This is a genomic window from Mesorhizobium sp. M0998 (genome assembly GCF_040318885.1).
Taxonomy (GTDB): Bacteria; Pseudomonadota; Alphaproteobacteria; order Rhizobiales; family Rhizobiaceae; genus Mesorhizobium.
Genome location: NZ_JAMYND010000034.1, coordinates 1 through 57671, shown reverse-complemented (window position 1 = coordinate 57671; position 57671 = coordinate 1). Strand labels below are relative to the sequence as shown.

Below are 57671 nucleotides of genomic sequence, written 5' to 3'. Positions count from 1 at the left end.
GAGCGGGCATCGAAGCAATGCGGGCATGAAACGCCGGTGGCATATTCCGGCGACAGCCGGTCTTCTGCAGCCAGCGGATGCCGGCAGGCGCGGCAGAGTTCGGCCTCGCCTTCGACCAGCCCGTGCGATACCGAAACGCGCTCGTCGAAGACGAAGCATTCGCCTTGCCAGAGGCTCTGTTCGGCGGGCACATCCTCGAGATATTTCAGAATGCCGCCTTTGAGGTGGAACACATCCTCCAAACCGAGCGACTTCACATAGGCCGTCGCCTTCTCGCAGCGTATGCCGCCGGTGCAGAACATGGCGACCTTGCGCCCGTCGAGCTCGCGCCGATGCTGCTCGACCCAGGCCGGGAATTCGCGGAAGCTGTTGGTGGCGGGATCGACAGCGCCCTTGAAGGTGCCGAGCGACACCTCGTAGGCATTGCGCGTGTCGATGACGATGGTGCCCGTATCCGAGATCAGTGCATTCCAGTCGGCCGGCGCGACATAGGTGCCTGCACCTGCCGCCGGATCGATATTCTCCACGCCCATGGTGACGATCTCGCGCTTCAACCGCACCTTCATGCGGTGGAACGGCATCGTTGCGGCGCTGCTGTATTTGATCTCGAGGCCGGCGAGACCGTCGATGGATTCGAGATGATCGATGAGCGCCGCGATTGCCGTTTCACTGCCGGCGACCGTGGCGTTGATGCCCTCACGCGCCAACAGCAGCGTGCCTTTGATGCCGCGTGCGTAGCAGAAGGCGGCGAGCGGCGCGCGCAGCGCCTCGAAGGTGTCGAGCCGGGCGAAGCGGTAAAGCGCGGCAACGCGGAAGGCTTGGCTGGGAAGTGTCATCACCAAGCCACTAGACGCTCACGACAGCCGGATCAAGGCAGAGCCGGGAGCGGTCTGATCGCGGAAGGTTTCGAACACCACGCGTGACATCGCGACACGCCGCGTTTCGTGGACAGAAAAACCTCCTTCTGCTAACCGGTCGACTTGATCAACAGAGGAGAGACGACGAATGCCCAGCACGACCGAAAAGCTCCTGTCGCTCCTCAACGGCCAGCCGGTCATACCGGTGCTGAAGATCGCCAATCCCGCCGACGCGGTGCCGCTGGCCCGGGCGCTGGCCCGCGGCGGCCTGCCGGCGATCGAGATCACGCTGCGCACCGCCGACGCGCTGGAGGCGATCCGCCGGGTGGCGGGCGAGGTTGAAGACGCCGTCGTCGGCGCCGGCACCATCCTGGACGCCCGCCAGTTCGGCGAGGCGGCGGCCGCCGGTTCGAAGTTCATCGTCAGCCCCGGCATCACCCGCGAGCTTCTCGCGGCAGCCAAGGACAGCGACGTGCCGTTGCTGCCCGGCGCCATCACGCCGGGAGAGGTCATGGCCGCCCGCGAAGCCGGCCTGCGCTTTCTGAAATTCTTCCCGGCCGAACAGTCGGGCGGCATCGCTTCACTCAAGGCTTTCGCCTCGCCGCTTGCCGACGTGAAATTCTGCCCGACCGGCGGTATCACCGGCAAGAATGCCGCCGACTACCTCAGCCTGCCCAACGTCATCTGCGTCGGCGGTTCCTGGGTGGCGCCGGACGATCTGGTCAAGGCCGGCAAATGGGACGAGATCGAAGCCTTGGCGCGCGCGGCAAGCAAGCTCGGGCGCTAGCATCTTCTGCATCAAAAGCCGCCGCCGATCTGGTTCGCCGGGCTGGTTCCCGCTCATGGGCTCGAACCACGATTCACGCCTTCAAAGGGCGCTGTCCTACCATTAGACGAAGCGGGAGAATGCCGACCGCTGGTTAGCATCCCTGGATGAAGGAAGCCAGTGCCGGCGGTGGAGGCCGCGCGGGGGTGCCAGCGCAGCCTTTACGATATTTGCCCAGCGCGGCCTACTCGGTCTTGAAGCGGGCCACCGACATGAACTTGACGGCTTTGCCGGTGAACCGGTTTGCGTCGGCCATCTCGTTGCCCGGCTGGAAGCCTATCGTATAGACCTCTCTCGGTGCCGTACGGACGAAGTCGTAGGCGTAGCGCGGCGCCGTTGTCGCATCTGAAACGGTCGCGACATACTCACCGCTGTGCAGCGCCCACCGGGCGGCCTGCGGCGCGGCGGCGACCACCACCGGCTTGGGGCTGGGCTTCAGGTCGCGAGCGGTGGCCCTGGGTTCCTTGCGTGTGGTCTTCACGCCTGCACCGATGACGGCGGCCGGATCGGAGCCGGCCGGGCGGGCAACGATGGCCTCGCGCGGCGATGCCCCGTCGCTCGATGCCCCGTCGTCGCTCGCCGGTTCCTCGAACACCGATGCTTGCTCGGAAAGCGACGCGACCTTGTATTCGTCGGTCGCGCTGACCCTTTCCAGAACGGCCTTGACCTCGTCGGGCTGGGAACTGTCGGGCCGCGCCGACGGCAACACCGAGAATGCGTCGGTGGCGGTGTTGCTCCGCTCGGCCGCACTCGCCAGCGCCAGCAACACTTGCTTGTCCTGCGGCGCAAGACTAGCAGGCGAAAGATCGGCCGGCAGCGAATGATCGGGCCGCCAGCTCGGCACGGGAACGTTGTTTGCCGCGACCTGCACCGGGCCGGCCGCAGCAGACGGGTCTGCTATGCCGAACGGAACATTTGCCGGCGCCACGCTTGCCGGCGCTTGCGCGGTCGCCACCGCCTGTTCAGTCGATCCAGCCGCATCCGCCACGCCGAACGGAACGTTCTCAGGCGGCTGGGCGCCGACGTCCGTCTTCGGGCGCGGAGCAAAATCCGGCAGCGGAATGCTGCGCGCCGGCAATGCCGCGATGATCGTCTCCGGCGTGTCATCCTCCGGTTCAGGCGCAGGCGCCGGAGCATCGGCGACTTCCGGAATCTCGGCGCGCTTGGCATCCTGAGGCGCGACGATGGCAATGCCAGGCAGGTTGCTGCTCTTGGCGGACGGCGCCGGCTTCACGTTACGGGGCTTTGGCGCCGGCTCGGCCATCGCCACGTCGGCGCTGTCGTCCGCCTCGTCGTCGCCACCGCCGAACAAGGCTGCCAGGAACCCGCGGGATTTTTTGCCGCCGCCGCTTGCGCTGGCGAGCTCGATGGCCGGTGCGCCGGCGCCCTTGCGGGCCTTGTAGGAGGCGAGCGCCTGTTGATAACCAGGCAGCGGCTTGCCGTCGCTCGGCACATGCAGCGTCTTGCCGTTGGGGAACACGCGCGCCAGTTCCTGGCGGCTGATGCCGGGCCAGTGGCGCACATTGCCGACATCCATATGCACGAAGGGCGAGCCGGAGCTGGGGTAGTAGCCGACGCCGCCGCCCTGCATCCTGAGGCCGACGTCGCGCAGCTTCTTCAGCGGCACGCCGGGAATATAGAAATCCATCGCCCTGCCGAGCATGTGCTGGCTTTTTTCGGCGACGCCCCTGCTGCGGCTGCGCAGCATCGAATTCGTGGCCGGCGAACGATAGCCGCAGACGACCTGTATGTAGTCGGTGGCGCCGCTCTCCCGATAGGCCTCCCAGACCAGGTCCAGCAGGCGCGGATCCATCTTGGTCGGCTCGTTGCGACGCCAGTCGCGCAGGATGATGTTGATCTTTCGCAAGCCCGCCTGGTCGTAGCGGCCGTTGCGCTTGTAGACGATCTCCGCCTTTTCATGCGTGTGGAGATGATAGAGCTTCAGCGAACGTGTCTCGGCGCTGGCGCCGGTTGCCGCCGCTGCAAGGAACCCGACGGCAACAATCACCGCTGCCAGCCATCTCGGCCAGACGCTCATGTGATAATGCCGCCCGTTTTCGTGTCGTTCGATTCTGTTCAAATCAAAAGGCCTTGCAGGCTGCCGTTTTGTCCCCGGATTTGACCAAACGGATGCGTGGTGTGTGCATCCGAATATCGATCCTAATGGTTAATCATCGCTTATTGAAGCCGAAATGCGGTAACACGGTGGCGATATCCCGCCAAAAATATTGCGCAGGATATCTTGGTAAACCGCTGGTTTAGATCATGTTTTGGCGCCAGCTCGAAACACGATCTGTTACCGTCCGCCTTAATACGTGAACACTGTGGCGAACACATCATTTCGAGGCGCAGTTGCGTGGAATGATGTCCGGATGAGAACCGGCTTGGCCCTGTGACTCAGGAAGCGAGCCGTTCGACGCGGCCGGTTTCCGGGTCGATGCCGTATTCCTTGAGCTTGCGGTAGAGCGTCGACCGGCCGATGCCGAGGCGGCGGGCGACTTCGCTCATCTGGCCGTTATAGTGATCGATGGCGAGCTTGATCATTTCGAGTTCGACGTCGGCCAGCGCACGCACATTGCCGCGCTCGTCGAGCGCCCGCAGCGTGCCGAAACGAGGCCTGGCCGGTGCATCGGGCTCGGCCGCGGCGACGCCGACGGCGGCCGGGACGTTATCACGCGGCTGGCTGCCCGAACCCACTCCGGAAGCTGGCCACCCTGGAGTTGGCCCCCCTGAAGCTGGCCACCCTGGAGCTGGCAAGGCGATACCCGAATCGAGATTGACCGTGCCCTCGACTTGCGCCCGGATCTGCGGGAATTCTTCTTCGGTCAGCATGTCGCCGTCGGCGAGCACCGAGGCCCGGAAGACGGCGTTTTCGAGCTGCCTTATGTTGCCCGGCCAGTCATAGGCCTGCAGCATGGCAAGCGCCGCAGCCGAGATGCCCCGCAGGCGGTGGCGCGGATCGGCGGGCGCCACCTTCTCCATGAAGTGCTCGACCAGATAGGGGATGTCGCCGCGACGGTCGCGTAATGGCGGCACGAAGATCGGATAGACGTTCAGCCGGTAGAACAGGTCCTCGCGGAACTTGCCGTCCTTGACCTGCTGCAGCAGGTTGCGATGGGTTGCCGAGATCAGCCTGATGTCGACCCTGACGGTCAAGCGGCCGCCAACCGGATCGACCTCGCCGTCCTGTACGGCGCGCAACAGCTTGACCTGCACGTCGAGCGGCAGGTCGCCGATCTCGTCAAGGAACAGCGTGCCGGTGTGCGCTTCGACGAACTTGCCGGTATGTTTTTCGGTGGCGCCGGTGAACGAGCCCTTCTCGTGCCCGAACAGGATCGATTCGACCAGATTGTCGGGGATGGCGCCGCAATTGACGGTGACGAAGGGTTTCGAGCGGCGGTCGCCGCTGCCCTGGATGGCGCGCGCCACCAGTTCCTTGCCGACGCCGGATTCACCTTCGATCAGGATCGGAATGTTGGACGCCGCCGCCTTGCTGCCGAGCCGGATCACCCGATCCATCGCCGGACTGTGGGTGATCATGTCCTTGAACGTCAGATGGCCGCCGCGCTGCCGTGACGAGCGCTTCACTTCGCCTTCGAGCGCTTCGACCTTGAGGGCGTTGCCGATCGACGCCTGCAGCCTGTCGGGAGAGGCCGGCTTGACGACGAAGTCGAAGGCGCCGTGACGCATTGCCGAAACGACGGTTTCGATGCCGCCCTGCGCGGTCTGCACGATGACGGGAATATGGATGCCACGCTCGCGCATCGCCTTCAGCACGCCGATGCCATCGAGGCCCGGCATCATCAGGTCGAGGATGATCACCGACACGTCGCGCGCATTGGGTCCGTCGACGAGATCGAGACCGGCCTCGCCGCCATCGGCGACGATCGCGGTGTGGCCGAATTTCGTCACCGCCGCCTCGAGCAGCCTGCGCTGCACGGGATCGTCATCGACTATGAGTATGGAAGCTGCCATGACTGATCCGACCGTGCCCGCCCGAGAATGCGCCCTATGGATCATCTTGGCACAGGGTTCTAAATAAGCTTTCAAAAAACCCGGTGAATGAATTCCTTAGGATTTGACCGGCTTCTCGTTTCCTCGAATTTTTGTGTCTGGAAGGATCGGCAATGCGCATGGTTTTTGCTCGAAAGCTGGCGGCGGCGCCCGGTCAGGGCGTGGCGGAGCTTGGCGACCTGCCGGAATGGAATCTAGCCGATCTCTATTCGGGCATGCAGGCGCCCGAGTTGAAGCGCGACATCGCCAAGGCCGCCGCCGATGCCATCGCCTTCGAGAGCCGTTGGAAAGGCACGCTCGCCGCCGAGGCCGGGCGTGGCGGCGCCGGCAGGCTTGGCGAGGCGCTTCAGGCCTATGAAGCGCTGGAGGAGCTGATCGGCCGCATCGTCTCCTATGCCGGGCTTGTCTATGCCGGCAACACGTCGGATCCGCAGCGCGCCAAGCTCTATGGCGACATCCAGGAAAAGATGACCGATGCCAGCGCGCACCTGCTGTTTTTCGCGCTCGAGCTGAATCTCATCGACGATGGTGCGATCGAAACCGCACTCGCCGCCGATCCGGCCTTCGCCCATTACCGGCCCTGGGTGCTCGATCTGCGCAAGGATAAGCCCTATCAGCTCGAAGACCGCATAGAGCAGCTCTTCCATGAAAAATCGATCACCGGGCGCGGGGCCTGGAACCGCCTGTTCGACGAGACGATGACCGATTTGCGCTTCGACGTCGACGGCGAGGAGCTGACGCTGGAGCCGGCGCTCAATCGCCTCCAGGACGCAGACAGCGAGGTGCGCCGCCGGGCGTCCGAGGCGCTGGCCACGACCTTCCGCAAGAATTTGCGCGTCTTTACGCTGGTCACCAACACGCTGGCCAAGGACAAGGAGATCTCCGACCGCTGGCGCGGCTTCGAGGACATTGCCGATTCCCGCCATCTCGCCAATCGCGTCGAACGCAGCGTGGTGGATGCGCTCGCCGCCGCGGTTCGCGACGCCTATCCACGCCTGTCGCATCGCTATTACGCGATGAAGGCGCGCTGGCTCGGCATGGAGGTGATGAACCACTGGGACCGCAATGCGCCATTGCCCGAGACCCCACAGGCGGTCATCGGCTGGGACGAGGCCAAGAACACCGTGCTTTCCGCCTACCAGCGCTTTTCGCCCGACATGGCGGAGATCGCCAGAACTTTCTTCGACCGCAACTGGATCGATGCACCGGTGAGACCCGGCAAGTCGCCTGGCGCCTTCGCCCATCCGACCGTGCCTTCGGCGCATCCCTATGTGCTGCTCAACTACATGGGCAAGCCGCGCGACGTGATGACGCTGGCGCACGAGCTCGGCCACGGCGTGCACCAGGTGCTGGCCGGCGGCCAGGGCGCCCTGATGGCATCGACGCCGCTGACGCTGGCCGAAACCGCATCGGTGTTTGGCGAAATGCTGACCTTCCGCTCGCTGCTCGAGCAGACCACCGACAAGCGCGAACGCAAGGCCATGCTCGCCCAGAAGGTCGAGGACATGATCAACACGGTCGTGCGCCAGATCGCCTTCTACGAGTTCGAGCGCAAGGTGCATGCCGAGCGCAGGAGCGGCGAACTGACCTCCGACAAGCTCGGCCAGTTCTGGTTGGAAGTGCAGGCGGAAAGCCTCGGGCCGGCGATCAAGCTGCGCGAAGGGTACGAGGTTTTCTGGACCTATATCCCGCACTTCATCCACTCGCCTTTCTACGTCTATGCCTACGCATTCGGCGATTGCCTGGTGAACTCGCTCTACGCGGTCTACCAGAACGCCGAGCGCGGCTTTCAGGAGAAATATTTTGCCATGCTGCGCGCCGGCGGCACCAAGCATCATTCCGAGCTTCTAGCGCCGTTCGGCCTCGACGCGGCCGACCCTGCCTTCTGGCAGATCGGGCTTGGCGTGATCAGCGGACTGATCGACGAGCTGGAAACACTGGACAAGTGATGCGCAACACTGGACGATGCGCAACACCGGATGACCGGGTTTTCCAGAACAGTTTAGCAGCAACGCATATTGGCGATGGTCTATTCTTGTCTTGGTTATTTGTTCTTAAATAACTTTCCATGGAAGTTTTCCGTTAGATTCCCGTAAGCTGTATGATAGCGTCCGCCCTCAAGCTCAGCCGGGCACGAATGGATCCGGTCGGAAAATCCCGACCGGCCATGGCGTGTCGGCGGATGCGACAACGGTTGTTGGCCAGGGGCAAACCGGTCGCCGACAGCTCGATCGAAGCCGGCTGTTCTGCAAATTGCGGAACCACCATCGAATGGTCCTTCGCCGAGGTCATGGCTCTACAGGCCAGGGCGGACGGATCGGACTGGAGAGAGAAAGACAATGGGCACTTTTTTCTACATGCTCCTGGCGTTCCTGGTAGGTGTGTTGGTTGGCTGGTTCATTTGGGGACGCCTGCGTGGCGAACTCGACAGTTTGCGCGGCGATCTAGACCGCAGGCGCAGCGAACGCGACAGATTGCGGGCCGATAGCGACCGTCTGACCGGTGAGTTGGATGCATGCGGCCGCGCCCGCGCCGATCTCGAACGCCGGCTGGGCGAGGCGAAAACCACCCAGGCGCCAACCGCGAAGGCGGCAACAGCCAAGGCGCCAGCCGCCAATGCCGGTGCGACCAAGGCGGCGATGCAGGCGCCGTCAACCCTGATTTCGACATCCGCACCAGCCAAACCGGCGCCGAAGAAATCTGCAACGGCGAAGGCCGCGACCGCGCCACGCGCAAGTGCCGCGAAAACGGCAACGCCGAAACCGCCTGCATCGAAAGCGAGCGCCGCGCCGACGGCAAGCAAGGCTGCGCCGGCGGCAAGCAAGGCCGCGCCGGCGGCAAAGAAAGCCGCGACCGGCAAGGCAACAGCTATTGCCCCAGGCAAAGCCAACGACCTGCGTCGCCTGATCGGCATCGGCCCCACCAACGAGCGGCTGCTCAAAGGGCTTGGGGTCACGACCTATGCCCAGATCGCCGCCTGGACACCCGACGATGTCAAGCGGATCGAGGCGACGTTGAATTTCGACGGCCGCATCGAACGTGAACGCTGGATCGAGCAGGCGAAACTGCTTGCCGCCGGCGACGAAAAGGAATTTGCGCGCCGCTTCCCGACCGCGGGAGAAGCCAGCAACACCTGATCCATCGCAAGGCGGCATCGGGAACAAGGCGGCGCTCTCGGGCGCCGCTTTTGTTTTTGCCCGCCGCGCCTTTGCGTCTTTGGACGCCGTTCCCTCGATTGCGCACGGTCGAGCCCCCATATAGATCGATCGCTGGTGACCGCAGCATCCGAGCCTTATGTCCCTGCCCCTGCCCTTTGCAATTTTCAGGAACGACGAGACCGCGCGGCAGCTCGTTTTCGACCGGCCGGCCGAGATAATCGCAGCGCATGGCGAGGCGGATTTTTTACCGGCGCTGGAAGCCGCGCAGGCTGCACATGACGGCGGCAAATGGCTGGCCGGTTATTTCTCCTACGAGGCCGGTTACCTGCTCGAACCCAAGCTCGTTCCGCTGCTGCCGGCCGGCCGCCGCGCCCCGCTTTTTTGCCTCGGCGTGTTCGATGCGCCGGTCGAGCAGACGGTCGCGCCAGGCGATCCGCCGGCCAGCAACGGCCCAATCTTCGACGCCAAGGCAGCCTGGTCTTCGGACGACTACGCCAAACGCTTTGCCAGGCTGCATGACCACATCCGCAAGGGCGACTGCTACCAGGGCAATCTGACCTTTCCGGTCCATGCGCAGTGGTCGGGCGACCCGCTGGTCGCCTTCAACGCGCTAACCGAACGCCAGCCGGTGAAGTATGGGGCGCTGGTCGCGCTCGGCGATCCGATCGTCTTGTCGCGTTCGCCCGAACTGTTCTTCGAGGTGGACGCGGAAGGCATGATCGAGACGCATCCGATGAAGGGCACCGCGCCGCGCGGCGCAACAAAAGCCGAGGACGATCGCCTGAAAGCGTTCTTGCGCAACGACGAGAAGAACCAGGCCGAGAACCGGATGATCGTCGATCTCCTGCGCAATGACATTTCACTGATCAGCGAGGTTGGCACGCTCGATGTGCCGGAGCTTTTCCGCATCGAGAGCTACCCGACCGTCCACCAGATGGTGAGCCGCGTGCGGGCGAAACTCTTGCCCGGCCTCGCCATCCATCAGATTTTCGCCGCGCTGTTCCCCTGCGGCTCGATTACCGGCGCACCGAAGATCCGCGCCATGGAGATCCTGCGCGAGCTGGAAAGTGGCCCGCGCGATGTCTATTGCGGCGCCATAGGCTGGATCGCGCCCGGGGGCCGGATGCGCTTTTCGGTGGCGATCCGCACCATCTCGCTCTTTGCCAATGGCGAGGCGGTCTACAATGTCGGCGGTGGCGTCGTCTTCGATTCGACAGCCGAAGAGGAGTACCAGGAGTGTCTGCTGAAAGCCCGTTTCGCGACAGGAACACTGCCGATTTCGAACTGATCGAAACAATGCGCTGGGAACCCGGCTCGGGTTTCCTCCGTTTCGACCGCCATCTCGCGCGGCTTTACGGCTCGGCAAGCGAACTCGGTTTCGCCTGCGATCCGACAAGGGTCGGCGAAGCGCTGATGAATGCGGTCGGCCACCAACAGATCGCGTTGCGCACCCGCCTCGTCCTGTCGCGCAAGGGCGAAATGGCGGTGTCGGTGCAGCCCTACGAGCCGCTCGCCGCAGACAAGGTCTGGACCCTGCAGCTGGCGCGCGTGCGGCTTGATTCGAGCGATATGCTGCTGCGCCACAAGACCAGCCGCCGACAAACCTATACGCGCGCGCGCGCCGAATATCTCGCCGGGCGCGCCGACGAGGTGCTGCTCGCCAATGAGCGCGGCGAAATCTGCGAGGGCACGATCACCAATGTCTTTGCCGATTTCGGCGACGGCGTGCTGGCCACGCCGCGGCTCGATTGCGGCCTGCTGCCTGGCGTCCTGCGCGGCGAACTGCTGGATCAAGGCCGCGCCGGTGAAGCGGTCTACACGTGGAACGAACTGAAATCGGCCAAGGCGCTGTTCGTCGGCAACTCGCTGCGCGGATTGATCCCGGCGCGGCTGGGCTGAAGCATCTGGAGACAACAATGTTCGTGGTTTCGCTGAACTACAAGGTGCCGCTGACCGAGATCGACCGCCTGCAGCAAGCGCATGTCGAGTGGCTGAAGGCCTGCTATGCGCAAGGTATCTTTGTCGCCTCCGGGCCAAAGCGGCCAAGGACCGGCGGCATCATCATCGCGCGTGGTCCACGCGAAGTGCTCGAAGCCAGACTGGCGGACGATCCCTTCGCCAAGGCAGGTGCCGCCGATTACGAAATCACCGAATTCACGGCGAGAATGGCCGCCGCCGCACTGGAAGCCTACAAAGAGGCATGAGCTTCCGCCCGCCGACCCACACACCCTATGACGGCTCGTCGAAACTGTTCACCATCGGGCTGAAGCCGCTCAATCTCGATAGCTGGATCGAGGTCGACGAATATCTGCTGCCCTATCTTGCCGAGAAACGCCGGCTTTATGCGGAAATTCCCGGCAAGGTTTTTGTCGAGGAGCAAACAACGCGCGACGCTCAGCGCGAAGTGCTCGATCTGCTCGGTGCGCATCTGGCGGCGAACTTTCCTGAGACCCACAGGCGTACCGACAATGCGATCGAGGTGATCGGCGGCATCGACAATCTCGAGGGCTCAGGCACCTCAGCTTCTTTCAGCGATGCGCCGCTTGTCGCGGCCTCGTTGCTCGTCCAGGAGGATTTGATCCTGATGCGTCGCGACGAGAGCGGCTGGCGTCTGGCGGCCGGCTCGCTCTGCTTCCCGTCGTCATGGTCGCTGATCGAAAAATTCGGCAAGCCGCTGCAGCAGATCCACGCGCCGGTACCGGGTTTCGGCCCGGGCACACGCCCGGCCGATCTCATCAACCGCATGTTCGACGGCCTCCAGGGCCAAGCCGTCGAGCGCTACAACTGGTCGATCCAGGCGGGCGACGCACTCTACCACCCGCTCTCCAACCTCGAACGCGTCGACCGCGCCAGCAATCGCCCGTCGAGATTCCCGGATGGCGACATCGACGCCCATGCCTTTATCCGCGTCGAGCGGCAGACGCTGAGAAAGCTCCCCGTTTCGGGCGACGTACTCTTCACCATCCGCATCCATCTCGACCCGCTCGCCGTGCTGGAACGCCACCCCGACCGCGCGGCGCTCGCGGCGTCCTTGGCCGAACAACTTCTGGCGCTGGACGAGGCACAACTCGACTACAAGGGGATGACCGCCGACCGTGACCGGCTGGTGGAAACACTGAAAATGATCGCTGGGGGGAACAATGATCCAGCATCTTAGCAGGCCGGTCACGTTCATGGCCGCGATCCTGGTGCTGTCGACAGCAGCCGAGGCGGAGCCGGTGACTTATGCCGGCAAGCTTGGAAAGGCCGATATCGTCGTCGAATTCACCGGCGACCCCGCGGCGCCCGGCGGCCCGCTGGCCGGCCGCTATTTCTACCGCTCGAAGGGCGTTGACATCCCGCTGCAGGCCCGGTCTCAAAGGGGCAGCAAGTTCGAACTGGCCGAGGAGGAGGCATGCGGCGCCGACAATTGCGATGACGGAAAGGCCGCGCCGATTGCCGCTGTGTGGCGCCTGGCCTCATCCAGTAACGGCAAGACCCTTGAAGGCAGCTGGAACGGAAAGAAGGCGCTGCCGCTCAGATTGGAACGGGTCGCAAGTCGGCAAGTGACCGGGAACGAGCCCGGCACCCCGCTCGATCTCTACGATTTCAGCTTCATGAAGTTCTTCGCCAATGACACGCCGCTCACTATGGAAACGTCCCCTTATGACTATCTGCGGATGGACACTCAGCTCGATAACGGCAAGACGACTGGTTGGCCGGACGCAACCTACCGCTATGTCGTCGACCCCCGCACCAGGTTTGCCACGCCGCGCATTGTCGAACTGTCCGGCGACGTTCCGATCGAGGCCGCGAATGCTCTGCTGCAAGAGAGGCACTGGCGCGCAAACATCGGCGCACTGGGCTGCGTGGCGGCGCAATATGCCGGTTTCAACGACGGCGGGCCAATTGACGGTATGAACGGCGGCACGCTCGGCGGCTATGAGGACAGCACATTCGAAGTGACGTCGCTGACTCCGCGGCTGATGAGCTGGCGGGAGTCCGGCAGCATCTTCTGCGGCGGAGCGCATCCGACCAACTATTCGGACGCCTACATCATGGATGTGCGGCGCGGCGTCCTGCTTGGCCTTCAGGACATTTTCTCGGATACGGTGGATGGCAAGCCCGGTCCTTCCCTGGCCTCCTTCGTCAAGCAGCGGCGCAAGAAACCGATCGATCAGACCGATATCGATCACGAAGCCGAATGCGGCATGGACGATCTCATCGGCGAATATCTAGCGGTCAGCCTCTGGCGTGAGGGCGACAAGCAGGTTCTGGTTTTCGGGCTCCAGACCCTGCCGCATGCCATCCAGGCCTGCGCCGACGATCTGCTGGAACTGCCGGTCTCCGAGGCACGTGACCTCTTCAAGCCTGCATTCGCGAGACTAGTCGAGCCGTAGCCGGGATGGCGCGGCGTGAGGCCGGCCGTCCGCTTTTCGCTTTATTGTGACAATGATCTATGGTTTGTCGCGCCGCGGCCAAGCCGCTGTTCCGAAGCGTTTTTTGAGGGAGTAATCGATAAATGGCGAATGAAAACTGGCCCGTTTACGGTGAGATCACCGGCCCTGTAGTGATGATCGGCTTCGGCTCGATCGGACGGGGAACGCTGCCGCTGATCGAGCGCCATTTCAAATTCGACAAGTCGCGCATGACGGTCATCGACCCGCGCGACACCGACCGCAAATTGCTCGACGAGCGCGGCATCACTTTCATGCAGGATGCGGTGACCAAAAAGAACTACAAGAAGCTGCTGACACCACTTTTGACCAATGGCGGCGGCCAGGGCTTTTGCGTCAACCTGTCGGTCGACACTTCCTCGCTTGAGCTGATGAAGCTCTGCCGCAAGCTTGGCGTCCTCTATATCGACACGGTGGTCGAACCCTGGCTCGGCTTTTATTTCGACGAGAAGGCCGACAACGCCTCACGCACCAACTATGCGCTGCGCGAGACCGTACGTACTGAAATCGCGAAGAACCCGGGCGGCACCACGGCGATCTCGTGCTGCGGCGCCAATCCGGGCATGGTCTCGTGGTTCGTCAAGCAGGCACTGGTCAATCTCGCCACAGATCTTGGCCTCGACTTCTCGGAACCCGCGCAGCACGATCGCGAAGGCTGGGCCAGGCTGATGAAGAAGGCCGGCGTCAAGGGCATCCATATCGCCGAGCGCGACACCCAGCGCACCAAGAAGCCCAAGCCGATGAACGTGTTCTGGAACACCTGGTCGGTCGAAGGCTTCATTTCGGAAGGGCTGCAGCCGGCCGAGCTCGGCTGGGGCACGCATGAGGCGTGGATGCCGAAGAACGCCAAAAGCCACAAGAACGGTTCGAAGGCCGCGATCTATCTGGAGCAGCCCGGCGCCAATACACGCGTGCGCACGTGGTGTCCGACGCCCGGCCCGCAATACGGTTTCCTGGTGACACACAACGAAGCGATCTCGATTGCCGATTTTTTCACGCTGCGCGGCAAGAAGGGCAAGGTGCAATACCGGCCGACCTGCCATTACGCCTATCATCCCTGCAACGACGCAGTGCTGTCGCTGCACGAGATGTTCGGTGTCGCCGGCAAGGCTCAGCCCGTGCATCACGTGCTCGACGAAAATGAACTGGTCGATGGCGTCGACGAACTCGGCGTGCTGCTCTACGGCCACGCCAAGAACGCCTACTGGTACGGCTCGCAGCTGTCGCTGGCCGAGGCGCGCAAGCTGGCGCCCTATCAGAACGCCACCGGCATGCAGGTCACGTCGGCGGTGCTGGCCGGCATGGTCTGGGCGCTGGAAAATCCCGTGGCCGGCATCGTCGAGGCCGACGAGATGGATTACAAGCGCTGCCTCGACGTGCAGGGCCCCTATCTCGGGCCGGTCAGGAGCTATTATACCGACTGGACACCGCTCGACAATCGGCCTGGTCTGTTTCCCGAGGATCTCGATACCAAAGACCCGTGGCAATTCCGCAACATCCTCGTTCGATAGCAGCGTTGCCTCGACACTCGGCCAGCTTGCAATCGCCCGGAAATCGGGCGATTGAAGAGGGGCGGCCTAGAGCCACGTGCGTCCATTTGGACGCACAAAGTACGCTCTAGCACTTTGAATGTGCGCATCGTGCTTTCCGAAAATCGGATCGATTTTCGGGCCGATGCGAGAGGAGAGGATCTTGAAGATGACGATTGCGCAAAGACTGCTTTCGGCTGGCATTGCCGCGGCCGCTACGGTCGCGTTGGCGGCCTGCACGACAACCGGCCCAGGCGAGCCGCCGGTGATCACGGCCAAGGGGGTTGAAGGCTCCTGGATCGACGCGCAGGGCACGGGCTTGTCCACCTTCAAGGGCGGCAGCTTCGCGACCGTCGCAACCGACACCGGCCAGAAGCTTGCCGATGGCAGCTACACCATGACCGGCGGCACCTCAGTCGAGATTCATGGCACTTCGCTGATCCGCCAGACGCCAATCAGCTTCAACTGCCTGATGGTCTCCACCAGCCAGCTCAATTGCACCAGCGCGAGCGGGCAGAATTTTGTGCTGACCAGGCGCACCTGAAATCCGATTCCGAATTGACTTTGCAAAAGACGGCGGCTTCAAGCCGCCGTCTTCTTTTTACGCCGGCAAAGCTGATGCCGATTTCCGCTTGCATCGACTGAAACGCGATGTGAACATAGCCCAAGAGGGCTGTTACATCCCAGTCAAACAAGAGCGTTAAACGCCTCTGCGCATGACCCTGAAAATCGGAGTCGATTTTCGGAAAGGATCATGCGCAAAATAAAAATTGGTACAGCGTCCTTTGCGCGTCCCAAATGACGCGCGGCGCTGTACTCAAGTTATCCGGGAGACGAGAATGAAGAAGATTGCTGCCATCGCCGCGCTGTCGGCATCGGCGCTTGGCCTGTCGGCAGGGGTATCCTTTGCCGACTACACGCTCAACATCCTGCACATCAACGACTGGCACAGCCGCATCGAGAGCAACAACAAGTACGAATCGACCTGCTCGGCCGAGGAGGAGACCAAGGGCGAATGCGTCGGCGGCGCCGCCCGCCTGGTCACCGCGATCGCGCAGGAGCGCAAGAAGCTGGAAGGCCAGAACGTGCTGCTGCTCAGCGCCGGCGACAATTTCCAGGGCTCGCTCTTCTACACGACCTACAAAGGCAAGACCGAAGGCGAATTCCTCAACCAGATGAAATTCGATGCCGAGGCTCTCGGCAACCATGAGTTCGACGATGGCGAGTCGGCGCTGGCGCCGTTTCTCGACATGATCCAGTTTCCGGTGCTCGGCGCCAATGTGAAGGCCAATGCGCAATCCAAGCTCGGCGACCGCGTCAAGCCGTCGATCGTGGTCGAGGTCGGCGGCCAGAAGATCGGGATCGTCGGCGCGGTCACCAACGACACGCCGGAGCTTGCCACCCCTGGCCCGAATATTGCCATCGAAGACGACGTCAAGTCGATCACCGCTGAGGTCGAGAAACTGAAGCGAGAGGGCGTCAACAAGATCATCGCGGTGACCCATATCGGCTACAAGCGCGAGCGCGACGTGATCGCCAAGATCCCGGGCGTCGACGTGGTGGTCGGCGGCCACAGCCATTCGCTGCTGTCCAACACCGACCCCAAGGCGGAAGGCCCTTATCCGACGATGGTCGACAATCCGGACGGCTACAAAGTGCCGGTCGTCCAGGCGGCGTCCTATTCGAAATATCTCGGCGAGTTCAAGGTCGTGTTCGACGACAACGGCGTCGTCAAGGAGGCCAGCGGCGATCCCATCCATCTCGACAAATCGATCACGCCCGACCCCGCCGTGCTTGCCCGCATCAAGGAACTCGGCGCGCCGATCGAGGCCTTGAAGAACAAGGAAGTCGCCGAGACCACCAAGGCGATCGACGGCAGTCGCGAAAACTGCCGCGCCCGCGAATGCGAGATGGGCAATCTGGTCTCCGACGCCGTCCTCGACCGGGTCAAGGGCCAAGGTGTCGAGATCGTCATCTCGAATGGCGGCGGCTTGCGCGCCTCCATCGACCAGGGCACCGTCACCATGGGCGAGGTTCTCACCGTCCTGCCGTTTCAGAACACGCTGGCGACCTTCCAGATCTCCGGCAAGGATTTGCTTGCCGGCCTCGAAAGCGGCCTCAGCCAGGTCGAGGACGGCGCCGGGCGCTTCCCGCAGGTTGCCGGCCTGAAATATGCGTTCGACAAATCGGCGCCGCCTAACGGACGCGTCAAATCGGTCGAGGTCATGGAAGGCGGCGCCTGGACGCCAATTAAGCCGGACAAGGATTACCTGGTCGCCACCAACAACTATGTCCGCCAGGGCGGCGACGGCTACAAGGTGTTCGCCGAGAAGGCCAAGAACGCCTATGATTACGGCCCGGGGCTGGAACAGGTCGTCGCCGACTACCTAGGCGCGCACCGGCCCTATACGCCGAAGCTCGACGGCCGCATCACCGAGATCGCCGCGACCGTGGCCCCGGCCGCAGAACCTGCCAACCCTGCCGAACCGCCAAAACCTGCTGAGGCTGCGCCGGCAAAGCCCGTTGAGCCGGCAATGCCCGAAATGCCGGCCGGCTCCGGCGACATTTCCAAGACGCCGCCGGCCGTCCCGGCTGAAACAGCGCCGGCACCCGCACCCGCCGAGCCGGCCCAGCCGGCGGCACCTGCGGCTCCGGCCACACCGGCTCCGGCGACCCCTGCTCCGGCCGAGCCGGCACCGGCCGAAAGCAGCCATGTAATCGTCGCCGGCGATACCTATTGGGATCTCGCGGTGAAGGCTTATGGCGACGGCACCAAATGGAAAATAATCTCCGATGCCAACAAAGCCTACGAGCCACGCCGCCTTCCGGTCGGCGCAACCTTGACGATCCCGGCGGCCTCGAAGTAATCCGGCCGCAGGAACGCAATGCACCCGCCCGGCAGACCGGGCGGGTGTTGCATTTCTGGGATAAGGTGCGGCCAGACGCAGCATTTGAAAACCGGCGCGGCATCGCTACTTTCGCCGCGGCACCGTTGGTTCGCGGTGTTGGAGAACCTCATGACGCTTGCCAACCCTGCTGAAATCAAAGCCGAGAAGACTGCCGCCTCGCCGTCGGCAGGGCGCCCTCTGGTCAGGACCGGCAAGGTCGGTGTCATGCTGATCAATCTCGGCACCCCGGACGGCACCGGCTTCAAGCCGATGTGGCGCTACCTCCGGGAGTTCCTGTCCGATCCGCGCGTCATCGAGCTCAACAAGGCGATCTGGTATCCGATCCTCTACGGCGTGGTCCTCACCACCCGGCCGAAGAAATCAGGGGCCAACTATGCCAGGATATGGAACTGGGAGCGCAACGAGTCGCCGCTGCGAACCTACACCCGCGCCCAGGCCGAGAAGCTCGGGCTCGCGCTCGGCGAGCTACCCAATGTCGTCGTCGACTGGGCGATGCGCTACGGCAACCCTTCGACCGAGAGCGTGGCCGAGAGACTGGTCGAGCAAGGCTGCGACCGCATCCTGTCTTTCCCGCTCTATCCGCAATATTCGGCGACGACGACTGCGACTGCCAACGACCAGCTGTTTCGCGCGCTGATGAAGATGCGCCGCGCTCCGGCCATTCGCAGCGTGCCACCCTATTACAACGAGCCGGCCTATATCGAGGCGCTCGCCCGTTCGATCGAAAAGCATCTGGCGAGCCTCGGATTCGAACCGGAAATTGTCATTGCTTCCTATCACGGCATTCCGAAACCCTATTCCGACAAGGGCGACCCCTACCAGGCCCATTGCCTCGAGACGACCCGACTGCTGCGCGAAAAGCTCGGCTGGGATGAAAACAAGCTGATTACCACCTTCCAGTCGCGCTTCGGCGCGCAGGAGTGGCTGCAACCCTACACCGACAAGACGGTCGAAAGACTAGGGCGCGAAGGCGTGAAATCGGTCGCCGTCGTCAATCCAGGATTTTCCGTCGACTGCATCGAGACGCTGGACGAGATCGGCAGGGAAGCGTCCGAGACCTTCTATCATGCCGGCGGCGAAAAGTTCGCACATATCCCTTGCCTCAACGACAGTGCCGAGGGCATGGCGGTGATCGAGGCGATGGTGCGGCGCGAGCTGTCCGGCTGGGCCTGAACAGATCACCCGTCTATGCACCCGCAATCCGTGATCACCTGATTGTAACATTGCTGAAACACACTTAAGTGTTTGGTGGAATCGGTCGCGTGGAATATCCAACATAGCCGGCCTTTGAGGGGAGAGCCAAATGGGTTTCAGTGGTTTTGATATCGCGCTTCTAGTTCTTGTCGCCCTTGTCGTGCTGGTGCTTATCAAGGGCATCCGAACAATTCCGCAAGGCTATAATTATACCGTCGAACGTTTTGGCCGTTACACCAAGACATTGAACCCAGGCCTCAACCTGATCGTGCCTTTCGTCGACCGTGTCGGCGCCAAGATGAACATGATGGAGCAGGTGCTCGACGTACCGACGCAGGAGATCATCACCCGCGACAATGCCACCGTTGCCGTCGATGGCATCGCCTTCTATCAGGTGCTTAACGCGGCGCAGGCCGCCTACCAGGTCTCCGGCCTGCAGAATGCGATTCTCAATCTCACGATGACCAACATCCGCACCGTGATGGGCTCGATGGACCTCGACGAACTTTTGTCGAACCGCGACGCCATCAACGAGCGCCTGCTGCGCGTCGTTGACGAGGCGGCGCATCCCTGGGGCATCAAGATCACTCGTGTCGAGATCAAGGACATCAACCCGCCGGCCAATCTCGTCGAATCGATGGGCCGACAGATGATGGCCGAGCGCAATAAGCGCGCGCAGATCCTCGCCGCCGAAGGCCTCAAGCAATCGCAGATCCTGGAGGCCGAAGGCCGCAAGGAAGCCGCCTTCCGCGATGCCGAGGCGCGCGAGCGCTCGGCCGAGGCTGAAGCACGCGCCACGCAGGTGGTGTCGGAGGCGATTTCCAAAGGCGACGTGCAGGCGCTCAACTACTTCGTCGCGCTGAAATACACCGAAGCGCTGACCAGGATCGGCTCGGCGACAAACAGCAAGCTCGTGCTGATGCCGATGGAGGCCTCATCGCTGATCGGCACGCTCGGCGGTATTGGCGAAATCGCCAAGGAAGTTTTCCGAAGCGAAGGCACCGCCGGTGCCGCACGACAGGCCGCCCGCCCGCCGGTCGTTCGTCCGAGCGAAACCTGAGGCCACAGCCATGCTCGGCCGCATTGTTTCCGAACTCGGCCCGTGGAGCTGGATGGTCCTCGGCTTCGTCCTGCTGGTAATGGAGGTCATCGCGCCGGGCATTTTCATGCTGTGGATCGGCATTGCCGCGCTGTTGATCGGCGTCGTCTCACTGCTCGTCTGGGATGCCGGTTTCTGGACCTGGCAGATCCAGGTCCTCGCCTTCCTCGCGCTGTCGCTGGTCTCGGCCTATGTCGGAAAGCGGCTGGTGGGCGGGCGCCATGATGAAACCGACCAGCCCCTGCTCAACCGTCGCGGCGCACAGATGGTCGGCCGGACGGCGACCCTTGCCGAGCCGATCAAGGACGGGCGCGGCCGCATAAAGCTGGGCGACACGTTGTGGCGCGTCTCCGGCCCTGACCTGCCGGCCGGCACGCAAGTGCGCGTGACGGGCGCCGCTGATACCGACCTGGAACTGACGGTCGAGGCGGTCTAGGAACCCGCTAGGCAGCACCGATGCGCAGCAGGTCGTGTAGATGGACGAGCCCGATCGGCCGCCTGCCTTCGACCACCATCAGGCTGGTGATAGCCGAGTCGTTGATTGTCTGCAGCGCCGTCGCAACAAGCGTGTCGGGCGAAGCCATTTTCGGCTCTCTGGTCATCACCTGATCGACGCTCATTGCCAGGAGATCGCTGCCGATATGGCGCCTGATGTCGCCATCGGTGATGATGCCGATCAGCTTGCCGTCCGCGGCAGTCACGGCCACGCAGCCAAACCCCTTGCGCGACAATTCGAGGATTGCCTCGCGCATGCCGGTACCTGACGACACCAGCGGCAGCCTGTCGCCGACATGCATGATCTCGCGGATCTGCGTCAGGTTGGCTCCGAGCTGGCCGCCGGGATGGAACGTGCGGAAATGGTCCGGGGTGAAGCCGCGTGCCTCGAGGAGCGCGATGGCCAGCGCATCGCCCATCACCATTTGCAATAGTGTCGAGGTCGTCGGCGCAAGCCCGTGCGGGCAGGCTTCCGGTGCTCGCGGCAGCAGAAGCACAACGTCGGCCGCGCGCGCCAGAGCCGATTTTTCACCCGCGGTGACCGCGACCAGCGGGATCGAGAAGCGCCTCGAATAGGCGATGATGCCCTTGAGCTCAAGGCTTTCGCCCGACCACGAAAGCGCGATTATGGCGTCGTTTCTGGCGATCATGCCAAGGTCGCCGTGATTGGCTTCGGCAGGGTGGACGAAGAAGGCCGGCGTGCCGGTCGAGGCGAGCGTTGCGGCGATCTTCGAGCCGATATGGCCGCTTTTGCCGACCCCGGTGACGATGACGCGGCCATCGATCTGCGACACCATGCCGACGGCTCGTGCGAACGGCTCGGCCAGCCCGTTTTCGAGAGCGTCTGCCAGTGCCGCGACGCCGGCCTGCTCCGTCGCCACGGTTCTCAGCGCCGAGGCAATCGCGGCCTGCCCGTCATGCCGCTTCCTGTCTGGGGATTTCACGTCCATGGACGATGCGATTAGCGCTTCGGCGCGCGCCTGTCCAACGGAATTGCCGTCCCGAACCTCCTGACGGGCCATGCCTCAACGCTCCGTTAACCATCCCCATTTACGGTTTCGTAAGTATGGCGCGCGTGCGCCGCGCAAGCAGTGGTGCCGATGTCCGGGTTTCAGCCTCAAAACAAAATGGGACGAAAGGGCAAGGCGGTCTGCGCTTTGCTGCTGGCAACCAGTGTCTTTGCGTTGTCGCGGCCGGCACTGCTTTGCGCCCAGGAAACCGAGCTGCGCGGCGAGGTTTCGGAATCGACAATCCTGGACGAACAGCAGTACAAGATCAGGCAATCGAGCATAGCCGGAACCCAAGCCGCGCAGGCTGCTGCAACCGCCAACGACAATACGCCGCTGCCTACCTATCGCCCGGCCAGCCAAGGGGCGTTGCCTGACGACGGCACGGGCGAGGCGGCCACAACCGGCGGCACTTTCGATCAACCAGCGGCCAGCGGCGACCCATTTCCCGACAACCCTGCTCCGCCACCCCGACGGCGGCCAAGCGCGACGCCACGCGCCGCCAATGCGGCCAACGCCGAAGACGAGACCGCTGACAGCCAGAAGCGCATGAGAGCCGCGACTGCAGCCGCGGCGGCGACCGATGACACCGATACCGCCGCTATAGACGAGCAGGATACGGTCAACCGCCGTGCCGTCACCATCGATTCCGCCGAGAGGCTCAGGCTCGACCCCGGCGCCGAGCGCACCGAAGCCATCGACGGCCAGAACAAAAAGAACGAGGACGACCCGTTCGCCGCCACCGGCATCAAGCTCGGCTCTTTCGTAATCCGGCCGACGCTCGAGCAAGGCCTGACGTCTTCGACAAACGCCGATTCGAGCAGCCTCGGCAAGCCGGCCTTGCTGTCGGAAACGACTCTGCGCTTCAACGCCGTCTCCGACTGGCGGGAGAATTCGGCGACGGTTGAGGGCTATGGCATCTTCCGCGAAACCTTGTCCGGCTATGACATTCACGAGGCGCAAGGCCGCGTCGACGGCACACTCAACATCGATCTCGACAATGATCTGCGCGCCATCGCCAAGCTGGGCTATGAGGCCGTGCCCGAATCGGCCTCGGCGCCGGACGCGGTCGTCGGCGCCGTTGGCCAGCCGGTGCGCCAGACCATGAACGGCAGTCTCGCCGTCGAGAAGGATGCCGGCAAGATGCGCTTCGCGCTGACCGGCGCGATCGAGCACGACATCTTTGGCGACGCCAAGCTTTCGTCGGGCGGATCGCTGTCGCAGAAGGGCCGCGACTCGACGCTCTACACGGCCATTTTGCGTACCGGTTACGAGATCTCGCCTGCCATCACCCCGTTCACCGAAATCGAGATCGGCCGGCGCGCTTATGATTTGCGCGTCGATCCAAACGGCTTCCAGCGCTCCTCGACCAGGCTTGGCGCACGGGCCGGCGTCGAGCTCGATCTCCGCGAGAAGCTTACCGGCGAGTTCTCGGTCGGCTGGCTGCGCGAAGCTATCGACGACGATGCCCTGCCGGCTATTTCGGGCGCGACGGTCAATGCCGATCTCAAATGGTCGCCGGAACGCGGCACCACGATCGGGCTCACCGCACAGACGACCGCCGAGAACACGACGAATGCGGGCGAAAGCGGCGACATGCTCTATTCCGGCAGCCTCACCGGCGAGCGGCAGATCCGCGCCAACCTGACCGGAAATGCCGCTCTCGGCCTCGAATGGCGCGACTATACCGGCTCCGACGATCATGATTTGACGCTGAGCGCCGAGGCTGGGCTGACGTGGTGGCTGAACCGCTACACCGGGCTCACCACCCGCGCCAGGACTGAAAAACTGACCAGCAACCTGATTGGGCGCGACTACACGGCCAACAGTATCTTCGTCGGCTTGAAGTTGCAGCGCTAAATGCATGTCGCGCAAAAGTGTGCAGCGGTTTTGCGATAACGACTTGCCTAAAACAAGAACCTAAAGCGCGTCGCATGAGGCCGGTCGAACGCGGCGCGCTTTAGCCGATCAGCGCGGCAACCGGTGTTGAAACTACAAGGCTATGCCGCGGCGTTCTGACGGCGCGAGTTCGTCGAGAAGCGTGCGAATGACACCGGCCATGCTGGCATTCATGTCTCTGCGCCACAGTGCGAAGGCAACGTTGGCCTCGACGAAGCCTTCGGGCGAGCCGCAGTCGAACGTCCGCCCGCGGTAGTGGTAGCCGTAGAAGGGCTGTTGCTTCTGCAGCTTCAGCATTGCATCGGTGAGCTGGATCTCGTTGCCGGCGCCTTTTTCCTGACCTTCGAGTATCTTGAATATCTCCGGCTGCAGGATATAGCGCCCGTTGATGTAGAGGTTCGACGGCTCCGTGCCGGTCTTCGGCTTTTCCACCATGCCGGTGATGCGGAAACCGTGATGCGCGTCCTCGCCGCGGCCGACAATGCCGTATTTGTGCGCCTCGGCCGGATCGCATTCCTGCACGGCGACGATGTTGTTGCCGGTCTCGGCGTAAAGCTCGACCATGTCCTTCATGCAGCTTTTTTCCGACTGCATGATCATGTCGGGCAATAGCAGCGCAAAGGGCTCGTCGCCGACGAGCTCGCGCGCGCACCAGACGGCGTGGCCAAGGCCGAGCGGTACCTGCTGGCGGGTGAAGCTGGTCTGCCCCGGCGCCGGTTGCAGCCGCTGCAGGCGGGCGAGCTGGTCGTCCTTGCCGCGCTGCGCAAGCGTGTCGTAGAGCTCGAACTGGACATCGAAGTGATCCTCGATGACCGCCTTGTTGCGGCCGGTCACGAAGATGAAATGCTCGATCCCGGCATCGCGCGCCTCATCGACCACATACTGGATGACCGGCCTGTCGACGACCGTCAGCATTTCCTTGGGAATGGCCTTGGTAGCAGGGAGAAAGCGCGTGCCGAGACCGGCAACCGGGAACACTGCCTTGCGAACTCTCTTCATGTGCCAATTATCCATTTGCATGCCTGTTCGGCAATCCCGATTCGAGACATTTTCATGCCGAAATCGAGGATTACTGAACGGCGGGTCATAAATCTCAGCTGGTAAAGCATTGACGCATCTTTTCACCCCGCACGGCACCTATGGTAAACCAAATGCTAACCGGGTTCGGCGATGAATAGTCTTCCTGAGATGAAGAAGGAGGAAAAGATGTCCGTTCGCAACGCCGCAAGGCGCTTCACCAGCGTCCTGACGGCCGCCAGCCTCTCGCTTGCTTTGCTCATGCCCAGCGGGCCGGCTTTTGCCAATGCCGGCTTCCGCCAATGGGTCGCCAGCTTCCGTGCTACCGCCGTGGCGAGCGGCGTTTCCGGCTCCGTCTACGACCAGGCATTCAAGGGCATCAACGATGCTGACCCGGTGGTACTGGAAAAGGCCCGTACTCAACCCGAATTCACCGCACCCGCCTGGGATTATTTCGACAACCGCGTCCATGACCAGTCGGTCGCCGTCGGCCAGCAGATGGCAAGGAAATGGAAGCCTTGGCTGGACAGGATCGAGGCAAGATACGGCGTCGACCGCTACATCCTGCTGGCCATCTGGTCTATGGAATCGAACTACGGCGAAACCCTCAAGCGCGATGATATCATGCGCAATGTCGTGCGCTCGCTGGCGACGCTTGGTTATGCCGATCCGAAGCGAGCGAAATTTGCCCGCACCCAGCTGATCGCGGCGCTGAAGATCCTGCAGACCGGCGACATCGACGAAAGCCATCTCAGCGGCTCATGGGCCGGCGCGATGGGCCATACCCAGTTCATCCCCACCAGCTACCAGTCCTATGCGGTCGATATGGACGGCAACGGCAAGCGCGACATCTGGAATTCGATTCCCGACGCACTGGCGACAGCCGCCAATTTGCTGAGGAAGAACGGCTGGCAGGCAGGCAAGACCTGGGGTTATGAGGTCAGCCTTCCGGACGGCAAGAAGCTGCCCGGAGGCTCGAAGTCGCTGTCGCAATGGCAGGCGCTGGGGGTCAGCCGTGCCAACGGCAAGCCGTTCAAGAACGGTGCGGACAAAGCGACGTTGAAGCTGCCCGGCGGCAGCGGCGGGCCGGCTTTCCTGATGATCAAGAATTTCTCGGTCATCAAGCGTTACAACAATGCCGACAAATATGCGCTCGCCGTGGGCCTTCTTGCCGACGAAATTGCCGGCTATGGCGGGCTTGTGCAGGACTGGAAGCGACCGTTTACCAAGCTCTCCTTCGAGGAAAGGCAGGAGCTTCAGAAGCGACTTTCCGAGCACGGCTATTACGACGGCAAGTTCGACGGCAAGATCGGTGACGGATCGAAAACCGCCATCATGGCCTTCCAAGCAAAGGCTGGCTTGACCCAGGACGGGTATCCGAGCAAGGAAGTGCTCAAATGGCTCAGGCAGAACTAGAGCCGGTTGCGGGATGGAGAGGGTGATTGGTTTCGGCTGCGCGCATCCGGTTAATCGTTCGTCGCGTGCCGATCCTCGTTCTGGCGATCGCCGTTCTGGCGGTCGGCGGCGCCAGTGCCTTTCATACCGCGGCCATGGCGCAGGAGCCGGAAAGTCGTGGCTGGTCGCTGCGCGACCTGTTGTTTCCGCGCAGAAGCGAGCGGTTTGAGCAGCCGCCGCCCGAATTCCAGAGAGAATTCCAGAGAACAAAGCCCAGGCCCAAGCTGAGAAAGCCCCGGTCAGTTAGCCGGCCGCCGCCGGCCGAGCCGACAACCCCAGTAGTCGAGAAGGCGCCGGATGCACGCGTCGTTCTGGTGGTCGGCGATTTCATGGCGTCTGGGCTGGCTGAGGGGCTCGACGCCGCCTTTGCCGAAAACACTGGCGTCAGGATCGTCGTCCGTGCCAACGGATCGTCCGGCTTCGTGCGTGACGATGTCTACAACTGGCCAGAACAGGTCAAGTCGCTGATCGCTGCCGAAAAACCGGCAGCCGTCGTCGTCATGCTCGGATCCAACGACCGGCAGCAGATGCGCGTCGGCGATGTACGCGAGCAGCCGCGATCCGAAAACTGGACCAAGGAATACGAGCGCCGGACCGATGCGTTCGGCAAGGCCATCGCCGCAACCAAGGTGCCGTATCTGTGGGTCGGCATGCCGGCCTTCCGGGTCTCGAAAATGACCTCCGACATGCTGGCCTTCAACGACATCTTCCGCTCGTCCGCCGAAAGCCACGGCGGCGAATTCGTCGACGTCTGGGACGGGTTCGTCGACGAGAACGGCGCCTTCATCACCAGCGGACCGGACATCAACGGCCAATCGGTGCGCCTGCGCTCCGACGACGGCATCAACATGTCGAAGGCCGGCAAGCGCAAGCTCGCCTTCTATACCGAAAAGCAGCTGATGAAGATCCTGGGGCTGGCCGCGCCAGGAAGCGTGGTGACGGCTTCTGCCCCGGCCGGCGCTCCCGTCGAGGCGCCGGCACCTGCCGCGGCACCGATAGCTGTCGATCGCACCGTGCCGATGCTGCTCAGCGATCCGGCGCTGGACGGCGGCTCGGAACTTCTCGGCGCCGCCCCGCCGGCAAAAGCTGACAAGAATTTGCCGGGCGAAAGGCTGATCGTCGAGGGCAAGGCGCCCGACGCCTCACCGGGCCGCGCCGACGATTTCTCCTGGCCGCCCAAGACACAGCCTGCGACGGCGGCCGCATCCGATACGACGACGGCGATCCGCCAGTAAACAGAACCTCTTCGGAACGGGCTCAGCGCGGCAGCACGCTCGATCCCATCAGCGCCTCGTCGATGGCGCGCGCCGCCTGGCGACCCTCGCGGATCGCCCAGACGACCAGCGACTGGCCGCGCCGCACGTCGCCCGCCGCATAGAGCCTTTCGACGCTGGTCCTGTAGTCCCGGTCATTGGCCTCGACATTCTTCGAACGGCGGCTGTCGGTGACGATCTTCATCTGCCCGTCGAGTTCCGAGATCGGCCCGCGAGCGGCTGGCCCGGCAAAGCCGATGGCGATGAACGCGAGATCGGCGCGGATGACGAATTCCGTGCCCGCGATCGGCTTGCGCTTTTCGTCGACCTCGCAGCATTTGACCCCGGTCAGCTGGCCGTCTTCGCCGATGAATTCAAGCGTCGCCACCTGGAATTCGCGCTCGGCGCCTTCGGCCTGCGACGATGACGTGCGCATCTTGGTCGCCCAGTAGGGCCAGACCGACAGCTTGTCCTCCTTTTCCGGCGGCTGCGGCCGGATGTCGAGCTGGGTGACGCGTACCGCGCCCTGGCGGAAGGCGGTGCCGACGCAGTCTGAGGCAGTGTCGCCGCCGCCGACGACGACGACGTGCTGGCCGCCGGCGACGATCGGGCGCGACGGCCATGCCACCGACTGGATCGGCTCGCCGCCGATACGCTTGTTCTGCTGCACCAGATACGGCATGGCGTCGTGCACGCCGTCGAGATCGTCGCCCGGGATGTTGGCCGGGCGCGGCGTTTCGGAGCCGCCGCAATAGAGCACGGCGTCATATTCGGCGAGCAGTTCGGCGACCGGCTTGTCGACGCCGACATTGACGCCGCAATGGAAGCTGACACCTTCGCCCTGCATCTGCTCGATGCGCCGGTCGATATAATGCTTCTCGATCTTGAAATCGGGGATGCCGTAGCGCATCAGCCCGCCCGGCCGGCTCTCGCGCTCATAGACGTGAACGTCATGGCCGGCGCGGCCGAGTTGCTGGGCAGCCGCCATGCCTGCCGGCCCCGAGCCGATGATCGCGACGCGCTTGCCGGTCTTCCGTTCCGGCGGATAGGGCCGGATATGGCCGGTTTCATAGGCTTTGTCGGCAATGGCCTGCTCGATGGTCTTGATGGCGACCGGAATATCCTCGAGGTTCAGCGTGCAGGCTTCCTCGCAAGGTGCGGGGCAGATGCGGCCGGTAAATTCCGGAAAATTGTTGGTCGAATGCAGGTTGCGGATCGCGTTTTCCCAGTCGCCATTGTAGACGAGGTCGTTCCAGTCCGGGATCTGGTTGTGGATCGGGCAGCCGGTCGGTCCATGGCAATAAGGAATGCCGCAATCCATGCATCGCGCGGCCTGTTTCTCGACCTCCTTGTCCGACATCGGCAGCGTGAACTCGCGGAAATGCCGGATGCGGTCGGAAGCCGGCTGGTACTTGTGCACCTGCCGGTCGATCTCGAGAAACCCTGTTACCTTGCCCATAGTCCAGTCCCTGCTGTCCGGAAGGCACGCCTGGCGACGCACCCGTTAACCTCATAAGGCAGCTGTGGCAACCTTCAGTCCGAGGTCAGGATTGTTGATGAAGATGGTTGCCGGGACGCATGGCCTCCCGGCAATTTCCAAATCTATTCCGCCGCCACGTTCATGCGCATCCGCTCCATCTCGATCAGCGCGCGGCGGTATTCGACCGGCATGATCTTCCGGAATTTCGGCCGGAAAGTCGCCCAGTCGTCGAGGATTTCGCGACCTCGTACCGAGCCGGTGTAGTGGACGTGGTTGGAGATCAGCTGGTAGAGCCGCTCCTCGTCATGGCTGGTCATATCGCCGGATACGTCGACACGGCCCTTATGGTCGAGATCGCCGCCATGGTGGAGCAGCTTTTCCATCAGGTCGTCCTCTTCCGGAACCGGCTCCAGCTCGACCATCGCCATGTTGCAGCGTTCGGCGAAATCACCCGCCTCGTCGAGCACATAGGCGACGCCGCCCGACATGCCGGCGGCGAAGTTGCGGCCGGTCTGGCCGATGACGACGACGATACCGCCAGTCATGTATTCGCAACCATGGTCGCCGACGCCTTCAACGACGGCGGCGACACCCGAATTGCGCACGGCAAAACGCTCGCCGGCAACGCCGCAGAAATAGGCCTCGCCCTCGGTTGCGCCGTAGAGCACGGTATTGCCGACAATAATGGATTCGGCAGCAACGATTTTCGTGTTCTCCGGCGGGCGGATGACAATGCGGCCACCCGACAGGCCCTTGCCGACATAGTCGTTGGCGGCGCCCACCAGTTCGAACGAGACACCGCGCGCCAGGAAGGCGCCAAAGGACTGGCCGGCCGTGCCGGTGAGCTTGACCGAGATCGTGTCCTCGCGCAGGCCCTTGTGCTTGAAGCGCTTTGCCACCTCGCCCGACAGCATGGCGCCGGTCGAACGGTCGACGTTGCGGATCGGCAGTTCGATACTGACCGGCTGCCTGGCTTCGAGCGCCGGCTTTGCGAGTTCGATCAGCTTGCGGTCGAGCACGTCGTCGATCGGATGCTTCTGCCGCTCGGTCCAGTGCACCGCCTCGTGCGGCGCATCGGGCTTGTAGAACATCTTGCTGAAGTCGAGTCCGCGTGCCTTCCAGTGCTGGATCAGCTCGCGCTTTTCCAGAAGGTCGGTGTCGCCGATGATCTGGTCGAGATGGGTGTAGCCCATCTCGGCAAGCAGCGCCCGCACCTCTTCCGCCACATAGAAGAAGAAGTTGATGACGTGCTCGGGCGTGCCCTTGAAGCGCTTGCGCAGCACCGGGTCCTGTGTCGCGACGCCGACGGGGCAGGTGTTGAGATGGCACTTGCGCATCATGATGCAGCCGGCCGCGATCAACGGCGCGGTCGAAAAGCCGAACTCGTCGGCGCCGAGCAGTGCGCCGATAATGACGTCACGCCCGGTGCGCAGGCCGCCATCGACCTGCAGCGCGACGCGCGACCTGAGGCCGTTGAGCACCAGCGTCTGGTGCGTCTCGGCAAGGCCCATCTCCCACGGGCTGCCGGCATGCTTGAGCGAGGTCAGCGGCGAGGCACCGGTGCCGCCGTCATAGCCTGATATGGTGATGTGGTCGGCACGCGCCTTGGCGACGCCGGCCGCAACCGTGCCGACGCCGACTTCCGAGACCAGCTTGACCGATACGTCGGCCGCCGGATTGACGTTCTTCAGGTCGTAGATGAGCTGCGCCAGATCCTCGATCGAATAGATGTCGTGATGCGGCGGCGGCGAGATCAGGCCGACGCCCGGCGTCGAGTGCCTGACCTTTGCTATGGTCGCATCGACCTTGTGACCCGGCAGCTGGCCGCCCTCGCCTGGCTTCGCCCCTTGCGCGACCTTGATCTGCATCATGTCGGAATTGACAAGATACTCCGCCGTGACGCCAAAGCGTCCCGAGGCGACCTGCTTGATCGCCGAGCGTTCGGGGTTCTTGCCGCCGCCCGGCAGTGGCAGATAGCGATCGGCCTCTTCGCCGCCCTCGCCGGTGTTCGACTTGCCGCCGATGGCGTTCATGGCGCGCGCCAGCGTCGTGTGCGCTTCCCTTGAGATCGAGCCGAAGGACATCGCCCCGGTCGAGAAGCGCTTGACGATATCGGCCGCCGGCATCACCTCGTCGAGCTTGACCTTCTTGCGCCCGGTCTCTTGCGCAAGCTTGATCTTGAACAGGCCGCGAATGGTCTGCGCCTGTGCCGTCTCGCTGTCGATCTGGGCGGAATAGTCCTTGAACGTCTCCCACGAGCCTTGGCGCACGGCGTGCTGCAAGGTCGCCACTGCGTCGGGCGACCAGATATGGGCCTCGCCGCGCATGCGGAACATGTATTCGCCGCCGACCTCGAGGCTGTTGCGCAGCACCGGGTCGTTGCCGAAGCCGTCGGTGTGGCGGCTGACCGTTTCGGCGGCGATCTCGTCCAGCCCGACGCCTTCGATCAGCGTCGCCGTGCCGGTGAAGTACTTCTGCACGAAATCCGACTTGAGCCCGATGGCGTCGAAGATCTGCGCGCCGCAATAGGACTGGTAGGTCGAGATGCCCATCTTGGACATCACCTTGAGGATGCCCTTGCCGATCGACTTGATGTAGCGGGAGACGACCTCGTAGGCATCGACCTCCGCTGGCAATTCGCCACGCTTGTGCATGTCGAGCAGCGTGTCGAAAGCGAGATAGGGATTGATCGCCTCGGCGCCGTAGCCGGCGAGACAGCAGAAATGATGCACCTCGCGCGGCTCGCCGGATTCCACGACGAGCCCAACCGAGGTGCGCAATCCCTTGCGGATCAAATGATGGTGCACGGCCGCCGTTGCCAGCAGCGCCGGAATGGCAATGCGATCCGGCCCGAGCTGACGGTCCGAAAGGATGATGATGTTGTAGCCGCCGGCGACCGCCGCCTCGGCGCGCTCGCACAGCCGGTCGATGGCGCCCTGCATGCCGGCCGCGCCTTCATTCGAACCGTAAGTGATGTCGATCGTCTTGGTGTCGAAACGGTCTTCGGTGTGGCCGACGGAGCGCAGCTTCTCCAGATCGCCGTTCGTCAGGATCGGTTGGCGCACTTCGAGCCGCTTGCGGCGCGAATTGCCGACAAGATCGAAGATGTTGGGCCGCGGCCCGATGAAGGACACCAGGCTCATCACCAGCTCCTCGCGGATCGGGTCGATCGGCGGATTGGTGACCTGTGCGAAGTTCTGCTTAAAATAGGTGTAGAGCAGCTTCGATCTGTCCGACATTGCCGAAATCGGCGTGTCGGTACCCATCGAGCCGACGGCTTCCTGGCCGGTGGTCGCCATCGGCGACATCAACAGCTTGGTGTCCTCCTGGGTGTAGCCAAACGCCTGCTGGCGGTCGAGCAGTGAGACATCCCTGCGCAGGGCGCGCGGCTCGACCGGGTTCAGATCCTCGAGGATGAGCTGTGTGTTGGCGAGCCAGCTCTTGTAGGGATGCCTGGTCGCGATCTCCGACTTGATCTCCTCGTCGGAAACGATGCGGCCCTTGTCCAGGTCGATCAGCAGCATGCGGCCGGGCTGCAGCCGCCACTTCTTGACGATCCTTTCCTCCGGCACCGGCAGCACGCCGGCTTCCGAAGCCATGATGACGCGGTCGTCATCGGTGACGATGTAGCGCGCCGGCCGCAGCCCGTTGCGGTCGAGCGTGGCACCGATCTGGCGGCCGTCGGTGAAGGCAACCGCCGCTGGCCCGTCCCACGGCTCCATCAGCGCTGCGTGATACTCGTAGAAGGCCTTGCGGTCCTGACCCATCAGCTTGTTGCCGGCCCAGGCTTCCGGGATCAGCATCATCATGGCGTGGGCGAGCGAATAGCCGCCCTGCGTCAGGAATTCGAGCGCGTTGTCGAAGCAGGCGGTGTCGGACTGCCCTTCATAGGAGATCGGCCACAGCTTCGAGATGTCGTTGCCGAACAGTTCGGAATCGACCGAAGCCTGCCGCGCCGCCATCCAGTTGACGTTGCCGCGCAGCGTGTTGATCTCGCCATTGTGGGCGACCATGCGGTAGGGATGCGCCAGCTTCCACGACGGGAACGTGTTGGTCGAGAAGCGCTGGTGGACAAGGATCAGCGCCGTCTCGAAACGCGGGTCGGTGAGGTCCTTGTAGTAGGCGCCGACCTGATAGGCCAGGAACATGCCCTTGTAGACGATGGTCCGCGACGACATCGAGACGACATAGAAGCCGTTATCGACGCCTTTGGTCTCCTCATGGATGCGACCGGAGATGACCTTGCGCAGGATGTAGAGCCGCCGCTCGTAATCGTCGTCGTTCTCGATCTCGGCGCCGCGGCCCAGGAACACCTGCCGGTGCACCGGCTCGGAAGCGGCGATGTCGGGCGCCTTCGACAGCGATGAATTGTCGACTGGCACGTCGCGAAAGCCGAGCAGCGGCTGGCCCTCGAGCTGCGCCACCTCGGCGATGATGCCTTCGATATGCGCCTGCAGCTCCGGGTCGCGCGGCATGAACACGTGGCCGACGGCGTAGTGGCCGGGCTTCGGCAGTTCGACCCCTTGCTTGGCCATCTCCTCGCGGAAGAAGCGGTCCGGCAGCTGCACCAGCACGCCGGCGCCGTCACCCATCAGCGGATCGGCGCCGACCGCGCCGCGATGCGTCAGGTTTTCGAGCACGGCAAGGCCGTCCTCGACGATCTGGTGCGACTTCACGCCCTTCATGTTGACGATGAAGCCGACGCCGCAGGCATCATGCTCGTTGCGCGGATCATAGAGGCCGTGCGCAGCATAGCCGGTGCTGGTTCGCCGAATATTGGTCAGGGACGGATTTTTGACGGCTGCCGCTGTCGTCTGCGCGGCCTTCGTCGCAGATGGCGTCATGTCCGTCATCGTCCTGTCCTCCGTTCCGTCCCCTTCGGGCGCTGGTTTCCGTCGGGAAGCGCGTGGCTCCCCTTTCAATCTGCGGCACGTCTTGCGAAATTCTTGCCGACCGTGCGGCTTTCCGCATGGTTCGCATATGGTATTCGTACAGGCCGGAGCCAGACTGTCTAGCTGTCGCTCGCGGCAATGGCCGCAGAGGCGCAATCATATGCCAATGCGGCCAGTTTTGTGCGACAAAATAAGACAGCACTACTGTCCTAAATTTTTATGACAGAAATTTTGGATGCACACAAGACCGATTCACAAATTTCTTGAAGCTTTCGCGACAGAAAATTGCGCGGAACGCCGTGTCAGCGTAACCTTCCGTCGCTGCATCTACGCTCATGCGTTTCACTGGCTTTAGCGGATTTTCGGTATCTGCCCCTTGCGACCGGCATGCGAAAGCGGCCAAGCTCGCACCGATTTCCCCAGCATGGGCACACGCATGATTTTCGCTTCCGACAATTGGGCAGGCGCCCATCCCCGTATCGCTGCCGGCCTGTCGGCCCATGCCGACGGCTTCTCCACCGCCTATGGCGACGGTGCCCTCGACAAGACCGTTTACCAGCGCTTCAATGAGATCTTCGAATGCGAAGTCGCGGTGTTTTTCGTCGCCACCGGCACCGCTGCCAATTCGCTGTCGCTGACTACCTATAACAAGCCAGGCGGCATTTCCTTCTGCCATCGCGAATCGCACATCATCGAGGACGAATGCGGTGCACCGGAATATTTCACCGGCGGTTCGCGGCTTTGTACAGTCGAAGGCGCACTCGGCAGGATCGATGCCGGCAATCTGGAACGGGCGGTGGACCGTTTCGCACCCGAAAACGTCCATTCCGGGCGGCCGGTTGCCGTTTCGATCACCCAGTCGACCGAAGTCGGCACCGTCTACACACTGAACGAAATCGCCAGGATTTCGGCGATCGCAAAGCAGCATGGACTGCCGCTGCACATGGATGGGGCCCGCTTTGCCAATGCGCTCGTCGCGCTGGAAACGACGCCGGCCGAAATGACCTGGAAGCATGGCGTTGACATCCTCTCCTTCGGCGGCACCAAGAATGGCTGTTGGTGCGCCGAGGCGATCGTGCTGTTCGACCTCGAGCGAGCCAAGGAATTGGCCTTTTTGCGTAAGCGCGCGGCCCAGCTGTTCTCGAAATCGCGCTTCATCGCCGCGCAATTCGATGCTTATTTCAGGGGTGGGCTGTGGCTCGACACAGCACGGCACGCCAATGCGATGGCGGCACGGCTTGCCGCGGCGATAGAAGATTCCCCTTCGGCCCGGCTGGCCTGGCTGCCGCAGGCGAACGAGGTCTTCGCAGTCATGAAAAAGGCCGAGGCCGAAAGAATGCAAGCGGCAGGGGCGGCCTTCCACGACTGGCACAGGCCGCTCGGCTACGACGGCTACATTGGCGAAGACGAAGCGCTCTATCGGTTTGTCACCAGCTTCGCGACCACGCCCGACGAGGTCGACCGTTTCGGCTACCTGCTCGCCGGATAGCAAGCCTTGCCCACCAGCAAAAAGAGCGGCGCATTGCTGCACCGCCCTTTCTTCCCGGGGAGTTGGCGTCCCGGAGTTTAGCTGCCTGGCTTAGGCGGCAGTCTTGGCCTCGATCTGCTTGGCCTTGGCCGGAGCCGAGGTGATCGCGATCTTGCGCGGCTTCAGCTCTTCGGGGATGTTGCGCTTGAGGTCGACGAAGAGCAGGCCGTTCTTCAGCGCGGCGCCGACAACCTCGACGTGATCGGCAAGCTGGAAGCGGCGCTCGAAGGCTCGGCTGGCGATACCGCGATAGAGCAGTTCGGAGCCTTCGCCATTGCCTTCCTCCTTGCGCTCACCCTTGACGGTCAGCACATTGCGGTGAGCTTCGATCGAAATCTCATCTTCCGAGAAGCCGGCCACAGCCATCGAGATGCGATAGGCATCCTCGCCCGTGCGCTCGATGTTGTAAGGCGGATACGTCTGGCCTTCCGGCTGCGCAAGCGAATCGAGCATGGTGAACAACCGGTCAAAACCGACGGTCGAACGGTAGAGCGGGGAAAAATCAACGTGACGCATGGTGTGTTCTCCTGTTGAGCAACAAGGTTGCGTATGGCCGGTGCGAAACCCGTGACGGCGTTCCGGATGGGCCAGCGGCCCCGACATTGGCGACCGCATGACAAATTTGGGAAGCCGGCGACGGCATTTCAAGATTTTCCCGCGTCCGAACGGGACCGGTCCCCGGCCCACGTCCCGATGCCGATGAACGGCAGATGAACCGTGGCTTCGGCGAGCGTTCAGCCAGGCGGCATTAAAACTGTTCTCGAGATAACGAACAGGTCGCGAAAAAGGCGACACGACGAGGCCGAACCGGGTGTAACGTCCCTTCCTCCCGGTCGACAGAGGCCGGAAGCACGCCAAGGCTGCTTCCGGCCTTACTTGTTCGGTGCCTGGCGGTCGACCTCCCCGGCGTCCCAAATTCCTTTGCTTTTGGCGCATGGGCGTTTATGCCTGACTTGCGCCCACGCCGGCACCGACACCAACCAAAAACCGCATGACCGATCTTCCCCACCAGCCCCCTCTCTTCCAGGAAACTCCGGGCAATCCGCTGCCGGAAAACGCGGCCGGCGGCTTCTTCACCACGCGCGACGGCAAGAAGATCCGCTATGGGCTGTTTGCCGCGGTTGCCCGCCCGATGAAGGGCACCGTCGTCGTCCTGACCGGCCGCAACGAGTGCATCGAGAAGTATTTCGAGACCATTCGCAACCTTGCCGACCGGGGCTTTGGCGTGGCAACCCTCGACTGGCGCGGACAGGGCGCTTCCGACCGGCTGATCGGCGACCGACAGCGCGGCTTCGTCCGGAGCTTCTTCGACTACACCGGCGATCTGGAGCAGTTCTTCGAGGAGATCGTGCTGCCCGATTGCCGAGGACCCTACTACATACTGGCCCACTCGGCCGGCGCGGTGATTGCGCTGCTCGCCGCGCCCTCGATGGCGAACCGCGTGCGCCGCATGGTGCTGATCGCACCGTTCTTCACCGTGCCGGACCTGCCGGTTTCGGTAAAAACCGTCCGCCGCCTCTGTTCGCTGTTCTGCCTTCTCGGCCTTGGCCGGCTCTATGCCGCATGGGGGCCGCGGCCCAAGGAATCGGTGCCCTTCGCCATAAACAAGCTGACCAGCGACCCGGAACGCTATCGGCGCAACACGCTGATCTACGAAACCTATCCGCAGCTGGCGCTCGGCGGACCGACGATCCGCTGGCTGAAGGCGGCCACCGAGGCATCCTTGATCGTCAGCGACCCGGATTTCATGGCCAAGATCCAGGTGCCCTTGCTGATTATCGCCGCCGGCGCCGACCAGGTCGTCTCGACCAGGGCAGTCGAAGCCTATGCGAGACGTCTGCGCGTCGGCTCGCTAGTGATGATCGACGGCGCCCGCCATGAAATTCTCCAGGAAGCCGACCTCTATCGCGAGCAGTTGCTTGCGGCATTCGATGCCTTCATCCCCGGAACCGGCGACGCTGTTTGACCGCTTCGCCGGCGCCCGCCAACAAAGCCCGCACGGGTCGCTTGTCCGACGCAGCGTGCCCCCTTATTCCCGTTAAGGCATCGAGCGCTAGGTTGCTGCCAAAGAGAATGGAGGCCATTTGCCGGGAGAAAAACGACCATGAACGCATCGAACACGCTGTCACGTCAGGGGCATCGGCTACTGCAGATTGGCGTCGCGCTGCTGCTGTTTTCGTCATTCGAAGGGTTTGCAATACCGTATCTCGCCGCACCGCGGCTCGGACTGTCCGCGCACACGCTCAGCGCCCTGGAGGGCGTTCTCTTGCTGGCTCTAGGCCTCACATGGTCTAGGCTCAATCTCGGCGCGGCGACGTCGCGGATTGCTTTCTGGCTGCTGATCTATTCGGCTTTGGCGATCCTGGCCGCCTACGTGATCGCCAGCGCCTGGGCGGCCGGCAACGAGACTATGCCGTTGGCGGCCGGAGCCTTCCACGGAAGTGCCTTTCAGGAAGCTGTGATCAAAGGTGTGGCGTATTCGTCCGCGCCGACCGGCCTCATCTCTTTCGTGCTCATTTTGTGGGGCCTGCGTCTCTCGGACGCTTGGCCTGCCGACAGCTAATGCATGTCGCGCAGCGGTTTTGCGATAACATGCATAAAACAAGCGCGTCACATAAGTTCACTCAAACGCGACGCGCTTTGCTTTAGGACCGTACCGCGGTTTCCGTCGGATTTGCGCAAAACAGACGCGTGGGTGCACCGGATGCTTAGCCGCGCAGCGCCGCCATCGCGGCTGCGTGCAGCTCAGGTGTCGCCGCCGCCAGGATGTCGCCGCCGTTTTCCGCCGGCCCGCCTTCGAAGGTGGTGACAACGCCGCCTGCCTTCTCGATGATCGGGATCAGCGCGACGATGTCGTACGGTTTCAATCCGGGATCGGCAACGATATCGACGCTGCCCGCCGCCACCATCGCGAAGGCATAGCAGTCGGTGCCGTAACGGGCGAGCTGGACCTGTTGCTCGAACAGGTCGTAGCGCAGGCGCGCGTCTCCCTTGAACAGCGCCGGCGTGGTGGTGAACAGCGTCGCCTCGGCGAGATTCGTCGTCTTGCGCGTAGCGAGTTTTCGGGAGCCACCGGGACCTTCATAATGCGCGCCGGAGGCATTGGCGTAGAACAACTCGCCGGTGAAGGGCTGCGACATCATGCCGGCGACGGCATCGCCGTCGACCGTCAGCCCGACCAGCGTGCCCCATACCGGCAGGCCGGAAATGAAGGCGCGCGTTCCATCGATCGGATCGATCACCCAGACATGCCGGCTGGAGATGTTTTCGCTGCCATGTTCCTCGCCGAGAATGCCGTGATCGGGGTATTGCGCTGATATCAGCGCCCGGATGGCGCGCTCGGCCTCGCGGTCGGCCTCGGTGACCGGGTCGAAGCTGCCGCGCTCCTTGTTGGTGACCGCGCCCTGGCTGCGGAAGCGCGGCAAGGTCTCCGCTGCGGCGGCACGCGCAATGCGCCGCATGAACTCGATGCTGATGTCCAACTGATTCTCCCGCTCCAGCATGTTTGGAGATACCCGTTTGCCTAGGGATTTATGCCGAAACAAGGGCGTTCGGAGCCTTTCGCATGGTGCCAACTGTTGCTCGAATGCAACGCCGTCGTCATGGAAATGCAGTTTCCACTTCACAGTGAATTAAAAAAGCCGGAACGCGCCTTGACATTTGTGCAGCGCACAATACGTTTGTTCTCGGACAGGGGTTCCTGTCCATGCCCTCCTTGGGCGTTTCCTCCCTAGACTTCGACCGTGTCGTGCAAACGATGCGGTCTTTTTTTACGCTGCCGCATGAGCGGCGGTACCGCGATTCCGCGGCTATTCGGCGGCCAGCGGCAGATCCATGAAATTGTGATCGGGCATCGCCATCAGTTCGGCCGAAAACCGCGCCAGATCGTCGGCCAGTGCGTCGAAACCAGCCGATCTCTGGAACGTCCGCTCATTCATGTAGAGCCCGCGATTGACCTCGATCTGCAGCGCATGCAGATGGCGCACGGGGCGGCCATAGTGCTCGGTAATGAAGCCTCCGGCATAGGGCTTGTTGTGGGCGACGCTGTAGCCCATGCCGGTGAGCAGGCCGATCGCCGTCTCGGTCAACGCCGCCGCGGCCGAGATGCCGAAACGGTCGCCGACGATGAAATCCGGCCGCAATCCGCTGTCGCCGACCCTTATGCTTGCCGGCATCGAGTGGCAGTCAATCAGCACGGCGTAGCCGAAGCGCGCATGGGTTCTGGTCAAAAGCCGTTTCAGCGTCTCGTGATAGGGCTTGTAGACCGCTTCGATGCGCGCCACGGCTTCCGCCAGCGGCAAGCGGCCGGAATAGATGTCGAGCCCCTCGCCGACCAGCTTGGGCACGGTGCCGAGCCCGCCGGCCACCCGCGCCGAGCGGATGTTGCAGAATGACGGCACCGGTTCGGCGAACATGCGCGGGTCGAGTTCCCACGGCTCCCGATTGACGTCGAGATAGGCGCGCGGGAAGTTTGCCGCCAGCATCGGCGCTCCGAGCGCGACGGCGCCGCCGAACAATTCCTCGACATAGCAGTCCTCGGAGCGGCGGATGGCGTTGCGGTCCAGCTTGGCCATAGCCATGAACCGGTCCGGATAGTAGCGGCCGCTATGCGGCGAGTTGAAGAGGAAGGGAACGCGCTGTTCGGCGCCCGATCGGATTTCGAAGGGTGGAACGACCGAAAAATCCTCGGCTGCCGTTTTCAATTTGGACGAACCCGGGAATACCAATGCATCATGATGGGAAAGTGCCACCTCGCCGCCCGCATGTCCAGCCGCCGAAGCGCCAGCCAAATCAGGATTGTGCGGCCAACGTTCACTTGATGTTTACCGTCACCTCCTCATATACAGCATGGTTAACGGGCTTGCCGCACGGCATTGTCGGTTGGGTGATTCGGACGGGACAACATGGCACGCATTCTGCTGGCGGAAGACGACGACGACATGCGCCGGTTCCTCGTCAAGGCGCTGGAGCGCGCCGGTTATCAGGTCAGCGATTTCGACAATGGCGCCAGCGCCTATGAGCGGCTGCGCGAGGAACCTTTTTCGCTGCTTTTGACCGACATCGTCATGCCCGAGATGGATGGCATCGAGCTCGCCCGACGCGCCACGGAGATCGATCCCGACCTCAAGGTGATGTTCATCACCGGCTTCGCCGCCGTCGCGCTGAACCCTGATTCCAAGGCGCCGAAAGACGCCAAGGTGCTATCGAAGCCGTTCCACCTGCGCGACCTCGTCAACGAGGTCGAAAAGATGCTGCAGGCCGCCTGACGCGCTTTTTGTCGCGTCTTGACCGACGCCGCAAGCCAGGCGTTCTTTCCCTTTTCCCGCTATTGACGTGCCGAACCAAAAATGGTGTATGCGCGGCTTCGGATGGGCGTGTAGCTCAGCGGGAGAGCACTGCATTGACATTGCAGGGGTCACAGGTTCAATCCCTGTCACGCCCACCATCCAAATAATCCCTCAATTGGCCGTCGGTATTTTTCGTCGACTGAGGTTCCCGGCCAATACCGGCCTCAGGCCGCACCGAGGCGCAGATCGCCGGTCTCGACGTGCTCCAGAAACCAGGCATAGGTCTGTTCCAACCCGCTGCGCAGCGAGTAGCGCGGGCGCCAGCCGGTGGCGAACAGACGCGACACGTCCATCAGCTTGCGCGGCGTGCCGTCCGGCTTCGTCGCATCGAATGTTATTGCGGCATCGGCGCCAGCGACCGACACGATGGTGCGGGCAAGATCGGCAATGGTGATGTCTTCCCCCGAGCCGACATTGATGTGGCTGTCGCCCGAATAATTCTTCAGCAACCAGACCAGCGCGCCGGCGGCGTCGTCGACATGCAGGAATTCGCGCATCGGCGTGCCCGATCCCCACACCTCCAGGCTCTTGCGGCCGGCGCGCCTGGCCTCGTGCGCCTTGCGCATCAGAGCGGGCACGACATGGCTGGAATTGAGGTCGAAATTGTCGCCCGGACCGTAGAGATTGGTCGGCATCGCCGAGATGTAGTCGACGCCGTACTGGCGCCGATAGGCCTGGCACAGTTTCAGCCCGGCGATCTTGGCGATCGCATACCATTCGTTGGTGGGTTCGAGCGGCCCTGTCAGCAAGGCGTCCTCGGAGATCGGCTGCGCCGCGAATTTGGGATAGATGCAGGATGAACCGAGAAACAGCAGCTTCTGCACCTCGTTGCGGAAGGCGCTGTCGATGACATTGTTCTGCATGACGAGATTGTCCTGCAGAAAATCGACCGGAAGCCTGTTGTTGGCCAGGATACCGCCAACCTTGGCCGCCGCCATCACCACTGCATCCGGCTTGCGGTCTGACATCCAACGCCGCACGCCGGCCTGGTCGAGAAGATCGAGCTCGGCGCGCGAGGCGGTCAGGACCTCGCAATCCTCGTCGGCCAATCTGCGCAGGATGGCCGAGCCGACCATGCCGCGATGTCCGGCCACGAAAACGCGCTTACCCTGAAGGTCGAAGGTCATCAGCTTACCCCAATGCAGAACGGCAGCTATGCCAGTTGGCCGGCGGAGCGCCGGATCGGCTTCTCTGTTGCCGGACGCATACCGCATACAGATTTGCCCAGACAAGGCAAATCGCAAAGCCACCCGAAGCAACCTTTGGATCGGACACTGTAGCGCTCGCGATCAGACGCCCGCTACCGCGCACAGGCTTGTCATTCTGGCAATGGCAAGCCCGGGGTCGGCCAGCAACCCTGCCTGGTCGGCAAGGCGAAAGACATCGGCATAGTGACGGACGCCGCGCGCCGATTGCATGCCGCCGACCATCGAAAAATGCTCCTGATGGCCGTTCAGCCATGCCATGAAGACGATGCCGGCCTTGTAGTATTCGGTCGGCGCCTCGAAGATCTTGCGCGACAGCGGCACTGTCGGGGCCATCAGCGCGTCGTAGCCCGCGCGGTCGCCGTCGGCCAGCTTTGCCAGCGCCGCATTGGCGACCGGCGCGATGGCATCGAAAATGCCGAGCAGCGCGTGCGAATGTCTGTCGCCGTCGCCGGCGATCAGCTCGGGGTAATTGAAATCGTCGCCGGTGAACATCAGCACGCCCTCGGGCAGCCGATCCCTGAGCGCAATCTCCTTGCCGGCATCGAGCAGCGATATCTTTATGCCTTCGACCTTGCCGGCATGGCGTTCGATGATCGCGACCACCGTCTCCAGCGCAGTTTCGAAGTCGCTGCTGCCCCAGTAGCCTTTCAGCGCCGGGTCGAACATGTCGCCCAGCCAGTGCAGGATGACCTTGCCGGAGGCCTGGGACAGGATGCGGTCGTAGACGCCGATATAGTCGTCGGGGCCTTTGGCGACCGCCGCCAGCGCCCGGCTGGCCATCATGATCGCCTTGCCGCCAAGCCCTTCGATGAAGCCGAGCTGTTCTTCATAGGCCGCGATGACATCATCTAGCCTGCTGGCGCCCCCCGGCGCCAGATGGTCGGTGCCGGCGCCCGACGCAAGATCGGCGCCTTCGACGCTGCGCGCCTCGGCGATCGAGCGGCGGATCAATTCCTTGGCATTCGCCCAGTCGAAACCCATGCCGCGCTGAGAGGTGTCCATCGCTTCGGCGACACGGAAGCCAAGCCGCCAGAGGTGACGGCGAAACGCCATCGTCTTGTCCCAGTCGACCGCGGGCCTCGACCACGGATCGGTCATGGCGAGGGGATCGGCAACGACATGGGCGGCGGCGTAGGCGATGCGCGAGAAGCGAGCGCCGGCCACCGGCTGCACCGGCTGGCCGACAAGCCGGTAGCGGACACGGCTGGCGCCTTCCCCGGGCAAGGTGATGTCCATGGCTCTCTCCCCTACCAATGCCTATTAAATGGAACGTTCCAACAAATCAAGATATTTTGCCCCCTGCCTCGTGCAGCGAAAATTGCTGCATCGCAGTAGCCGAAAGCCCTGCTTGCCGGAGGATTGCGCCGCCGAGCCGCATTTTTCCCGGCTTCGCAAAAACGCGATTGACTCAAATGCGCCGCAGGGATTAGATCGTTCCAATAAAATCGCACAAGAAACCACCGGGAGGACAGATCTGGATGGCCAGCCGGGCCAAGGCAACGATACTCGACATCGCCCGTGAGGCGGGCGTGTCCAAATCGACGGTATCGCTGGTGCTGCAAGGCAGCGGGCTGATCCGGCCCGAAACCGCGCTCAAGGTGCGCAAGGCGATCGAGGACGTCGGCTATGTCTACAACCGCGGCGCCGCCAATCTGCGCAAGGCCCATTCCAACGTCATCGGCATGGTCATCAACGATCTCACCAATCCGTTTTTCGCCGAGCTCGCGGTCGGCATGGAGCGCGTCTTCCAGTCGGCCGGCGTCGTGCCTTTCATCGCCAATACGGCCGAAAACCCGGTGCGCCAGGAAGAGGTTCTGAAATCGTTGATGGAGCAGGGTGTCGCCGGGCTCGTCGTGTCGCCGGCGCGCGGCACCACGCCTGGCGCGTTCCGTCGCCTTGAGACCGCAGGCGTTCCGGTCGTCTTCGTCATGCGCCGGCTTCCCGAAAGCCGCATCCCGGTGATCACGCCCGACAATCATCGCGGCGCTTATCTTGCCACCGCCCATCTGATCGGCAAGGGCCACAGCCGGCTGGCCTTCTTCGGCGGCTCGTCCGACCTTGTCGTCTATCACGAACGCCTGGGCGGCTTTCGCGAGGCCTGTGAAGCGCTCGGCATCGATCCGGCCGACAGGCTGGTCTTCGAGGGCGAAACCAGCCGCAAGGGCGGTATTGCCTGCCTGGAAACCGCACTTGCCATGGCCGCGCCGCCGACCGCGGCCCTTTGCTTCAACGATGCGGTCGCCTTCGGCGTCTTGCTGGCGCTGCGCAAGCGCGGCCTGGAACCCGGCGCGGACTTTGCCGTCGTCGGCTTCGACGACGTCGCCGAGGCCGAGCACTATATGCCGGCGCTGACCAGCGTCGCGGTGAACACCGCCGGCCTCGGCGAGCGCGCCGCCCATGTCGTGCTGAAGATGATCCAATCGCGCACCACGCGCGCCGAGGATCATATCGGCGCCGTCAACCTCGTGGTCAGGGAAAGCTGCGGCCCCGATCGCAAGGAGCATGGCTGCGCAGGAATGGGAGACGCGGCATGACCGTCAGTTGGGGGCTGATCGGCGCCAGCACGATCGCAAGACAGTTCATGATCGGCGCCATCCGCGCGCAGCCGGACGGCGAGATCGCCGCGGTGATGAGCTCCAGCCCGGAGCGGGCTACCGCCTATGCTCTGGAAAACCGCATTCCGGCGGCGGTCGCGACGATTGATGAATTGCTCGGCTCCGACATCGACGCCGTCTACATCTCGACCACCAACGAATTGCATCTCGAACAGGCACTCGCCGCCATCGAGGCGGGAAAGCATGTGCTTTGCGAAAAACCACTGGCGCTGACCAGCGCCGACGCGCGCAAGATGGTCGCGGCGGCCAGGGCCGCCGGCGTCGTGCTCGGCACCAATCACCACCTGCGCAATGCCGGCTCGCATCGGGCGATGCGCGAAGCGATCGCTGCCGGCCGCATCGGCAGGCCGATCGCCGCGCGCGTGTTCCACTCCGTCTATCTGCCGGAAAACCTGCAGGGCTGGCGCATCACCAGGCCGGACGCCGGCGGCGGCGTGGTGCTCGACATCACCGTCCACGATGCCGACACGCTGCGCTTCGTGCTCGGCGACGATCCCGTCGAGATCTCGGCATTCACGCAGTCGGCCGGCATGGCCGCCGGCGGGCTGGAAGACGGCGCCATGTGCCTCTGGCGCTTCGGATCGGGGATCATTGCCCAATCGCATGAGGGCTTCACCACCAAATTCGCCGGCACCGGCTTCGAGGTGCATGGCAGCGAAGGCTCGCTGATCGCCAAGGACGTGATGACGCAGAAGCCGCTCGGCTCTGTGTTGCTTCGCACGGCACAAGACGAAGAGGAATTGAGCTTCGACCGCGAAGACCTCTATGCCCGTTCGCTGCGCCAATACCACGCGGCGATCCGCGGCGAGGGCCAGCCTTCCGCCACCGGCGAGGACGGCGTCTGGTCGCTGACATCAGCCGAAGCGGCATTGCAGTCGGCCAGGTCCGGCAAGGCCGTTGCCATCGACCCGAAGCTCGGGAGCGCAGCGTGAGCAAACTCGTTTCCGCGGCTGAGGCTGCCGGCCTGATCAAAGATGGCGTGGTCGTTTCCGTGTCGTCGTCGAGCGGCCTCGGCTGCCCGGATGCGGTGCTTGCCGCGATCGGCGAGCGCTTCGACGCCGAAGGCCATCCTAGGGACATCACGACGCTGCACCCGATCGCCGCCGGTGACATGTACGGCATCAAGGGCATCGACCATCTAGCCAAGCCCGGCCTGTTGAAGCGCACGTTGTGCGGCTCCTATCCATCCGGGCCGTCATCTTCCGAACCGCCGCAGATCTGGAAGATGATCGGCGACAATATGGTCGCCGCCTACAACGTGCCGTCCGGCATCCTGTTCGACATGCACCGCGAAGCCGCCGCCAAGCGTCCCGGCGTGCTGACCAAGATCGGGCTCGATACCTTTGCCGACCCGCGCCATCAGGGTTGCGCCATGAACGCGGCCGCCAGCGAGCCGATCGTTTCGGTGCAGCAGTTCGATGGCGAGGAGTGGCTCTATTTCCGCTCGATCGTACCTCAGGTCGCGATCATTCGCGCCACCACGGCCGACGAGCGCGGCAACCTTACCTATGAGCATGAGGGTGCCTATCTCGGCGGCCTCGAACAGGCGCTGGCCGCCCGCAACAATGGCGGCATCGTCATCGCGCAGGTCAAGCGCATCGTCGAGAACGGCACGCTGAAGCCGCACGATGTGCGCGTGCCCGGCGTGCTGGTCGACCATATCGTGGTGGCGCCCGACCAGTTGCAGACGACGCTGACGCCCTATGATCCGGCCATCTCCGGCGAGATCTTCCGGCCGCTGTCGAGCTTTCGCAACGCCGAGATGAACGTCCAGAAGGTCATTGCGCGCCGCGTCGCCATGGAGCTTGCCGACGGCATGGCGGTCAATATCGGCTTCGGCATCTCGGCCAATGTGCCGCGCATCCTGCTCGAGGAAGGCCAGCACGGCAAGGTCACCTGGGTCATCGAACAGGGCGCGGTCGGCGGCGTGCCGCTGCTCGATTTCAAGTTCGGCTGCTCGTCGAACGCCGATGCCTTCATGCCTTCGCCGCACCAGTTCATCTATTTCCAGGCCGGCGGCTTCGACGCCTCGCTGCTGTCCTTCCTGCAGATCGACCGGCACGGCTCGGTCAATGTCTCGAAGCTTTCGGCGCGGCCCCATGTCACCGCCGGCGCCGGCGGCTTCGTCGACATCACCGCGCGGGCGAAGAAGATCGTCTTTTCCGGTTTCTTCAATGCCGGCGCCAAGTTGTCGCTTGCCGGTGGCGGCATCCGCATCGACCAGGAGGGCAAGGTCAAGAAGGTCGTCGGCGAGGTCGAGCATATCTCCTTCTCGGGCAAGCGTGCCGTCGCGCAGGGACAGGATATCACCTATGTCACCGAGCGCTGCGTGATGAAGCTGACGCCTGCGGGGCTGATGGTGACCGAGTTGGCGCCGGGCATCGACCTCGAGCGCGATGTGCTGGCGCAGGCCGAGATCCCGCTCGCCGTCGCCAACGACCTGAAAGTGACGCCGGATGCGCTCTACCGGGCCCGGCCGATCGGCCTATCGCTCAATGGCGGCGCGTCGCTTGGAGGCGCACATGGCTGAGCGTCTGGTAACCTTTGAAACCGACGGCGCCATAGGCATTGTCACGCTGCGCCGGCCGGAGAAATTCAACGCGCTCGATATTCCGATGCTGCGGGCGCTGGAAGCGGCATTCGACGAGGCCGAGACAGCAACCGGCGTCCGCGTCGTGCTGGTCTGCGGCGAAGGCAAGGGCTTTTGCGCTGGCGGCGACGTCGAGGCTTGGGCAGAAATGAGCGCTGCCGATTTCCAGGTGCAATGGGTGCGCTACGGCCACCGCGTCTTCGACCGGCTGGCGCGGCTGCGGCAGCCGACCATCGCCGTTCTTGCCGGCCATGCGCTGGGCGGCGGGCTGGAACTGGCGGCGGCTTGCGACTTTCGCGTGGCAGAAACGCAGGTGAAACTGGGGTTCCCCGAAACCTCGATCGGCGTCGTTCCCGGCTGGTCCGGCACCCAGCGCGCCGTGCGCCGCTTCGGTGCGCAGGCAGTGCGGCGGATGGCGCTCGGCGGCGAGGTGTTTCTGGCTACCGATGCGATGGCAGTGGGGATTGTCGACCGGGTGGTCGAGACCGGCAAGGCGTTCGCCGAAGCCAAGGCCTGGGCCGGCAAGATCGCCGAGCGCGGCCCGCTCGCGACCGAAGCCGCCAAGCTGATGATTGCCATCGCCGAGGGCGAAGAGAGTGCTGCCGCGACCGAAGCGCTGGCCAGCGGCTTCATCGCGCTGACAAGCGATCTCAGGACCGGCGTCGAGGCTTTCAAGGCCAAGCAGAAGCCGGCGTTCTCAAGATCTTAGGAACCTGGAAATCACATGAACGCACCCCTCAACATCGCCATACCCGCCGAGGCAGCCGCAGCGCCGAAAAGCTACCGGCTGCTGATCGGCGGCAGGTTCGTCGACGCCCAGGACGGCCGCACGCTGGAGCGCAGCAGCCCTGGCCACGGCTTCACCGTCTCGCGCTATGCACAAGCCGGCGCGGCGGACGTGGAGGCTGCGGTACAGGCCGCGCACAGGGCCTTCGAGACCGGCCCGTGGCCGCGCATGAAGGCCGCCGAGCGCGCCGCGATCCTGCTCAAGGCTGCTGACCTGATCGAGGCGCGGCTGGACGAGATTGCCCGGCTCGACGCACTGGAATCCGGCAAACCGATTGCGCAGGCGCGCGGCGAGATCGGCGGCGCCGTCGATATCTGGCGTTATGCCGCGGCACTTGCCCGCACGCTTCACGGCGAAAGCTACGCCAATCTCGGCGATGCCATGCTCGGCGTCGTGTTGCGCGAACCGATCGGCGTCGTCTCCATCATCACGCCGTGGAATTTCCCGTTCCTTATCGTCAGCCAGAAGCTGCCCTTCGCGCTCGCCGCCGGCTGCACGGCGGTGGTCAAGCCGAGCGAGATGACCTCGGCCTCGACCTTTGTGCTCGGCGAGATCCTGATGCAGGCCGGCCTGCCGAATGGCGTCGTCAACATCCTTGCCGGGTTGGGCGCCGATGTCGGCGCACCGATGGTCAGCCATCCGCTGGTCGAGATGGTGTCGTTCACCGGCTCCACCCGCGTCGGCAAGATGACCATGGCGTCTGCCGCCAACTCGCTGAAGAAAGTCGCGATGGAGCTCGGCGGCAAGAACGGCCAGATCGTCTTTCCCGATGCCGACCTCGAGGCCGCCGCCGACGCGGCGGTGTTCGGCGGCTTTTTCAATGCCGGCGAATGCTGCAATGCCGGCAGCCGGCTGATCGTCCATGAGGCGATCGCCGACGAGTTCCTCGGCGCCGTCAATGCCCTCACCGCCAAGGTGGTTGTCGGCGACCCGCTCGACGACCGCACCAAGGTCGGCGCGATGATCTCCGCCGACCATATGGCCAAGGTCACCGGCTACGTGACGGCAGCGGAAAACGGCGGCGGCCGGATCTGTAGCGGCGGCAATCAGCTTGCTTCGAGCGCCGGCCAGTATCTTGATCCGACCATCGTTCGCGATGTCACCGAAGACATGGCCATTGCACGCGAGGAAGTGTTCGGTCCGGTGCTCTCGGTGCTGACTTTTGAATCGATTGAAAGGGCGTTGCACATCGCCAACAACACGCCCTATGGTCTGTCGGCGGGCGTGTGGAGCGCCAGCATCGATACCTGCATGTCGGTGGCGCGGAATGTGCGTTCGGGAACCGTTTGGGTGAACACGTTCATGGAGGGTTACCCCGAGCTGCCTTTCGGCGGCTACAAGCAGTCCGGTCTCGGACGCGAACTCGGCAAGCGCGCCGTCGAGGATTATACCGAGGAAAAGACAATCCAGTTTCATCGCGGCCAGCGCACCGGATGGTGGGTCGGCTGAGTTGGGAAGAACCCGGCGGGCATCCGCCGGTCGTGTAAGTTCAACAAGGGAGGAAGTACATGTTGCGCAAACTGCTTATCGGGACGGCTCTCGCATCGGGCGTTGCGTTCGCGGCCCATGCCGAGGACGTCAAGGAAGTCCAGATGCTGCATTGGTGGACGTCGGGCGGCGAAGCTGCCGCTCTGAACGTGCTCAAGCAGGATCTGGCCAAGGAAGGCTTTGCCTGGAAGGACGTGCCGGTGGCCGGCGGCGGCGGCGACGCTGCCATGACCGCGCTGAAGGCGATGGTGGCAGCGGGCAACTACCCGACCGCCTCGCAGATGCTTGGCTATACCGTGCTCGATTACGCCGCAGCCGGCGTTATGGGCGACCTGACCGAGACGGCGATAAAGGAAGGCTGGGACAAGTCCGTTCCCGCGGCCCTGCAGAAATTCTCCGTCTATGACGGCAAGTGGGTCGCGGCTCCGGTCAATGTCCACTCGGTCAACTGGCTATGGATCAACAAGGCGGTGATGGACAAGATCGGCGGCACCGAGCCCAAGACCTTCGACGACTTCATTGCGTTGCTGGACAAAGCCAAGGCGGCGGGCGTCATCCCGCTCGCGCTGGGCGGCCAGAACTGGCAGGAAGCGACAATGTTCGACTCAGTCGTGCTGTCGACCGGCGGGCCTGAGTTCTACAAGAAGGCCTTCAACGACCTCGACGAGGAGTCGCTGAAGTCCGACACGATGAAGAAGTCGTTCGACAATCTCGCCAAGCTCGTCACCTATGTCGACCCGAACTTCTCGGGCCGGGACTGGAACCTCGCCACCGCCATGGTCATCAAGGGCGATGCGCTGGTGCAGGTGATGGGTGACTGGGCCAAGGGCGAATTCAACGCCGCCAAGAAGGTCCCGGGCACCGACTTCCTGTGCTACCGCTTCCCGGGCACCGACGGCAGCGTCGTCTACAACTCCGACATGTTCGGCATGTTCAACGTTCCGGAGGACCGCAAGGCAGCCCAGATCGCCCTGGCCACCGCCACGCTGTCGAAGAGCTTCCAGTCGGCCTTCAACGTCGTCAAGGGCTCTGTCCCGGCCCGCACCGACGTGCCGGACACCGACTTCGACGCTTGCGGCAAGAAGGGCATGGCCGACCTGAAGGCCGCCAATGAAGGCGGCACGCTGTTCGGTTCGCTGGCGCAGGGCTATGGCGCGCCTCCCGCGGTTGCCAACGCCTACAAGGATGTCGTCTCGAAATTCGTGCACGGCCAGATCAAGACCTCGGACGAGGCCGTGACCCAACTGGTCAGCGCGATCGAAGACGCCAAGTAAGGCACCCGCCCATGTGAATGATCTCCCCGGCGCAAGCCGGGGAGATCCCCTGCGGCGAGGTTTTGCGGTTGCGCCGACCGGCACGCTTTCGTGCCGCAGAGCCCGAGACAGCAGAATTCCGGACCCGCCATACGGAATGGACAGATGAGCACAGTTGCTGAAACCAGTATCACGCTGACGCCGGAGCACGATGCCCGTCCGGGCGCCACGGTGCGCTCGCGCCTTCAGAATGCGCTGCCGAAGCTCGTGCTGGCGCCGAGCTTCGCCGCCACAATCGTCTTCGTCTACGGCTTCATCCTGTGGACGATCTATCTGTCCTTCACCAATTCCAAGACCTTTCCCTCCTATGCGATCACCGGGCCACGCGCCTATCAGCGGCTATGGCGCTGGACTTTCGAAAGCGATCCGCCGTCCTCCTGGTACACGTCGATCACCAATATGGGGATTTTCGGCTTCCTCTACATTTCCATCTGCCTGGCGCTCGGCCTGTTCCTGGCGATCCTGCTCGACCAGAAGATCCGCGGCGAAGGTGTGCTGCGGCCGATCTACCTCTACCCGATGGCACTGTCGTTCATCGTCACCGGCGTTGCCTGGAAATGGTTTCTGGACCCCGGCCTCGGCCTCGAGCAGACACTGCACCAATGGGGCTGGACGAGCTTCCATTTCGACTGGATCAAGAACAAGGATTTCGTCATCTACACGGTGGTCATCGCCGGCGTCTGGCAGGCGTCGGGCTTCATCATGGCGATGTTCCTGGCCGGCCTGCGCGGCATCGACGGCGAGATCCTGAAGGCGGCGCAGATCGACGGCGCCACCACCTTCCAGCTCTACCGTCGCATCGTCATCCCGCTGCTGCGGCCGATCTTCCTGTCCGCCTTGATCGTCCTCGCGCATCTCGCCATCAAATCCTACGATCTGGTGGTCGCGCTGACCAGCGGCGGGCCGGGCGGTTCGGCCTGGCTGCCGTCCAACTTCATGTATGAGTACACCTTCAAGCGCAACGAGATGGCCGTCGGCTCGGCCAGCGCCGTGATCATGCTGATGACCATCACCGCGATCATCGTTCCCTATCTCTATTCCGAGCTTCGGGAGAAGCCGCGATGAGCGCCGTGGCCACTCCTGCTCGCCAGAGCACTGGCGGTATCAGCGCCAGGACGGTCAACCGTATTGTCATCTACGGGCTGCTGGCGCTGTTCGCGCTGTTCTATCTGATGCCGCTGTTCGTCATGCTTGTGACCTCGTTCAAGACCATGGACGAAATCCAGAACGGCAACATGCTGGCGCTGCCGCAGGAGCCGACCTTCGCACCTTGGATAAGGGCGTGGAGCGAGGTTTGCTCGGGTCTCACCTGCGTCGGCATGAAGGGTTATTTCTGGAACTCGATCAAGATGGTGGTTCCGGCCGTCATCATCTCGACCCTGCTCGGCGCGCTCAACGGCTATGTGCTGACGAAGTGGCGCTTTCGCGGGGCGACGCTGGTGTTCGGGCTGATGCTGTTTGCCTGCTTCATTCCGTTCCAGTCCGTCCTCTTGCCGATGGCAACGATCCTCGGCAGCCTCGGCCGGTTCGGCGTCAAGCTGCAGAACGCGACCGGCCTCACCTTCGGCTTCGGCAATCCGACCGTGAACCTGGTGTTCGTTCACGTCGTCTACGGCATCGGCTTCACCACCCTGTTCTTCCGCAATTATTACGAAGCGTTTCCGAACGAGCTGGTGAAGGCGGCGCAGATCGACGGCGCCAGCTTCTTCCAGATCTTCCGGCGCATAATGCTGCCCAACTCGCTGCCGATCATCGTGGTGACGGTGATCTACCAGTTCACCAACATCTGGAACGACTTCCTCTTCGCTTCCGCCTATGCCGGCTCAGGCGACGTGATGCCGATGACGGTGGCGCTGAACAATGTCGTCAACACCTCGACCGGCGTCGTCGAATACAACGTCAACATGGCGGCGGCGATGATCGCCGCGCTGCCGACGCTCCTCGTCTACGTGCTCGCCGGCCGCTATTTCGTGCGCGGCCTGATGGCCGGCGCCGTCAAAGGATAATCGCATGGCTTTTCTGGAAATTGACGGGCTGAAGAAGCGTTTCGGAGCGGTCGAGATCCTGAAAGGCATCGACCTCGACCTGGAAAAGGGCGGCTTCCTCGTGCTGGTCGGGCCTTCCGGTTGCGGCAAGTCCACGCTGCTCAACACTATTGCCGGCCTGGAAACCATCACCGAAGGGGAAATCCGCGTCGACGGACGCACGATCAACGATCTCCACCCCTCCAAGCGCGACATCGCCATGGTCTTCCAGAGCTACGCGCTCTATCCGAACATGACGGTTGCCGGCAATATCGCCTTCGGCATGGAGATGCGCGGCGTGCCGGCCGGCGAGCGCCAGAAGGCGATCGACAAGGTGGCGAAGGTCCTGCAGATCGGCCATCTGCTGAAGCGCAAGCCAAGCCAGCTCTCCGGCGGCCAGCGCCAGCGCGTCGCCATGGGCCGGGCGCTGGTGCGCGATCCAAAGCTGTTCCTGTTCGACGAGCCTTTGTCCAATCTCGACGCCAAGCTGCGTGTCGACATGCGCATCGAGATCAAGCGCCTGCACGCCACCACCGGCACCACCATCGTCTACGTCACCCACGACCAGATCGAGGCGATGACGCTGGCCACCAAGATCGCGGTGATGCGCGACGGCGAGGTGCAGCAGTTCGGCACGCCAGCCGAAATCTATAACAACCCGGTCAACCTGTTTGTTGCCGACTTCATGGGCTCGCCGGCGATGAACCTGATCCCGGCGACGATCGGCAGCAACGGCAGCGGCTTCTCCGTCGTCATGGAGCGCGAGGCGCGCCAGCCGATCTCGCTGCCGCTGGGCAATGCGCCGGCCGGCCTGTCGGCATTCCAGGGAAAACCGATCATCTTCGGCGTCCGCCCGGAAGCACTGACCGATCCCGAGGGTGCCGAACGCAACGCCTCGAACATCGCCCGCGCCGACTGTCACATCGAGGTCATCGAGCCGGCCGGCTCGGATACGTTCGCGGTCACCAATCTCGGCGGCAAGGCGGTGGTGGCGCGGCTGCGCGCCGATGCCAAAATCCAGCCCGGCACGGTCACGCCGCTCGCCTTCAACCTGACCAAGGCGGTGTTCTTCGATCCGGCGACCGAGAAACGCATCGTCTAACGGCCATGACAAATCCCGACATCGTCATCATCGGCTCCGGCATAGGCGGCGCCACGATCGCCTCCGGCCTTGCCGGCAGTGGCGCCTCGATCCTGATGCTGGAGCGCGGCGAAGCCCTGCCGGCAACGCCGCACACACGCGACACCCGCGCGATCTTCGTCGATGGTCATTATCGGCCGAAGGAGATGTGGCTCGAGGCCGGCGGAGCGCCTTTCAACCCGGGCAATTACTACTATGTCGGCGGCAATTCGAAATTCTACGGCGCTGTGCTGATCCGCTACCGCAGGGAAGACTTTTCGGAGATGGAGCACTATGGCGGCATCTCGCCGGCCTGGCCGTTTTCCTATGAGGAATTCGAGCCCTGGTATTCCAAGGCCGAGCAGCTTTTTCACGTGCGCGGTGCACTCGGCGAAGACCCGACCGAGCCGTTCCACTCTACGCCCTACCCTTTCGGGCCGGTACCAGACGAGCCGTCGATCGCGCGTGCGCGCGCCGAGTTGAAGAGCCTAGGCCTGCATCCGGCATCGCTGCCGCTCGGCGTCGACATCGAAGCCTGGCTGAAAGATGGCAGCACGCCGTGGGACGCGTTTCCCAACACCGGGACCGGCAAGATCGACGCGCAATCCGGGCCGTTGGCAGCAGCCCTTGCCGATCAGAATATCCGGCTTGAGACCGGCGCCCATGTCGAATATCTCGAGGCATCGCCGGACGCCAGGACGATCGAGACCGTCCATTACCGCCAGAACGGTGCGCTGAAGAAAGTCGCGCCGAAGCTGGTGATCCTGTCGGCCGGCGCGGTCAATTCAGCCGCCGTCCTGCTGCGTTCGCCTTCCCCTTCTTCCAAGGGCAAGGGAGGTGGCAAAGGCCTGGCCAACCGTTCCGACCAGGTCGGCCGCAACTTCATGAACCACAATTCGAGCGCCATGCTGGCGATCGATCCACGCCGCCGGAACAAATCCGTCTACCAGAAGACGCTGATGCTGAACGATTATTATCTGTCCGACGGCAAGGGCGGCAAGCCGCTCGGCAATGTCCAGCTCCTCGGCAAGATCGACGGCAACATCCTCAAGGCCAATGTCAGGCGCGCGCCCAAATTCGCGCTCGATTTCATGGCCGGCCACGCCGTCGACTGGTATCTGATGTGCGAGGACCTGCCCGATCCCGAGAGCCGCATCACGGTCGACGGCAAGGACATCGTCATGCAGTGGCGGCGCTCTAACATGCAGTCGCTCGACGGACTGACCAAGGTGATGCGCGAGAATTTCCGCGCCTGCGGCTATCCGATCGTCCTGTCGCGTCCGTTTGACAAGCGCACGCCCTCGCACCAATGCGGCACTGTGAAGATGGGCAACGATCCAGCGACCTCGCCGCTCGATCCGTTCTGCCGCTCCTTCGACCACAGCAATTTATTCGTCGTCGATGCCGGCTTCCTGCCGAATTCGGCCGCCGTGAATCCGGCGCTGTCGATCGCCGCACAGGCGCTGCGCGTCGCCGACCATATCCGCAAGACGGAGCTCGCAACATGAGCCGCCCGGCAGCGATCGTCACCGGCGGCGCGCGCGGCATCGGCCTTGCCTGTGCCGAGGCGCTGGCCAGCGCCGGCTTCGATATTCTGGTCGCCGACCTTGCTGACGAAGCCGCAGACGGGCTCGCCGCCGACATCACCGGGCGCGGCGCGAAATTCGCCTATGTCAGCTGCGACATCGCCGACCTCGACGGCCACGCAGCGCTGATTGATGCCGCGACAAGCGCCTTCGGCCGCATCGACTGCCTGGTCAACAATGCCGGCATCGGCACTGTCCTGCGCGGCGATCTGCTCGAGCTCAAGCCGGAAAATTTCGACCGGGTGCTCGGCATCAATCTGCGCGGCACCGTATTCCTCAGCCAGGCCGTCGCCAAAGCGATGCTCGGCCTGCCAAGCGATGGTGCGAGATCGATCATCACCATCACTTCGGTCAGCGCCGCCATGGCCTCGCCGGAACGTTCCGATTACTGCATCTCCAAGGCTGGGCTTTCGATGTGGGTGAAGAACCTGGCACTGCGGCTCGCCGCCGAAAATATCGCCGTGTTCGAGGTGCGCCCGGGCATCATCCGCACCGACATGACCGCCGGTGTGACCGCCAAATATGACGGGCTGATCGACGGCGGGCTGGTGCCGGCGATGCGCTGGGGCGAGAGCGAAGATATCGGTGCCGCCGTGGCGGCGCTCGCCGGCGGCAAGTTCGGCTTTTCGACCGGCTCGGTCATCAATATCGACGGCGCGCTGTCGGTGCCGAGGCTATGAACAGGTGATGCCATGACCGACTACATAATCGTCGGCGCCGGCCCGGCCGGGTGCGTACTCGCCAACCGGCTGAGCGAAGATCCGTCGCATCAGGTGCTGCTGCTCGAAGCCGGCGGCAAGGACTGGCATCCGTTGATCCACATGCCGGCCGGTTTCGCCAAGATGACCAAGGGCATCGCCGCCTGGGGCTGGTCGACGGTGCCGCAAAAGCACATGCAGGACCGTGTCTTCCGATACACGCAGGCCAAGGTGATCGGTGGCGGCTCTTCGATCAACGCCCAGATCTACACGCGCGGCAACGCCCGCGACTACGACGCCTGGGAGAAGGAAGAAGGCCTTGCCGGCTGGGGCTATCGCGACGTGCTGCCCTATTTCAAGCGCGCGGAGAACAACCAGCGTTATGCCAACGATTTCCACGGCGACCAAGGCCCGCTCGGCGTATCGAACCCGATCGCGCCGCTGCCGATCTGCGAGGCCTATTTCCGTGCCGGACAGGAGATGGGCATCCCCTTCAATCCCGACTTCAACGGGGTAGCCCAGGAGGGCGTCGGTTATTATCAGCTGACGCAGAAGGACGCGAAGCGCTCCTCCGCCTCTGTCGCCTATCTCCGGCCGATCCGCGAGCGAAAGAATCTCACCGTCAGGACCGGCGTTCTGGTGACGCGCATCGTCGTCGACAAGGGCCGCGCCGTCGGCGTCGAGATCGTCGACAGGCCGGGCGGCCAGCCAACGATCCTGCGCGCCGAGCGCGAGGTGATCGTCTCGTCCGGCGCCATCGGCTCGCCGAAGCTTTTGCTGCAGTCGGGCATCGGCCCGGCCGACCATCTGAAGGCGGTCGGCGTGACACCGGTGCACGATCTGCCCGGCGTCGGCTCCAACCTGCAGGATCATCTCGACCTGTTCGTCATCGCCGAATGCACCGGCGATCACACCTACGACAACTACGCCAAGCTGCACTGGACGGCGTGGGCCGGGCTGCAGTATCTGCTCCTGAAGAAAGGCCCGGTAGCCTCCAGCCTGTTCGAGACCGGCGGCTTCTGGTACGCCGATCCGACCGCCGCCTCTCCCGATATCCAGCTGCATCTCGGCCTCGGCTCCGGCATCGAGGCCGGCGTCGAGAAGCTGAACAATCCGGGCGTGACACTGAACTCGGCGTTCCTGCGCCCGCGCTCGCGCGGCACCGTGCGGCTGAACAGTGCCGATCCGGCCGACCGCCCGCTGATCGATCCGAATTATTGGTCCGATTCCTATGACCGCGACATGTCGATCAAAGGGTTGAGGCTGGCGCGCGAGATCATGCGGCAGAAGGCGCTGGCCCCCTTTGTGCTGCGCGAGGTACTGCCGGGACCCGACCTGCAGAGCGGCGACGAGCTGTTCGACTACGCTTGCCGCAGTTCCAAGACCGACCACCACCCGGTCGGCACCTGCCGCATGGGCCACGATGCGATGAGCGTGGTAACGCCAGATCTCAGGCTGCGCGGTATCGAGGGCCTGCGCGTCTGCGACGCCTCGGTGATGCCGCGCATCCCCTCCTCCAACACCAATGCCCCGACGATCATGGTTGGCGAAAAAGGCGCCGATCTGATCCTTGGCCGCGAGCCGCTGCCGCCGGCGGTGTTTTCCACCAACCGAGCGGCATGAGGGACAAAGAATGATCAGGCACTGTGTCTTCGTCAGATTTCGCAACGATGCCGCCGACGCCGAGCGCGCGGCAATCCATGCCGATCTCGAAGCGTTGCGGGCCGTGATCGACGGCATGGGCAAGGTCGAATTCAGCGCTAGAGCGGTTCCTGATTTGACGGAATCGAAGGGGATTCCGGATCAGTCGGTTTTGTGATTCAAGATGCTGGCTGGAGTGGAGGCC

The 57671-nt window shown here is 63.4% G+C and carries 46 protein-coding genes and 2 tRNA genes (1 of these 48 running past the window's edge); 35 read left to right on the top strand and 13 right to left on the bottom strand.

Features of this window, described 5'->3' with window-relative positions:
* Positions 1 to 836, bottom strand: the 5' portion of a protein-coding gene (gene trhO / locus NKH59_RS25925) for an oxygen-dependent tRNA uridine(34) hydroxylase TrhO (RefSeq protein ID WP_502908719.1). It extends 85 nt beyond the left edge of the window; only the first 836 of its 921 coding nucleotides appear in the window; it begins with the start codon at positions 834 to 836; the stop codon falls past the left edge of the window.
* Between the two features lie 169 nt (positions 837 to 1005).
* Between trhO and NKH59_RS25920 the strand changes: the two genes are divergently transcribed.
* The gene (locus NKH59_RS25920) at positions 1006 to 1644 is read left to right on the top strand and encodes a 2-dehydro-3-deoxy-phosphogluconate aldolase (RefSeq protein ID WP_352469543.1); all 639 of its coding nucleotides are present in this window, start codon (positions 1006 to 1008) and stop codon (positions 1642 to 1644) included.
* A gap of 43 nt (positions 1645 to 1687) precedes the next feature.
* Here NKH59_RS25920 and NKH59_RS25915 read toward each other — a convergent pair.
* The 3 genes from NKH59_RS25915 to NKH59_RS25905 form a co-directional block, all read right to left on the bottom strand.
* Positions 1688 to 1761: transfer RNA gene (locus NKH59_RS25915), tRNA-Gln, on the bottom strand.
* Positions 1762 to 1867: 106 nt separating this feature from the next.
* On the bottom strand, positions 1868 to 3721 hold the full coding sequence (mepK, locus tag NKH59_RS25910) for a peptidoglycan L,D-endopeptidase MepK (protein WP_352539347.1): 1854 nt from the start codon (positions 3719 to 3721) through the stop codon (positions 1868 to 1870).
* A 359-nt stretch (positions 3722 to 4080) separates the two neighbouring features.
* The gene (locus NKH59_RS25905) at positions 4081 to 5658 is read right to left on the bottom strand and encodes a sigma-54-dependent transcriptional regulator (RefSeq protein ID WP_352539348.1); all 1578 of its coding nucleotides are present in this window, start codon (positions 5656 to 5658) and stop codon (positions 4081 to 4083) included.
* Positions 5659 to 5810: 152 nt separating this feature from the next.
* Here NKH59_RS25905 and NKH59_RS25900 point away from each other — a divergent pair, with 152 nt between their 5' ends.
* From NKH59_RS25900 to NKH59_RS25840, 13 genes are all read left to right on the top strand, one after another.
* Positions 5811 to 7646: a M3 family oligoendopeptidase gene (locus NKH59_RS25900; RefSeq protein WP_352539349.1), complete on the top strand. Its 1836-nt coding sequence runs from the start codon at positions 5811 to 5813 to the stop codon at positions 7644 to 7646.
* Positions 7647 to 8036: 390 nt separating this feature from the next.
* Positions 8037 to 8834 (top strand): helix-hairpin-helix domain-containing protein, encoded by a 798-nt coding sequence (locus NKH59_RS25895; protein WP_352539350.1) that lies wholly within the window; start codon positions 8037 to 8039, stop codon positions 8832 to 8834.
* A gap of 157 nt (positions 8835 to 8991) precedes the next feature.
* Positions 8992 to 10143 (top strand): aminodeoxychorismate synthase component I, encoded by a 1152-nt coding sequence (locus tag NKH59_RS25890; protein ID WP_352539351.1) that lies wholly within the window; start codon positions 8992 to 8994, stop codon positions 10141 to 10143.
* On the top strand, positions 10092 to 10754 hold the full coding sequence (locus tag NKH59_RS25885; protein ID WP_352539352.1) for an aminotransferase class IV family protein: 663 nt from the start codon (positions 10092 to 10094) through the stop codon (positions 10752 to 10754). The genes NKH59_RS25890 and NKH59_RS25885 overlap by 52 nt, the downstream gene beginning before the upstream one ends.
* Before the next feature lie 17 nt (positions 10755 to 10771).
* Complete coding sequence (locus tag NKH59_RS25880; RefSeq protein WP_352469536.1) at positions 10772 to 11059, top strand: YciI family protein; 288 nt, start codon at positions 10772 to 10774, stop codon at positions 11057 to 11059.
* Positions 11056 to 12012 carry a heme-dependent oxidative N-demethylase family protein gene (locus NKH59_RS25875; protein ID WP_352539353.1) on the top strand — a complete coding sequence of 319 codons (957 nt, stop codon included), beginning with the start codon at positions 11056 to 11058 and terminating at the stop codon, positions 12010 to 12012. The genes NKH59_RS25880 and NKH59_RS25875 overlap by 4 nt, the downstream gene beginning before the upstream one ends.
* The gene (locus NKH59_RS25870; RefSeq protein WP_352539354.1) at positions 11996 to 13234 is read left to right on the top strand and encodes a hypothetical protein; all 1239 of its coding nucleotides are present in this window, start codon (positions 11996 to 11998) and stop codon (positions 13232 to 13234) included. The genes NKH59_RS25875 and NKH59_RS25870 overlap by 17 nt, the downstream gene beginning before the upstream one ends.
* 122 nt (positions 13235 to 13356) lie before the next feature.
* The gene (locus NKH59_RS25865) at positions 13357 to 14802 is read left to right on the top strand and encodes a homospermidine synthase (RefSeq protein ID WP_353023464.1); all 1446 of its coding nucleotides are present in this window, start codon (positions 13357 to 13359) and stop codon (positions 14800 to 14802) included.
* Positions 14803 to 14989: 187 nt separating this feature from the next.
* Entirely contained in the window at positions 14990 to 15364 is a 375-nt protein-coding gene (gene omp10, locus NKH59_RS25860; RefSeq protein ID WP_023720183.1) for an outer membrane lipoprotein Omp10, read from the top strand.
* Between the two features lie 295 nt (positions 15365 to 15659).
* Positions 15660 to 17687 (top strand): 5'-nucleotidase C-terminal domain-containing protein, encoded by a 2028-nt coding sequence (locus tag NKH59_RS25855; RefSeq protein WP_352539355.1) that lies wholly within the window; start codon positions 15660 to 15662, stop codon positions 17685 to 17687.
* Between the two features lie 150 nt (positions 17688 to 17837).
* On the top strand, positions 17838 to 18902 hold the full coding sequence (gene hemH / locus NKH59_RS25850; protein ID WP_352539356.1) for a ferrochelatase: 1065 nt from the start codon (positions 17838 to 17840) through the stop codon (positions 18900 to 18902).
* Positions 18903 to 19032: 130 nt separating this feature from the next.
* A complete protein-coding gene (locus NKH59_RS25845) occupies positions 19033 to 19983 on the top strand; it encodes an SPFH domain-containing protein (protein ID WP_352539357.1) in 951 nt (316 codons plus the stop codon).
* 10 nt (positions 19984 to 19993) lie between these two features.
* Complete coding sequence (locus NKH59_RS25840; protein WP_352539358.1) at positions 19994 to 20458, top strand: NfeD family protein; 465 nt, start codon at positions 19994 to 19996, stop codon at positions 20456 to 20458.
* Positions 20459 to 20465: 7 nt separating this feature from the next.
* On the opposite strand, the gene NKH59_RS25835 is transcribed toward NKH59_RS25840, so the two are convergent.
* Positions 20466 to 21467: a KpsF/GutQ family sugar-phosphate isomerase gene (locus tag NKH59_RS25835; RefSeq protein ID WP_352539488.1), complete on the bottom strand. Its 1002-nt coding sequence runs from the start codon at positions 21465 to 21467 to the stop codon at positions 20466 to 20468.
* A gap of 177 nt (positions 21468 to 21644) precedes the next feature.
* On the opposite strand from NKH59_RS25835, the gene NKH59_RS25830 reads away from it, so the two are divergent.
* A complete protein-coding gene (locus tag NKH59_RS25830) occupies positions 21645 to 23384 on the top strand; it encodes an outer membrane beta-barrel protein (RefSeq protein ID WP_502904265.1) in 1740 nt (579 codons plus the stop codon).
* A gap of 132 nt (positions 23385 to 23516) precedes the next feature.
* Here NKH59_RS25830 and galU read toward each other — a convergent pair whose 3' ends face one another.
* Positions 23517 to 24422, bottom strand: a complete 906-nt coding sequence (gene galU, locus NKH59_RS25825; protein ID WP_352469528.1) for a UTP--glucose-1-phosphate uridylyltransferase GalU — start codon at positions 24420 to 24422, stop codon at positions 23517 to 23519.
* Between the two features lie 207 nt (positions 24423 to 24629).
* Here galU and NKH59_RS25820 point away from each other — a divergent pair, with 207 nt between their 5' ends.
* The gene (locus NKH59_RS25820) at positions 24630 to 25856 is read left to right on the top strand and encodes a lytic murein transglycosylase (protein WP_352539360.1); all 1227 of its coding nucleotides are present in this window, start codon (positions 24630 to 24632) and stop codon (positions 25854 to 25856) included.
* Between the two features lie 26 nt (positions 25857 to 25882).
* The gene (locus NKH59_RS25815; protein WP_352539361.1) at positions 25883 to 27130 is read left to right on the top strand and encodes an SGNH/GDSL hydrolase family protein; all 1248 of its coding nucleotides are present in this window, start codon (positions 25883 to 25885) and stop codon (positions 27128 to 27130) included.
* A 22-nt stretch (positions 27131 to 27152) separates the two neighbouring features.
* Here NKH59_RS25815 and NKH59_RS25810 read toward each other — a convergent pair whose 3' ends face one another.
* Positions 27153 to 28607, bottom strand: a complete 1455-nt coding sequence (locus NKH59_RS25810) for a glutamate synthase subunit beta (RefSeq protein ID WP_352469525.1) — start codon at positions 28605 to 28607, stop codon at positions 27153 to 27155.
* A 143-nt stretch (positions 28608 to 28750) separates the two neighbouring features.
* Positions 28751 to 33481, bottom strand: coding sequence for a glutamate synthase large subunit (gene gltB / locus NKH59_RS25805; protein ID WP_352469523.1), 4731 nt, complete (start codon positions 33479 to 33481; stop codon positions 28751 to 28753).
* Positions 33482 to 33956: 475 nt separating this feature from the next.
* On the opposite strand from gltB, the gene NKH59_RS25800 reads away from it, so the two are divergent.
* Complete coding sequence (locus NKH59_RS25800) at positions 33957 to 35009, top strand: threonine aldolase family protein (protein WP_352501928.1); 1053 nt, start codon at positions 33957 to 33959, stop codon at positions 35007 to 35009.
* 90 nt (positions 35010 to 35099) lie between these two features.
* On the opposite strand, the gene NKH59_RS25795 is transcribed toward NKH59_RS25800, so the two are convergent.
* Positions 35100 to 35564, bottom strand: a complete 465-nt coding sequence (locus NKH59_RS25795) for an Hsp20 family protein (protein ID WP_023675381.1) — start codon at positions 35562 to 35564, stop codon at positions 35100 to 35102.
* A gap of 475 nt (positions 35565 to 36039) precedes the next feature.
* Here NKH59_RS25795 and NKH59_RS25790 point away from each other — a divergent pair, with 475 nt between their 5' ends.
* Together NKH59_RS25790 and NKH59_RS25785 are read left to right on the top strand one after the other, a co-directional pair.
* Positions 36040 to 37014, top strand: a complete 975-nt coding sequence (locus NKH59_RS25790; protein WP_352994574.1) for an alpha/beta fold hydrolase — start codon at positions 36040 to 36042, stop codon at positions 37012 to 37014.
* Between the two features lie 138 nt (positions 37015 to 37152).
* Positions 37153 to 37611, top strand: coding sequence for a styrene oxide isomerase (locus NKH59_RS25785; protein ID WP_352469520.1), 459 nt, complete (start codon positions 37153 to 37155; stop codon positions 37609 to 37611).
* 145 nt (positions 37612 to 37756) lie between these two features.
* Here the strand turns inward: NKH59_RS25785 and hisN are convergent, their stop codons facing one another.
* Positions 37757 to 38530 (bottom strand): histidinol-phosphatase, encoded by a 774-nt coding sequence (gene hisN / locus NKH59_RS25780; protein WP_353023462.1) that lies wholly within the window; start codon positions 38528 to 38530, stop codon positions 37757 to 37759.
* Positions 38531 to 38857: 327 nt separating this feature from the next.
* On the bottom strand, positions 38858 to 39799 hold the full coding sequence (locus NKH59_RS25775; protein ID WP_352539364.1) for an N-formylglutamate amidohydrolase: 942 nt from the start codon (positions 39797 to 39799) through the stop codon (positions 38858 to 38860).
* A 153-nt stretch (positions 39800 to 39952) separates the two neighbouring features.
* Between NKH59_RS25775 and cpdR the strand changes: the two genes are divergently transcribed.
* Both cpdR and NKH59_RS25765 read left to right on the top strand, forming a co-directional pair.
* On the top strand, positions 39953 to 40315 hold the full coding sequence (gene cpdR / locus NKH59_RS25770) for a cell cycle two-component system response regulator CpdR (protein WP_006199474.1): 363 nt from the start codon (positions 39953 to 39955) through the stop codon (positions 40313 to 40315).
* 104 nt (positions 40316 to 40419) lie between these two features.
* Positions 40420 to 40494 (top strand) — tRNA-Val (locus NKH59_RS25765).
* Positions 40495 to 40560: 66 nt separating this feature from the next.
* Here NKH59_RS25765 and fcl read toward each other — a convergent pair.
* Both fcl and NKH59_RS25755 read right to left on the bottom strand, forming a co-directional pair.
* Entirely contained in the window at positions 40561 to 41523 is a 963-nt protein-coding gene (fcl, locus tag NKH59_RS25760; RefSeq protein WP_352994577.1) for a GDP-L-fucose synthase, read from the bottom strand.
* Positions 41524 to 41685: 162 nt separating this feature from the next.
* Positions 41686 to 42840: a dihydrodipicolinate synthase family protein gene (locus tag NKH59_RS25755; protein WP_352612914.1), complete on the bottom strand. Its 1155-nt coding sequence runs from the start codon at positions 42838 to 42840 to the stop codon at positions 41686 to 41688.
* A 242-nt stretch (positions 42841 to 43082) separates the two neighbouring features.
* Here NKH59_RS25755 and NKH59_RS25750 point away from each other — a divergent pair, with 242 nt between their 5' ends.
* From NKH59_RS25750 to NKH59_RS25690, 13 genes are all read left to right on the top strand, one after another.
* Positions 43083 to 44138, top strand: a complete 1056-nt coding sequence (locus tag NKH59_RS25750) for a LacI family DNA-binding transcriptional regulator (RefSeq protein ID WP_352469516.1) — start codon at positions 43083 to 43085, stop codon at positions 44136 to 44138.
* Positions 44135 to 45151, top strand: a complete 1017-nt coding sequence (locus NKH59_RS25745) for a Gfo/Idh/MocA family protein (protein WP_352539366.1) — start codon at positions 44135 to 44137, stop codon at positions 45149 to 45151. The genes NKH59_RS25750 and NKH59_RS25745 overlap by 4 nt, the downstream gene beginning before the upstream one ends.
* Entirely contained in the window at positions 45148 to 46749 is a 1602-nt protein-coding gene (locus tag NKH59_RS25740) for an acyl CoA:acetate/3-ketoacid CoA transferase (protein WP_352539367.1), read from the top strand. The genes NKH59_RS25745 and NKH59_RS25740 overlap by 4 nt, the downstream gene beginning before the upstream one ends.
* Positions 46742 to 47518: an enoyl-CoA hydratase/isomerase family protein gene (locus tag NKH59_RS25735; RefSeq protein WP_352539368.1), complete on the top strand. Its 777-nt coding sequence runs from the start codon at positions 46742 to 46744 to the stop codon at positions 47516 to 47518. The genes NKH59_RS25740 and NKH59_RS25735 overlap by 8 nt, the downstream gene beginning before the upstream one ends.
* Before the next feature lie 15 nt (positions 47519 to 47533).
* The gene (locus NKH59_RS25730; RefSeq protein WP_352539369.1) at positions 47534 to 49045 is read left to right on the top strand and encodes an aldehyde dehydrogenase family protein; all 1512 of its coding nucleotides are present in this window, start codon (positions 47534 to 47536) and stop codon (positions 49043 to 49045) included.
* 59 nt (positions 49046 to 49104) lie between these two features.
* Positions 49105 to 50358, top strand: a complete 1254-nt coding sequence (locus NKH59_RS25725; protein ID WP_031194023.1) for an ABC transporter substrate-binding protein — start codon at positions 49105 to 49107, stop codon at positions 50356 to 50358.
* A gap of 144 nt (positions 50359 to 50502) precedes the next feature.
* Positions 50503 to 51462, top strand: a complete 960-nt coding sequence (locus NKH59_RS25720; protein WP_352469510.1) for a carbohydrate ABC transporter permease — start codon at positions 50503 to 50505, stop codon at positions 51460 to 51462.
* Positions 51459 to 52403: a carbohydrate ABC transporter permease gene (locus NKH59_RS25715; protein WP_023675367.1), complete on the top strand. Its 945-nt coding sequence runs from the start codon at positions 51459 to 51461 to the stop codon at positions 52401 to 52403. Before NKH59_RS25720 ends, NKH59_RS25715 begins: the two co-directional genes overlap by 4 nt.
* A gap of 4 nt (positions 52404 to 52407) precedes the next feature.
* Positions 52408 to 53523 (top strand): ABC transporter ATP-binding protein, encoded by a 1116-nt coding sequence (locus NKH59_RS25710; RefSeq protein ID WP_023675366.1) that lies wholly within the window; start codon positions 52408 to 52410, stop codon positions 53521 to 53523.
* A 5-nt stretch (positions 53524 to 53528) separates the two neighbouring features.
* On the top strand, positions 53529 to 55049 hold the full coding sequence (locus tag NKH59_RS25705) for a GMC oxidoreductase (RefSeq protein ID WP_352979014.1): 1521 nt from the start codon (positions 53529 to 53531) through the stop codon (positions 55047 to 55049).
* A complete protein-coding gene (locus NKH59_RS25700) occupies positions 55046 to 55807 on the top strand; it encodes a 3-ketoacyl-ACP reductase (protein WP_352469507.1) in 762 nt (253 codons plus the stop codon). Before NKH59_RS25705 ends, NKH59_RS25700 begins: the two co-directional genes overlap by 4 nt.
* Positions 55808 to 55819: 12 nt before the next feature.
* Positions 55820 to 57448: a GMC family oxidoreductase gene (locus NKH59_RS25695; RefSeq protein ID WP_352979016.1), complete on the top strand. Its 1629-nt coding sequence runs from the start codon at positions 55820 to 55822 to the stop codon at positions 57446 to 57448.
* A gap of 10 nt (positions 57449 to 57458) precedes the next feature.
* Positions 57459 to 57644 carry a Dabb family protein gene (locus tag NKH59_RS25690; protein WP_353023460.1) on the top strand — a complete coding sequence of 62 codons (186 nt, stop codon included), beginning with the start codon at positions 57459 to 57461 and terminating at the stop codon, positions 57642 to 57644.
* Positions 57645 to 57671 lie beyond the last annotated feature (27 nt).

Coding starts and splice junctions, on each gene's coding strand:
- gltB (WP_352469523.1), bottom strand. CDS start 33,481: ATGACGGACATGACGCCATCTGCGACGAAGGCCGCGCAGACGACAGCG.
- NKH59_RS25750 (WP_352469516.1), top strand. CDS start 43,083: ATGGCCAGCCGGGCCAAGGCAACGATACTCGACATCGCCCGTGAGGCG.
- NKH59_RS25790 (WP_352994574.1), top strand. CDS start 36,040: ATGACCGATCTTCCCCACCAGCCCCCTCTCTTCCAGGAAACTCCGGGC.
- NKH59_RS25890 (WP_352539351.1), top strand. CDS start 8,992: ATGTCCCTGCCCCTGCCCTTTGCAATTTTCAGGAACGACGAGACCGCG.
- NKH59_RS25870 (WP_352539354.1), top strand. CDS start 11,996: ATGATCCAGCATCTTAGCAGGCCGGTCACGTTCATGGCCGCGATCCTG.
- NKH59_RS25725 (WP_031194023.1), top strand. CDS start 49,105: ATGTTGCGCAAACTGCTTATCGGGACGGCTCTCGCATCGGGCGTTGCG.
- cpdR (WP_006199474.1), top strand. CDS start 39,953: ATGGCACGCATTCTGCTGGCGGAAGACGACGACGACATGCGCCGGTTC.
- NKH59_RS25705 (WP_352979014.1), top strand. CDS start 53,529: ATGACAAATCCCGACATCGTCATCATCGGCTCCGGCATAGGCGGCGCC.
- NKH59_RS25920 (WP_352469543.1), top strand. CDS start 1,006: ATGCCCAGCACGACCGAAAAGCTCCTGTCGCTCCTCAACGGCCAGCCG.
- NKH59_RS25875 (WP_352539353.1), top strand. CDS start 11,056: ATGAGCTTCCGCCCGCCGACCCACACACCCTATGACGGCTCGTCGAAA.
- NKH59_RS25785 (WP_352469520.1), top strand. CDS start 37,153: ATGAACGCATCGAACACGCTGTCACGTCAGGGGCATCGGCTACTGCAG.
- omp10 (WP_023720183.1), top strand. CDS start 14,990: ATGACGATTGCGCAAAGACTGCTTTCGGCTGGCATTGCCGCGGCCGCT.
- NKH59_RS25795 (WP_023675381.1), bottom strand. CDS start 35,564: ATGCGTCACGTTGATTTTTCCCCGCTCTACCGTTCGACCGTCGGTTTT.
- NKH59_RS25710 (WP_023675366.1), top strand. CDS start 52,408: ATGGCTTTTCTGGAAATTGACGGGCTGAAGAAGCGTTTCGGAGCGGTC.
- NKH59_RS25720 (WP_352469510.1), top strand. CDS start 50,503: ATGAGCACAGTTGCTGAAACCAGTATCACGCTGACGCCGGAGCACGAT.
- NKH59_RS25900 (WP_352539349.1), top strand. CDS start 5,811: ATGCGCATGGTTTTTGCTCGAAAGCTGGCGGCGGCGCCCGGTCAGGGC.
- NKH59_RS25830 (WP_502904265.1), top strand. CDS start 21,645: ATGGGACGAAAGGGCAAGGCGGTCTGCGCTTTGCTGCTGGCAACCAGT.
- fcl (WP_352994577.1), bottom strand. CDS start 41,523: ATGACCTTCGACCTTCAGGGTAAGCGCGTTTTCGTGGCCGGACATCGC.
- NKH59_RS25835 (WP_352539488.1), bottom strand. CDS start 21,467: ATGGACGTGAAATCCCCAGACAGGAAGCGGCATGACGGGCAGGCCGCG.
- NKH59_RS25745 (WP_352539366.1), top strand. CDS start 44,135: ATGACCGTCAGTTGGGGGCTGATCGGCGCCAGCACGATCGCAAGACAG.
- NKH59_RS25695 (WP_352979016.1), top strand. CDS start 55,820: ATGACCGACTACATAATCGTCGGCGCCGGCCCGGCCGGGTGCGTACTC.
- galU (WP_352469528.1), bottom strand. CDS start 24,422: ATGAAGAGAGTTCGCAAGGCAGTGTTCCCGGTTGCCGGTCTCGGCACG.
- NKH59_RS25715 (WP_023675367.1), top strand. CDS start 51,459: ATGAGCGCCGTGGCCACTCCTGCTCGCCAGAGCACTGGCGGTATCAGC.
- NKH59_RS25895 (WP_352539350.1), top strand. CDS start 8,037: ATGGGCACTTTTTTCTACATGCTCCTGGCGTTCCTGGTAGGTGTGTTG.
- mepK (WP_352539347.1), bottom strand. CDS start 3,721: ATGAGCGTCTGGCCGAGATGGCTGGCAGCGGTGATTGTTGCCGTCGGG.
- NKH59_RS25810 (WP_352469525.1), bottom strand. CDS start 28,607: ATGGGCAAGGTAACAGGGTTTCTCGAGATCGACCGGCAGGTGCACAAG.
- hemH (WP_352539356.1), top strand. CDS start 17,838: ATGACGCTTGCCAACCCTGCTGAAATCAAAGCCGAGAAGACTGCCGCC.
- NKH59_RS25845 (WP_352539357.1), top strand. CDS start 19,033: ATGGGTTTCAGTGGTTTTGATATCGCGCTTCTAGTTCTTGTCGCCCTT.
- NKH59_RS25820 (WP_352539360.1), top strand. CDS start 24,630: ATGTCCGTTCGCAACGCCGCAAGGCGCTTCACCAGCGTCCTGACGGCC.
- NKH59_RS25855 (WP_352539355.1), top strand. CDS start 15,660: ATGAAGAAGATTGCTGCCATCGCCGCGCTGTCGGCATCGGCGCTTGGC.
- NKH59_RS25735 (WP_352539368.1), top strand. CDS start 46,742: ATGGCTGAGCGTCTGGTAACCTTTGAAACCGACGGCGCCATAGGCATT.
- NKH59_RS25840 (WP_352539358.1), top strand. CDS start 19,994: ATGCTCGGCCGCATTGTTTCCGAACTCGGCCCGTGGAGCTGGATGGTC.
- NKH59_RS25690 (WP_353023460.1), top strand. CDS start 57,459: ATGATCAGGCACTGTGTCTTCGTCAGATTTCGCAACGATGCCGCCGAC.
- NKH59_RS25905 (WP_352539348.1), bottom strand. CDS start 5,658: ATGGCAGCTTCCATACTCATAGTCGATGACGATCCCGTGCAGCGCAGG.
- NKH59_RS25800 (WP_352501928.1), top strand. CDS start 33,957: ATGATTTTCGCTTCCGACAATTGGGCAGGCGCCCATCCCCGTATCGCT.
- NKH59_RS25880 (WP_352469536.1), top strand. CDS start 10,772: ATGTTCGTGGTTTCGCTGAACTACAAGGTGCCGCTGACCGAGATCGAC.
- NKH59_RS25700 (WP_352469507.1), top strand. CDS start 55,046: ATGAGCCGCCCGGCAGCGATCGTCACCGGCGGCGCGCGCGGCATCGGC.
- NKH59_RS25755 (WP_352612914.1), bottom strand. CDS start 42,840: ATGGACATCACCTTGCCCGGGGAAGGCGCCAGCCGTGTCCGCTACCGG.
- NKH59_RS25730 (WP_352539369.1), top strand. CDS start 47,534: ATGAACGCACCCCTCAACATCGCCATACCCGCCGAGGCAGCCGCAGCG.
- NKH59_RS25865 (WP_353023464.1), top strand. CDS start 13,357: ATGGCGAATGAAAACTGGCCCGTTTACGGTGAGATCACCGGCCCTGTA.